At 46.4% G+C, this 55,012-nt stretch carries 48 protein-coding genes and 1 pseudogene; 22 read left to right on the top strand and 27 right to left on the bottom strand.

Going from position 1 to position 55,012, the window contains the following annotated elements; translation table 11 throughout:
* Nucleotides 1-286: 286 nt before the first annotated feature.
* Nucleotides 287-1,678 (bottom strand): glycoside hydrolase family 10 protein, encoded by a 1,392-nt coding sequence (locus QT994_RS18800; protein ID WP_333176977.1) that lies wholly within the window; start codon nucleotides 1,676-1,678, stop codon nucleotides 287-289.
* On the bottom strand, nucleotides 1,669-1,899 hold the full coding sequence (locus QT994_RS18795; RefSeq protein WP_333046591.1) for a hypothetical protein: 231 nt from the start codon (nucleotides 1,897-1,899) through the stop codon (nucleotides 1,669-1,671). The genes QT994_RS18800 and QT994_RS18795 overlap by 10 nt, the downstream gene beginning before the upstream one ends.
* An 8-nt stretch (nucleotides 1,900-1,907) precedes the next feature.
* On the opposite strand from QT994_RS18795, the gene QT994_RS18790 reads away from it, so the two are divergent.
* From QT994_RS18790 to QT994_RS18780, 3 genes are all read left to right on the top strand, one after another.
* Complete coding sequence (locus QT994_RS18790; protein WP_333176974.1) at nucleotides 1,908-3,155, top strand: FAD-dependent oxidoreductase; 1,248 nt, start codon at nucleotides 1,908-1,910, stop codon at nucleotides 3,153-3,155.
* Nucleotides 3,156-3,272: 117 nt separating this feature from the next.
* Nucleotides 3,273-3,935 (top strand): DUF2834 domain-containing protein, encoded by a 663-nt coding sequence (locus tag QT994_RS18785; protein ID WP_333176971.1) that lies wholly within the window; start codon nucleotides 3,273-3,275, stop codon nucleotides 3,933-3,935.
* Nucleotides 3,936-4,129: 194 nt separating this feature from the next.
* Entirely contained in the window at nucleotides 4,130-4,873 is a 744-nt protein-coding gene (locus tag QT994_RS18780) for a gamma-glutamyl-gamma-aminobutyrate hydrolase family protein (protein WP_333176969.1), read from the top strand.
* A gap of 103 nt (nucleotides 4,874-4,976) precedes the next feature.
* Here the strand turns inward: QT994_RS18780 and QT994_RS18775 are convergent, their stop codons facing one another.
* The 8 genes and pseudogenes from QT994_RS18775 to QT994_RS18740 all read right to left on the bottom strand — a co-directional run bounded on the left by QT994_RS18775 (nucleotide 4,977) and on the right by QT994_RS18740 (nucleotide 9,865).
* The gene (locus QT994_RS18775; RefSeq protein ID WP_006635525.1) at nucleotides 4,977-5,165 is read right to left on the bottom strand and encodes a CPXCG motif-containing cysteine-rich protein; all 189 of its coding nucleotides are present in this window, start codon (nucleotides 5,163-5,165) and stop codon (nucleotides 4,977-4,979) included.
* Nucleotides 5,149-5,610 carry an SRPBCC family protein gene (locus QT994_RS18770; protein WP_190745192.1) on the bottom strand — a complete coding sequence of 154 codons (462 nt, stop codon included), beginning with the start codon at nucleotides 5,608-5,610 and terminating at the stop codon, nucleotides 5,149-5,151. Before QT994_RS18770 ends, QT994_RS18775 begins: the two co-directional genes overlap by 17 nt.
* Nucleotides 5,611-5,622: 12 nt before the next feature.
* Entirely contained in the window at nucleotides 5,623-5,982 is a 360-nt protein-coding gene (locus QT994_RS18765; RefSeq protein ID WP_333176966.1) for a transcriptional regulator, read from the bottom strand.
* A 4-nt stretch (nucleotides 5,983-5,986) separates the two neighbouring features.
* A complete protein-coding gene (locus QT994_RS18760) occupies nucleotides 5,987-6,316 on the bottom strand; it encodes a type II toxin-antitoxin system RelE/ParE family toxin (RefSeq protein ID WP_333046584.1) in 330 nt (109 codons plus the stop codon).
* 34 nt (nucleotides 6,317-6,350) lie between these two features.
* Nucleotides 6,351-6,464 (bottom strand): annotated as a pseudogene (locus QT994_RS18755) (SRPBCC family protein); the annotation flags it as partial.
* A gap of 114 nt (nucleotides 6,465-6,578) precedes the next feature.
* Complete coding sequence (locus QT994_RS18750; RefSeq protein WP_333176964.1) at nucleotides 6,579-8,216, bottom strand: radical SAM protein; 1,638 nt, start codon at nucleotides 8,214-8,216, stop codon at nucleotides 6,579-6,581.
* A gap of 339 nt (nucleotides 8,217-8,555) precedes the next feature.
* The gene (gene lspA, locus QT994_RS18745) at nucleotides 8,556-9,065 is read right to left on the bottom strand and encodes a signal peptidase II (protein ID WP_333046580.1); all 510 of its coding nucleotides are present in this window, start codon (nucleotides 9,063-9,065) and stop codon (nucleotides 8,556-8,558) included.
* A 221-nt stretch (nucleotides 9,066-9,286) separates the two neighbouring features.
* Entirely contained in the window at nucleotides 9,287-9,865 is a 579-nt protein-coding gene (locus QT994_RS18740) for a biotin transporter BioY (protein ID WP_333046579.1), read from the bottom strand.
* Nucleotides 9,866-10,248: 383 nt separating this feature from the next.
* On the opposite strand from QT994_RS18740, the gene pstS reads away from it, so the two are divergent.
* From pstS to pstB, 4 genes are all read left to right on the top strand, one after another.
* The gene (gene pstS / locus QT994_RS18735) at nucleotides 10,249-11,430 is read left to right on the top strand and encodes a phosphate ABC transporter substrate-binding protein PstS (RefSeq protein WP_333046576.1); all 1,182 of its coding nucleotides are present in this window, start codon (nucleotides 10,249-10,251) and stop codon (nucleotides 11,428-11,430) included.
* A 350-nt stretch (nucleotides 11,431-11,780) separates the two neighbouring features.
* Nucleotides 11,781-12,737: a phosphate ABC transporter permease subunit PstC gene (gene pstC / locus QT994_RS18730; protein WP_333046575.1), complete on the top strand. Its 957-nt coding sequence runs from the start codon at nucleotides 11,781-11,783 to the stop codon at nucleotides 12,735-12,737.
* A gap of 34 nt (nucleotides 12,738-12,771) precedes the next feature.
* On the top strand, nucleotides 12,772-13,665 hold the full coding sequence (gene pstA, locus QT994_RS18725) for a phosphate ABC transporter permease PstA (RefSeq protein WP_333176962.1): 894 nt from the start codon (nucleotides 12,772-12,774) through the stop codon (nucleotides 13,663-13,665).
* A gap of 126 nt (nucleotides 13,666-13,791) precedes the next feature.
* Nucleotides 13,792-14,592, top strand: coding sequence for a phosphate ABC transporter ATP-binding protein PstB (gene pstB, locus QT994_RS18720; protein ID WP_333046572.1), 801 nt, complete (start codon nucleotides 13,792-13,794; stop codon nucleotides 14,590-14,592).
* A gap of 233 nt (nucleotides 14,593-14,825) precedes the next feature.
* Here pstB and QT994_RS27885 read toward each other — a convergent pair whose 3' ends face one another.
* Nucleotides 14,826-15,089, bottom strand: coding sequence for an NblA/ycf18 family protein (locus tag QT994_RS27885; protein WP_445242210.1), 264 nt, complete (start codon nucleotides 15,087-15,089; stop codon nucleotides 14,826-14,828).
* 135 nt (nucleotides 15,090-15,224) lie between these two features.
* On the opposite strand from QT994_RS27885, the gene QT994_RS18710 reads away from it, so the two are divergent.
* Both QT994_RS18710 and QT994_RS18705 read left to right on the top strand, forming a co-directional pair.
* Entirely contained in the window at nucleotides 15,225-15,821 is a 597-nt protein-coding gene (locus QT994_RS18710; RefSeq protein WP_333176960.1) for a phycobiliprotein lyase, read from the top strand.
* Nucleotides 15,822-16,051: 230 nt separating this feature from the next.
* Nucleotides 16,052-16,810 carry a phycobilisome rod-core linker polypeptide gene (locus tag QT994_RS18705; RefSeq protein ID WP_333176958.1) on the top strand — a complete coding sequence of 253 codons (759 nt, stop codon included), beginning with the start codon at nucleotides 16,052-16,054 and terminating at the stop codon, nucleotides 16,808-16,810.
* A 216-nt stretch (nucleotides 16,811-17,026) separates the two neighbouring features.
* Here the strand turns inward: QT994_RS18705 and QT994_RS18700 are convergent, their stop codons facing one another.
* Nucleotides 17,027-17,992 (bottom strand): RluA family pseudouridine synthase, encoded by a 966-nt coding sequence (locus tag QT994_RS18700; RefSeq protein ID WP_333176956.1) that lies wholly within the window; start codon nucleotides 17,990-17,992, stop codon nucleotides 17,027-17,029.
* Nucleotides 17,993-18,187: 195 nt separating this feature from the next.
* Nucleotides 18,188-19,636 (bottom strand): ATP-dependent DNA helicase RecQ, encoded by a 1,449-nt coding sequence (locus tag QT994_RS18695; protein ID WP_333176954.1) that lies wholly within the window; start codon nucleotides 19,634-19,636, stop codon nucleotides 18,188-18,190.
* A 169-nt stretch (nucleotides 19,637-19,805) separates the two neighbouring features.
* On the opposite strand from QT994_RS18695, the gene QT994_RS18690 reads away from it, so the two are divergent.
* Nucleotides 19,806-20,615, top strand: coding sequence for a phytanoyl-CoA dioxygenase family protein (locus tag QT994_RS18690; RefSeq protein WP_333176951.1), 810 nt, complete (start codon nucleotides 19,806-19,808; stop codon nucleotides 20,613-20,615).
* 244 nt (nucleotides 20,616-20,859) lie between these two features.
* Here QT994_RS18690 and QT994_RS18685 read toward each other — a convergent pair whose 3' ends face one another.
* On the bottom strand, nucleotides 20,860-21,240 hold the full coding sequence (locus QT994_RS18685; protein ID WP_333046563.1) for a hypothetical protein: 381 nt from the start codon (nucleotides 21,238-21,240) through the stop codon (nucleotides 20,860-20,862).
* A 33-nt stretch (nucleotides 21,241-21,273) separates the two neighbouring features.
* Here QT994_RS18685 and QT994_RS18680 point away from each other — a divergent pair, with 33 nt between their 5' ends.
* Nucleotides 21,274-21,459, top strand: a complete 186-nt coding sequence (locus QT994_RS18680; protein WP_333176949.1) for a hypothetical protein — start codon at nucleotides 21,274-21,276, stop codon at nucleotides 21,457-21,459.
* 197 nt (nucleotides 21,460-21,656) lie between these two features.
* On the top strand, nucleotides 21,657-22,277 hold the full coding sequence (locus QT994_RS18675; protein WP_445243923.1) for a M23 family metallopeptidase: 621 nt from the start codon (nucleotides 21,657-21,659) through the stop codon (nucleotides 22,275-22,277).
* A gap of 183 nt (nucleotides 22,278-22,460) precedes the next feature.
* Here QT994_RS18675 and ftsH read toward each other — a convergent pair whose 3' ends face one another.
* The gene (ftsH, locus tag QT994_RS18670; RefSeq protein ID WP_333046562.1) at nucleotides 22,461-24,395 is read right to left on the bottom strand and encodes an ATP-dependent zinc metalloprotease FtsH; all 1,935 of its coding nucleotides are present in this window, start codon (nucleotides 24,393-24,395) and stop codon (nucleotides 22,461-22,463) included.
* A gap of 340 nt (nucleotides 24,396-24,735) precedes the next feature.
* On the opposite strand from ftsH, the gene QT994_RS18665 reads away from it, so the two are divergent.
* Nucleotides 24,736-25,281 (top strand): NADPH-dependent FMN reductase, encoded by a 546-nt coding sequence (locus tag QT994_RS18665; RefSeq protein WP_333176980.1) that lies wholly within the window; start codon nucleotides 24,736-24,738, stop codon nucleotides 25,279-25,281.
* 165 nt (nucleotides 25,282-25,446) lie between these two features.
* On the opposite strand, the gene QT994_RS18660 is transcribed toward QT994_RS18665, so the two are convergent.
* A complete protein-coding gene (locus tag QT994_RS18660) occupies nucleotides 25,447-25,677 on the bottom strand; it encodes a hypothetical protein (protein WP_333046561.1) in 231 nt (76 codons plus the stop codon).
* Between the two features lie 132 nt (nucleotides 25,678-25,809).
* Between QT994_RS18660 and psb32 the strand changes: the two genes are divergently transcribed.
* Nucleotides 25,810-26,532: a photosystem II repair protein Psb32 gene (psb32, locus tag QT994_RS18655; protein ID WP_333176946.1), complete on the top strand. Its 723-nt coding sequence runs from the start codon at nucleotides 25,810-25,812 to the stop codon at nucleotides 26,530-26,532.
* Nucleotides 26,533-26,620: 88 nt separating this feature from the next.
* On the opposite strand, the gene QT994_RS18650 is transcribed toward psb32, so the two are convergent.
* Nucleotides 26,621-27,004, bottom strand: coding sequence for a DUF4346 domain-containing protein (locus tag QT994_RS18650; RefSeq protein ID WP_190734275.1), 384 nt, complete (start codon nucleotides 27,002-27,004; stop codon nucleotides 26,621-26,623).
* Nucleotides 27,005-27,333: 329 nt separating this feature from the next.
* Between QT994_RS18650 and dcm the strand changes: the two genes are divergently transcribed.
* Nucleotides 27,334-28,386 carry a DNA (cytosine-5-)-methyltransferase gene (gene dcm, locus QT994_RS18645; protein WP_333176943.1) on the top strand — a complete coding sequence of 351 codons (1,053 nt, stop codon included), beginning with the start codon at nucleotides 27,334-27,336 and terminating at the stop codon, nucleotides 28,384-28,386.
* An 88-nt stretch (nucleotides 28,387-28,474) separates the two neighbouring features.
* Nucleotides 28,475-28,915, top strand: coding sequence for a DUF29 family protein (locus QT994_RS18640; protein WP_333176940.1), 441 nt, complete (start codon nucleotides 28,475-28,477; stop codon nucleotides 28,913-28,915).
* Between the two features lie 118 nt (nucleotides 28,916-29,033).
* Here the strand turns inward: QT994_RS18640 and QT994_RS18635 are convergent, their stop codons facing one another.
* Complete coding sequence (locus QT994_RS18635; RefSeq protein WP_333176937.1) at nucleotides 29,034-30,842, bottom strand: aspartate kinase; 1,809 nt, start codon at nucleotides 30,840-30,842, stop codon at nucleotides 29,034-29,036.
* A gap of 278 nt (nucleotides 30,843-31,120) precedes the next feature.
* Complete coding sequence (locus QT994_RS18630) at nucleotides 31,121-31,948, bottom strand: Uma2 family endonuclease (protein ID WP_333176934.1); 828 nt, start codon at nucleotides 31,946-31,948, stop codon at nucleotides 31,121-31,123.
* 107 nt (nucleotides 31,949-32,055) lie between these two features.
* On the opposite strand from QT994_RS18630, the gene QT994_RS18625 reads away from it, so the two are divergent.
* Both QT994_RS18625 and QT994_RS18620 read left to right on the top strand, forming a co-directional pair.
* On the top strand, nucleotides 32,056-32,715 hold the full coding sequence (locus QT994_RS18625; RefSeq protein ID WP_333176931.1) for an HAD family hydrolase: 660 nt from the start codon (nucleotides 32,056-32,058) through the stop codon (nucleotides 32,713-32,715).
* 406 nt (nucleotides 32,716-33,121) lie between these two features.
* Nucleotides 33,122-36,466 (top strand): PAS domain S-box protein, encoded by a 3,345-nt coding sequence (locus QT994_RS18620; RefSeq protein ID WP_333176928.1) that lies wholly within the window; start codon nucleotides 33,122-33,124, stop codon nucleotides 36,464-36,466.
* 266 nt (nucleotides 36,467-36,732) lie between these two features.
* Here the strand turns inward: QT994_RS18620 and QT994_RS18615 are convergent, their stop codons facing one another.
* Nucleotides 36,733-38,874 carry an iron uptake porin gene (locus tag QT994_RS18615; RefSeq protein WP_333176925.1) on the bottom strand — a complete coding sequence of 714 codons (2,142 nt, stop codon included), beginning with the start codon at nucleotides 38,872-38,874 and terminating at the stop codon, nucleotides 36,733-36,735.
* A gap of 171 nt (nucleotides 38,875-39,045) precedes the next feature.
* On the opposite strand from QT994_RS18615, the gene QT994_RS18610 reads away from it, so the two are divergent.
* Both QT994_RS18610 and QT994_RS18605 read left to right on the top strand, forming a co-directional pair.
* Nucleotides 39,046-39,777 carry a sucrose-phosphate phosphatase gene (locus QT994_RS18610; protein WP_333176922.1) on the top strand — a complete coding sequence of 244 codons (732 nt, stop codon included), beginning with the start codon at nucleotides 39,046-39,048 and terminating at the stop codon, nucleotides 39,775-39,777.
* 411 nt (nucleotides 39,778-40,188) lie between these two features.
* On the top strand, nucleotides 40,189-40,542 hold the full coding sequence (locus QT994_RS18605) for a DUF6464 family protein (protein ID WP_333176919.1): 354 nt from the start codon (nucleotides 40,189-40,191) through the stop codon (nucleotides 40,540-40,542).
* A gap of 82 nt (nucleotides 40,543-40,624) precedes the next feature.
* Here QT994_RS18605 and QT994_RS18600 read toward each other — a convergent pair whose 3' ends face one another.
* The 6 genes from QT994_RS18600 to QT994_RS18575 form a co-directional block, all read right to left on the bottom strand.
* A complete protein-coding gene (locus QT994_RS18600; protein ID WP_333176917.1) occupies nucleotides 40,625-40,975 on the bottom strand; it encodes a late competence development ComFB family protein in 351 nt (116 codons plus the stop codon).
* A gap of 74 nt (nucleotides 40,976-41,049) precedes the next feature.
* A complete protein-coding gene (locus QT994_RS18595; RefSeq protein ID WP_333176915.1) occupies nucleotides 41,050-41,358 on the bottom strand; it encodes a DUF1830 domain-containing protein in 309 nt (102 codons plus the stop codon).
* A 1,066-nt stretch (nucleotides 41,359-42,424) separates the two neighbouring features.
* Complete coding sequence (locus tag QT994_RS18590; protein WP_333046542.1) at nucleotides 42,425-42,811, bottom strand: response regulator; 387 nt, start codon at nucleotides 42,809-42,811, stop codon at nucleotides 42,425-42,427.
* Between the two features lie 283 nt (nucleotides 42,812-43,094).
* Nucleotides 43,095-46,565, bottom strand: a complete 3,471-nt coding sequence (locus QT994_RS18585) for a PAS domain S-box protein (RefSeq protein WP_333176913.1) — start codon at nucleotides 46,563-46,565, stop codon at nucleotides 43,095-43,097.
* 262 nt (nucleotides 46,566-46,827) lie between these two features.
* Nucleotides 46,828-48,750, bottom strand: coding sequence for a response regulator (locus tag QT994_RS18580; protein WP_333176911.1), 1,923 nt, complete (start codon nucleotides 48,748-48,750; stop codon nucleotides 46,828-46,830).
* A gap of 203 nt (nucleotides 48,751-48,953) precedes the next feature.
* Nucleotides 48,954-50,240 (bottom strand): chemotaxis protein, encoded by a 1,287-nt coding sequence (locus tag QT994_RS18575; protein WP_333176909.1) that lies wholly within the window; start codon nucleotides 50,238-50,240, stop codon nucleotides 48,954-48,956.
* Between the two features lie 631 nt (nucleotides 50,241-50,871).
* On the opposite strand from QT994_RS18575, the gene QT994_RS18570 reads away from it, so the two are divergent.
* Both QT994_RS18570 and QT994_RS18565 read left to right on the top strand, forming a co-directional pair.
* Complete coding sequence (locus QT994_RS18570; RefSeq protein WP_333176907.1) at nucleotides 50,872-53,418, top strand: ATP-binding protein; 2,547 nt, start codon at nucleotides 50,872-50,874, stop codon at nucleotides 53,416-53,418.
* A gap of 145 nt (nucleotides 53,419-53,563) precedes the next feature.
* Nucleotides 53,564-54,241: an N-acetylmannosamine-6-phosphate 2-epimerase gene (locus tag QT994_RS18565; RefSeq protein WP_333176903.1), complete on the top strand. Its 678-nt coding sequence runs from the start codon at nucleotides 53,564-53,566 to the stop codon at nucleotides 54,239-54,241.
* 314 nt (nucleotides 54,242-54,555) lie between these two features.
* Here QT994_RS18565 and QT994_RS18560 read toward each other — a convergent pair whose 3' ends face one another.
* Nucleotides 54,556-54,918, bottom strand: coding sequence for a phage holin family protein (locus QT994_RS18560; protein WP_333176900.1), 363 nt, complete (start codon nucleotides 54,916-54,918; stop codon nucleotides 54,556-54,558).
* Between the last annotated feature and the right edge of the window lie 94 nt (nucleotides 54,919-55,012).

The following is a 55,012-nucleotide window of genomic DNA, read 5'->3' as shown; positions in this document are numbered from 1 at the left end:
AGCTCGTCAGCAGGGTTTTGACATCACTGTTAGTGGTTGGCAGTATGGCTAATTGAGAATGGTGCAAGATCTCAGTTTTAACCGACTCAAATAGTAATCTCAATTTGGAAAATTAGAGTTACACATATATTCTGCGCTAACTTTATACAAAAACAGCTTTGATAGAATTGCTAGAGTCGTCTTTAGACGACTTCAGCTATGAGACAGGGGTTTAAACCCCTGTTGGACTGTCGGACTAATGGCACACCCTACAAAATTACCAATGACTGATGACTCTTTAATTCTTTTACGTGGTGGGCGAGGGCGAAGGTGCGCTGTTTTTGGTAGGTTGATCTGGCTTAGCTTTCGGCTCTGGTTTGGGTGGCGCAGGCGGAGGGAAAGTCGCCGCGCGTCTGGGTATTTGTAGAGCTGTTCGGAATGCAGAAGACGGGAAGAAATCGCTAAATTGAGAAAGTCGATGGGCGATGGGTTCTGGCGCATCTTCCCACAAGCTTTCGTAGTAGAAGAAAGCGACGCCTAAGCCGTATCCTTGGACTGCTTGCACCTGAGATTTAATTTGATGAATCGGTACTGGATTATTTCTCAAACCTGTCATAATCCCCACTCCGGTGGGAATTTTTTGCTGTGCTTCTTGCATTTCTGGACGGTTAATCTTGTCCACAAATGATTCTAGATTGGGATGGTAGACTTGTACGATTAGCTCGTCGGCAATATCCAAACGCACCCAAGTCCGCCAATCTTGGAGGTGATGTTTGTAAGCAAACTCGTAGTAATTGGGAGAAATCGAGAAAATTGCATTGGGTTTGGCTGCTTTTACGGCTTGATTTAGCTGCGACATAAAAGCAGTGATTTTATTGGCTCGCCACTGCACCCATGCTGGGTTTTGAAAATCTTTGGGCGGAGCTTTTTTTGTTTCTTTGGTATACAAAGCAACTGTGTAGTCATCGTAGCCAAATTCCGACGGCAAACTCATGTGGTCGTCAAATTGAATGCCATCCGCGTTATATTGAGTGGTGATTTCTAGTACAAGTTCGGTAATGAATTGCTGCACTTCTGGATGAAAGGGATTGAGCCAAACTACTTCGCCGCCGGCGTCGTTTGATGTTTGGCTGCCGTCCTGTTTTTGTGTCAGCCACTCGGGATGAAGTGTGGCTAATTCTGATGTGGGAGGAGCCATGAAACCAAACTCAAACCAAGGAATTACTAGCAGGCCTTGGCGGTGAGCTTTATCGATTAAATCTGCGAGCATATCTTGTCCGTCTAACCCTCTGTAAACAAAGGGTTGAATGTCTCTTTGCTGCGCTACATAGCTGGGATACATGGCATAGCCCGAATTCCAGGCTACAGGATAAATAGTGTTGAAATTTAACCGCTTTAATTGGCTGACAGCATCTCCTAGTTTGCGACGATCTCTGAGGATGTCTTTGTCGTTTGTCGTCATCCAAACGCCGCGAATTTCCTGGCGGGGTTGCTGGGCGATCGCCGGAATGAAGTTGTTCGCCAGCAATACTATAATCAATGATAGGGCAAACAGAAGCGGGAAAAGAGTTTTAATCGATCGCTGCCAACTGCGCGGAATGATGCGTAATGTCATAGTTTTGAATGGTGAGTTAGCTATTGAAACACACCCCGGCATAATTTGGTGATAAAATTTGCTCGCTCTACAGTCTACAGCCATTCGCGTTGAATGTGAAATCGGTTAAGTGCAATGGGTGGATTGATGTTATGCGATCGCAAATGAGCTAAGTATAATCTCAGAGACAGAGGGTAAGTGAGAGCATTCTGTCTAACTGCTGGGAAATCATTAATTACGCACTGCAAGCTTTCCTTACCGGATAGTGCGGCCCAAGGAGTTCGAGTGCTGTACAATATCGGTGCTGGAACATTTCGATCGAACATCTGTAATTGTGAAACATTTAGTGTTAATTGGTGGCGGTCACAGTCATGCTATTCTATTAAAAATGTTCGGCCTCAAACCGCTGGCAGGAGTGCGTTTGACTCTGATTACCGACGTACTGCACGCGCCTTATTCGGGGATGCTGCCGGGGCACGTTGCCGGATTTTACGATTATGATGAATGTCACATCGATTTGCGATCGCTCGCTGAATTTGCCGGGTGTCAAATATTGGTCGATCGGGCGATCGCGATCGACCTTAACAAAAATTTAGTTATTTGTCAAACTCACCCTCCGATTAATTTTGATGTGCTTTCTGTGGATATCGGCACCACTCCTGAGACTTTATCTGTACTGGGTGCTGCTGAATATGCAATTGCAGCTAAACCCGTACCGGAGTTTTTAGCTAGCTGGAATCAGTTAATTTCCGAAAGAGCAAACCATCCCCAAAAACCGCTGCGTATCGCGATTGTAGGCGGCGGTGCAGGCGGCGTAGAATTAGCATTAAATATGCAATCTCGATTGGGGAAGGAAGAAGGAAGAGGGAAGAGGGAAGAAGGAAGAGGGAAGAAGGAAGAGGGAAGAGGGAAGAAGGAAGAAAATTTAGAATATTTATCCTCAGAAATTCATTTGTTTCACAGCGGGGCTGAATTGATGCAGGGACACAATCAGCGCGTGCGCCGCCGCCTTAAAGAAATTCTGATTAATCGTGGCGTTAAAGTGCATTTGCAGGAAAAAGTCTGTGCAGTAAAAAAGATTGAGAGAGAAAGCAATCCTCAATTCCCTACCAATTACCAAATTTCCTGTAAATCAGGTTTAGAATTAGAGTGCGATCGCATTTTTTGGGTAACACAAGCATCGGCAGCCAATTGGATAAGAGAATCCGGTTTAGGAGCCGACTCAAACGGCTTTATGCAAGTCAACGATTGCCTGCAATCAGTCTCTCACCCCAACGTATTTGGGGCTGGCGATATCGCTGCGATGGTTAATTATCCGCGTCCGAAAGCAGGCGTGTTTGCCGTGCGTCAGGGCAAACCGCTGTTTGAAAACTTGCAGCAGTTTTTATTGGAAAAACCGCTGAAACCCTTTGCACCGCAAGAACAATACTTAGGGTTAATTGGTACTGGGAATAAAAGGGCGATCGCATCTCGCGGATCTTTCATGTGGGAATCGGCGCTGCTGTGGTACTGGAAAGATTGGATCGATCGCCAATTTATGCAAAAATTTAGCAATCTGCCCAAAACCCGCAATACCAAATAGCAAGACATTCAGATATTCTCCTCTCTTCCTCTGCGTCAACAGCGGTAAATTAAAAAAGTCTTATTCAAAAACCCTTTAAGCTTGCTATAGTAATATCAGAAGTAAGAAAAACTAACTATGTTCAGAAAAATTGGATTTGGGCTGCTTTGGATTGCATTTATCACCTACGCCTTTGTATTTGCACCACCCGACAGCCCAGAAAAAACAATCACACTAATTACCAATATTTCCACAGGCAAAATAGCAGACATCAACCCTTTAATTGTAGCGTTATTCAACCTCATGGGAGTCTGGCCGCTCATCTACAGTTGCGTCTTATTTGCTGACGGCAGGGGGCAGAAAATACCTGCATGGCTATTTGCCACTTTATCCTTTGGCGTCGGCGCCGTTGCCTTGCTGCCTTATTTAGCCCTGCGCGAACCGAATCCAGAATTTCCCGGTCATAAAAATATCTTTTTAAAGATATTAGACTCCCGTTTTACTGGAAGTTTCTTAACATTAGCTGCTGTTGGTTTAGTTACCTTTGGCTTGACACAAGGCGATTGGTCTGATTTTATTGGACAGTGGCAAACCAGCCGTTTTATACACGTAATGAGTTTAGATTTTTGTATGCTTTGCCTACTATTTCCTGCCTTATTGGCAGACGATAGGGCGCGCCGAGGAATGCAGAACTCTACAGCATTTTGGGCTGTAACATTATTACCGCTGTTCGGGCCGTTGGCTTATCTGTGTACGCGCAAACCGCTGCCGGAAACTAATACGGAAACTGTTACAAATTAGACAGCAGTGCAGGCAATTCTCACTTTAATCTAGGAATCAATCACAAGTAATCAGACAAGAAACAGGCAAGATACCTGTTCCACAATAAGTAAGTTTTATTGTGGGTGGGCTCCTAGCCCGCCCATGAAACACTGATTACAAATAGTGCCAAATCTGAGTATTAATGTAAATAATTATCTCCCAGTCTCTAGCAAATGAAAAAATTTCCGATTGTTGGCATCACAACATCCAACCGCTGTCCAGCAGGCGAATATCGCTTAAATGGAACTTATATTGATGCAGTTCAGGCGGCTGGTGGCATTCCAATTTTACTGCCGCCCAATCAATTAAATCCGGCTAGTATTTTGGATGCAGTAGATGGTTTAATTTTTTCCGGGGGCGGAGATATTAACCCAGAACTTTATGGCGGTTATGTCGATCGCACAGTTTACTCGGTTAATGCAGAACGCGACAATTTTGAATTAAACTTAGCAAAGCTAGCTTTGAAGGCTGACATACCTGTGTTGGGGATTTGCCGGGGAATGCAAATCCTCAACGTAGCCAGCGGTGGCAGTTTGGTGATTCACGTACCGGATGCTTACGGAGACGAGGTTAATCACGGATCGGGAATTCCCCCGCGTGCGATCGAGCATACCATTGAAATTGAGCCAAACAGTCGGCTAGCAAAAATTATGGGAAAAACTTCAACAACAGTTGTTTCCTGGCATCATCAAGCAGTGCGGAAAGTAACATCCGATTGGCGAATTGTAGCCAACGCACCTGACACTTTGGTAGAAGCAATGGAACACTGCTATCACCCTTGGATGATAGCAATTCAATGGCATCCCGAAATGTCGCCAAACTGTTCGTTCAACTCTCGAATTTTTCAGGCTTTTGTGGAAGCAGCAGCTTCAAGATTTATGAATTCTACCCAATCAGCTTTAAAATTGTCGGCGTGAATTTTGCACATTTAGTATCTCATGCTAAATCCGGCTTAAATATCCCCTTACTCTCTTAGTCTGCGAAGGCAGACTTCGTTTGTATAGTAGCGGTTTCAACCGCCTACTCTTGATAGTCAGTATCTATTTCAATATCCAGGGTATCTTCATCTATTCTGACATACAGAACATTCGGGCGACAGCAAACCTGACAATCTTCGATATAAGATTGCTCCATACCACCGCTGATATCAACAAAAGTTGTACTCGGTTCGCCGCAGAAAGCACAGTAATATTCAGCCGTTGTTTGCATCTTTCTCGCACTCTCTTTTTGTGACTTCGTGGCGGTAGCGAAACATATCTGTTAACCGCATTTCCACCCACCAACCTAACAACAGATCGACAATCGGGCCGCCCGGTATCGAAAATGCGATCGCATCTGTCAATCTAGTCTTGCCATTTTCTGAGGTAAACTCGTGTCGGTGAGTCCAACGTGCCATCGGCCCCTCAGTTTGTTCATCAACAAACAAGCGATATTGTTCGCACTCAGTGTGAGTCGCCACCCATTTTACAGGAATCGGCCCCAATAACAGACGAAATTCTGATACAGCACCCACATCTAGTCCCCCTTCGCGGCGAATGATTTTCACCGGTTGCCAAGGCGGAGTCAAAAGTTGCAGAATATCCGGCCTTTCGTGAAAGTTCCAGACTGCTTCAACGGTGGCATTAATCAGCGACGAATATTTAAAATTGGGCATTGTATCGTTGGGCTAAACAGTTAAGTGCGATCGGGTTTCAGCATTTGCAGTATTATCCTCTGTATCAGTACAAACAGCAACTGTTAGTTTCAATCCCAAAGCATTCAGCCAATTTCCCAGATTATAAATCGCATCACTTCCTTGCTGCGACAGCAATTCCTCCAGTTTTTTTAAGTGCAATTCATATTCTTCAGGAGTCATTGTTGGTTGACCTAGAGCTTCAGCTACATTGCTGAGAGCAAGTCTGAGTAATGCTTCGTCAGGTTCTTCGCCTTCATCTAATTCAAAATGAGTTTCGAGATAGACTGCCGCATAACTGGGGCTTTTTAGCCGTGCCATCAAAAAGTCATGATATGGTAAACTTTTAGGCATTTTTTTAACTCCTATAATCTGTCCAGTATTCTATGGCTTGGCGAATGTCTCGGTCTTGAGTGCTTTTATCTCCTCCGCACAGAAGAAGTATAATTTTTGTTCCTACTTGCCCAAAATAGATTCGGAAACCAGGACCATAGTCTATCCTTAATTCAAAAACTCCATTTCCAACTGATTGACAATCTCCCAAATTCCCCAAAATAACTCGGTTAAGTCTTTTATCAATAATTGTTGAAATTTTGCTATCTCGGAGCGAATCATACCAGTTATCAAACGGCACTTGACCGTCTGAGGTAACATAACGCTGAATTTCCCTGGGTTGGACTTCTGCCATAATTGTATTATAGTATGTCGCTCCTCATCTTATCTTGAACCGGTTGCCAAGGCGGAGTCAAAAGTTGCAGAAGGTCCGGCCTTTCGTGGAAGTTCCAGACTGCTTCAACGGTAGCATTAATCAGCGACGAATATTTAAAATTGGGCATTGTATCGTTGGGCTAGACAGTTAAGTGTGATCGCGTTTCAGCATTTGCAGTATTATCCTCTGTATCAGTACAAACAGCAACCGTTAGTTTCAATCTTTTGCATCCCGCTATTTCCTAAGTCGTCAACTGCAAATCCTTCGTCCTAAAATGACTCATCGCTTCAGCCAAATGCTTCTTCAAAGTCGCCTCCGGTAGCGGCCCTTTTAAATGACTCCAAGGCAAAACCTGATCCAATTCCCACTCTTGAACAACATAAAAATCCATCTCCGGCAACTGTCCCCGCAAATCCTTAAAAGCCCGCCGATAACTGCCCAAAGTATCGCCATAATGCCGCACTAATTCCAACAGCCGAGACAACCGCCGATCGCCCTTTGACAACAAACCCTGAATTACCGACCAATTATAGCTTTCAGGTCTAAATTCTAAACCTAACTTCCGCAATTCTTTATCTAAAAACTTCAGCCTCTTCTCCGCATCTTTATTCACTCCAAACCACTGAAAAGGAGTGTGAGATTTCGGGACAAAAGTGCTGCATCCCAGAGTCAACCGCAAACCGGGAACAGCTTTTCTAATCGCCCGCATCATCGCCACCGTCTCCTCTAAATCCTCCATTTCTTCGCCGGGAATTCCTGCCATCCCGTAAAGTTTAATTCCCTTTAAGCCGCCAGCCTTAGCATTGATAGCAGCTTGAATAATTTCATCATTAGTGAGTTTTTTGTTAACGATTGTGCGGAGGCGATCGCTCCCGCTTTCCACCGCAATTGTCACCGATTTGCTGTCTCTGTTGGTCAATATTTCTGCTAGCTTAACTGTCACCGTATTCGTCCTTACCGAAGAAAGACTCAGCCGCACGCCGTCGTATTTCGGATGATTCAAATGATCCAGCAACGCTTCAAATTCCGGGTGCTGAGTAACTGAAGCACCCAACAAACCCAAACGATTAGTCACAGCTAAACCGCGATCAATCGCCGGAATTAGCGAATCCTCCAAACTCGCAGTTCTAAACGGCAAAGTCAGATAACTTGCCAAACAAAAACGGCACATTTCTGGACAACTCCGAACCACTTCCACCATGTAAATATTTTCCCAAGCAGCTTTTTCTGTCACCACAGTGGAAGCCGATAAAGTATTGCCGCGATAAGTCTGTTTTTCAACCATACTGGGAATTCCCGAATCGACAGGCTGAATCGATTTAATACCCTCAGTTGCATCCAGATAAGTTACTTCGTACAAACTGGGGACGTACACTCCTGGAACTTGGGCTAAATGCCGCAATTTAGTTGGTCTGTCGGCGGTACGGACTTCTTTACAAGCATCAATAAAATTGTCTATGAGATGTTCGCCATCTCCCAGCAAAATCACATCAAAAAAATCGGCAAAAGGTTCTGGATTAGCCGTAAAAACCGGGCCACCGCCGAAGACTATCGGATGATTATCAGTTCGTTTTGACGCCCAAATCGGAATTTCTAGAGATTCCAATAAATTGAGAATATTTACATAGTCTAGTTCCCAAGAAAGCGAAAATCCCAGTAATTCTGGATGTCGGGGAAGTTGTTCGCGGATATCAGTAAATAAACGGCCCACTTCAATATCCGATCGCACAGCCAAAGTTGCCCACACTATCTGATAGCCGAGACTGGTAATACCCACCGTGTACTCGTTGGGAAAAGCAAAAATAGTCGGGATAGCATCAGCATCGGGGGTTGCTGGGGCAAATAGCAAGCGTTCTTGAGCAAAGGGATTAGGAGTCATCCGATTTTAGATTTTAGATTTTAGATTTTAGATTAGGGAATTTATCCCACGGATAAATCCGGGGGTTTGTGACCACATTGCTTAGAATCGCGAGCAAGTTTAGCCTTAGCAATAAAAAATCTAATTATAGCTCATAAATGACTCTAGCCTGAAGTTGACACCTCTACCTTCTGATAACTGACTATTGACAAATCACCGAAAGCTATTGGTTGCGAGGCCTCCCGATTCATCAGTGGATAAGCAAAAAAGAGTTCCCCAGCCGATAAACCTGAGAACGGTACAGCCCGTGGGTGGGTTAATTTAAAATCGAAAATCGAAAATCCATTGACTTGTTGAAAGTTAGTCTGAAATAGAATTGCGATCGTCCTGACTTCTAGGTGGCGGCGCACTGTGAAAAGTTGCAATCAGCAAACAGATAATCCCAGCATTAATAAACACATCTGCCAGATTAAACACCGGGAACCGAATGATCCGAAAATCGATAAAATCTACAACATGGCCCGAAACAAATCGATCGATCCCGTTCCCCAGTGCTCCCCCCAAAATCAAACCGTAGCCAGCTTGTTCCCAGCGGTTAATTCGCGGCCCAAACCAAGCCAGCACTATCAATCCCACACTAACGCCCAAAGACAGCCAGCGCAACCAAATCGCCCCGCCATTGCTGAAGAGACTAAAAGCGGCACCAGTATTAACAACATAAGTGAAGTGGAACACTCCGGGTAACAGCGGCTGCGTCTGCGGAGGAATCGTCAAGTCAAAATTTTGCACCACCCAAAACTTAGTCAGGTGGTCTAAAACTAAACTGATAACAGCAGCAATCCAGAACAAGGGATTTCTTTTAAAACGCATGAATTAAGCAATTTAATAGGGGGCATCGGGCATGAGATAATTTACTCAAATTTCGCTGGTTATTGTCACTAGAATGAAGTGAAACTCAGCAATCCCAGCCTTAACGGGATGACTCTCTCGTTGGGCAAGGATAGTATAACCTTATTTTGCACAATTCCGAGTTATCTCTTCCTTTTTCCTTCTTCCTTCTTCCTCCTTCCTTCTTCCTTCTTCCTTCGCAATTAATAAAACATCAAACGGCGCAAAGTAAATGACAGCACTGCGATCGCACAAACAACCGCCAATTGTCCTGGCAGAGGATAAACCGAATATTTAAGAATCTCATCCAATAAAGGTGTTTTTTTTGCCGGAGGCAGCAAGTAAGTAAAAATTAGATAAATTAAGCCGATCGCATGAACAGTGAACAAACCACACAAACAGCTAAAAGCCATAGATTCCAGCCGCGAAGCTACCTTAAAAGCCACCCAGCCGCACACCCAAGCACCCGGCACAAAACCCAGCAAATACCCAAAACTCGCTTCTTTGAGATAGCCGATGCCGCCGCCTTGAGAAAAAACTGGCCACAAAGTTAATCCTAATGCTAAATAAGCAATTTGCGAGAGAGCCGCAGCATTTTTTCCCCCCATGCAGCCTACTAGCAAAACGGCTCCAATTTGATAGGTAACACCTAAAGAGTACGCCTGAAGTCCTCGATCGTCCCACAAACCAATAGGAATTGTGACAGATGCAGGCAAAAAAGTGCCTCCTATCGTCAGGAGCAAACCAATAACAGCCCAGATTAATTCAATAGGAGCAGGCATTATCATCAAACGGCATTCGTCAGAAGGTATAAGGCAGAAGGCATTTGTCAGAGGCAAGCTTCCATGCCCGCAGCTTTTAAATTCTTAATAGTAGCACTACTGTCAAAAAAACCACCATTCTAGGGTTTTCTGGTTCTCAACCCTGGATCTTGTGATAATTTAATGGGGAATATTTCGCGATCGGGCGATCGACTGCTTGTTTTCGTAGCTATTTCTCTGCCCTATATCTTATAAATGCACAATCGTCAAGCTCATAAATAACATTCATAATATTAATTAATATTAATTTGCGATTAAGTGTAAAGATTCTTAACCTAACCTTTACTTTTGCGCGCTATGCTGATGCGGGACACCCATATAACGATCGCAGATTTTTTATACCTATGCTTTTTCGTCTCAACTTGATTAATCCAAACCGTCTGACTACAGCAATTTCGGCTATGGCGATCGCCCTGAGTTTAGCAGCTTGCGGTGGCGGCAGCACAACCAGCAGCAGCCCCAGCCCCGGCGACACCGCAGCCTCCCCCGGCGCATCCCCCGTTGCAGCCACGGGCACAGCGACAAACACCAAACTTGCCCTCGCCTCAGACGTAGCCATCACCGCAGCCGGCGCGTCATTCCCCGCCCCCCTGTACCAGCGTTGGTTTCAAGACTTCAACAAAATCAACCCCAAAGTACAAATTAACTATCAATCAGTAGGCAGCGGCGCCGGAGTCGAACAATTTACCAAAGGCACAGTAGACTTTGGGGCCAGCGACACCGGCATGAAAGACGACGAAATCGCCAAAGTTCCAGCAGACAAAGGCGTCATCTTGCTGCCCATGACAGCGGGCAGCATCGTCATCGGCTACAATTTACCAGACTTAACCGAACCACTGAAACTGCCACGGGATGTTTACGCAGATATCTTCGCCGGCAAAATTACCAACTGGAACGATCCCAAAATTGCAGCCGCCAACCCCACCGCTAAATTGCCAGACCAAGCCATCACAATCGTCCACCGTTCCGACGGTAGCGGTACCACCGCCGTCTTCACCAAACACCTGAGTGCCATCAGCCCCGACTGGAAAAGTGCAGTAGGCGACGGCAAAACAGTACAGTGGCCCGTAGGCGTAGGCGCAAAAGGCAACGAAGGCGTCACAGCCCAAGTCCTCCAAACCGTCGGCAGCATCGGCTACGTAGAATACGGCTACGCCAAAAACAACAATCTCAAATTTGCATCTTTGCAAAACAAAGCAGGCACATTTGTAGTACCTACCGACGAATCAGCTTCTCAAGCTTTAGCAACTGTGCCGCTGCCGGAAAACCTGCGAGCATTTATCGAAGACCCCGAAGGCGCTCAATCCTATCCAATTGTCACTTACACTTGGATGCTCGTCCCCAAAAAAGTTACTGACCCCAACAAAGCCAAAGCCATCGAGGCAATGGTTGAATACGGCTTAACTGAAGGTCAAAAAGTTAGTTCCGAATTGGGCTACGTTCCTCTACCCCAAAGCGTTAAAGAAAAAGTAGCAGCGGCCGCGGACGGCATCAGCCCAGACTACAAGATTGAGGTTGGCAAATAGTAATTGTTGACTGTTGACTGTTGACTGTTGTCCGTTGTCAGAGGGAAAAAAGCCCTTGGGCATTGCGCGTGCGGGTAAACATCAGGAAGAACGAAGAGAGATATTTCTGTGGGGCGGGTTTTATCAGAAATATTTGTTGAAAAGTCAGGGGATTAATAAATCCGCCCCTCTTCTATGTAACAATCGGTGCATCTGTGTAGGGGTGGGTTTGACCAGAAATATTTGTTGAAAAGTCAGGGGATTAATAAACCCGCCCCTCTTTGATTTTATTTATGGTCTTTCTTTCTGCTTCCTTCTAGCTTTTTCGGAAACAGACTATTTTTCGCTACTATAGATTTGGTTTTTTTTCTATGATTTCAGATAATAACAGCGCTCAACCACAGACCCGATCGCGCTCTGGGGCAGAAAAATCCTTAGACCAAGGCTTTATCTGGCTCACGCGGATTTTGGCCATAGGAGTTGGTGTAATTTTGCTCGTAATCGCGCTCACCGTTGCTTATCGGGCTTTACCGGCGATTCAACAGTACGGTTTGGGATTTCTATTTGGCAGTAGCTGGAATCCGGTTAAAGAAGAGTACGGTGCGCTGCCAATGATTTACGGGACGATCGTCAGTTCGGCGATCGCGCTCTTAATTGCAGTACCATTAGGAGTAGGGACTGCCATTTTCTTGAGCGAGGACTTTCTGCCGCTGCCAGTGCGTACAGCTTTAGTTTTTTTAGTAGAACTTTTAGCCGCCATTCCCAGCGTAGTCTACGGTTTGTGGGGAATTGCTGTATTGATTCCCATGATTACCACTCTCGGCAAGTTTCTCAACGGCACTTTCGGATGGCTGCCGATTTTTAGCACCCCGCCAGTGGGCCCGGGAATGTTACCAGCCGGAGTAATCTTAGGAATCATGACTTTGCCCATTATTACTGCTATCTCCCGCGACTCTTTGGCAAGTCTCCCCCCCGAATTGCGGCAAGCATCTCTAGGTTTAGGAGCTACTCGCTGGACAACAATTTTTAGAGTGCTCGTACCGGCGGCTTTTTCCGGCATTGTCGGCGGAATTATGCTCGGGCTGGGTCGCGCCATGGGAGAAACAATGGCCGCAACTCTGTTAATTGGCAATTCCAATCAGTTAAGTTTTTCGGTGCTAGCTCCGGCAAATACTATTGCTTCTTTGATGGCCAATCAGTTTGCGGAAGCCTCCGGGTTGCAAGTAGCAGCTCTGATGTACACTGGGCTAATTCTGTTTATTATGACACTGATTGTTAATATTTTGGCAGAGTGGATTGTTTCTCAAGTAAGAGCGAAGTACAACTAGAAGTTTGCCGCCATTTCCTACATAGTCTTAGTTTATGTCAAATAGCGTCTCCGACGAGAATCCTTTGGTATCAAAAACAGGCAGTTTAAAGAAGGTTAAAAACAGCCCGCAAGCGCTGTTTAATCTGGCGATGACTGTACTGGCTGGAGCTAGTCTGGCCATCACTCTGCTACCTTTGTTTGCCGTGCTTTCCTACGTCACCGTACAAGGTTTCAATCGCCTAAATTTAGATTTGTTTACCAAGCTGCCACCGCCGCCCGGACTATCGGGAGGCGGTATCGCGAATGCAATTGTCGGTACGTTAATGACCGTAGGAATTGCTTCTCTAATTGCTGTTCCTTTTGGTGTATTGGCCGCCGTTTATTTGTCTGAATTTAGCAAAGGCTCAATAGCTCGCTGGGTGCGCTTTGCTACTAATGTCCTCAGCGGAGTTCCTTCGATTATTGCCGGGGTATTTGCCTACGGTTTGTTCGTGGTAAATATGGGAGGTTTTTCGGCAATTGCAGGGGGCGCGGCGCTGGCTGTGCTGATGTTGCCCACGATTGTGCGGACTACTGACGAAGCTCTACAAATCGTCCCGCAAGATATTAGATGGGCCTCGGTTGGTGTGGGTGCTTCTAATTATCAAACAGTTTTGCAGGTGGTTTTGCCTGCGGCAATTCCGGCTATTTTAACCGGTGTGACTCTGGCAATTGCTCGCGCCGCTGGAGAAACTGCTCCTTTGATTTTCACGGCGCTGAATTCGCCTTTTTGGCCGGCAGGATTTGATAAGCCAACTCCGAGTCTTTCGGTTTTGGTGTACAACTTTGCAACGGTTCCTTTTAAGGCACAGAAAGAATTGGCTTGGGCGGCATCTTTGATTTTGGTGTTGATGGTTTTGCTGACGAGTATTCTTTCTCGCTGGGCTACTCGCCAAAAAGTTTATTGAAGTCATTAGTCATTAGTTATTAGTTATTTGTTAGTCGCTGGGTAAGGCTAATAACCAATAATTAACAACCGATAACCAATAACATTTTCGGCTTAGTTTGTAAAATTCGATTGGATTGTTACTTGTATGATGATAGATTTAGACCAGCAAACGGAAACAGTTTTACGAACAGAAAATATCAATGTTTTTTACGGCGCTTTTCACGCGGTTAAAAATGTTTCAATGGAGATTCCCAAAAATCGCATTACTGCCTTGATTGGGCCGTCGGGCTGCGGTAAAAGTACAATTCTGCGGTGTTTTAACCGCCTCAACGATTTAGTTAACGGTTTTCGTTTAGAGGGTAGAATTGATTACCACGGTCAAAATCTTTACGATCCTGATATTGATGCTGTGGCGGTGCGCCGCAAGATTGGGATGGTGTTTCAAAAGCCGAATCCTTTTCCGAAGTCGATTTATGACAATATTGCTTACGGTGCGAGGGTAAACAATTATAAGGGAGATATGGATGAGCTGGTGGAAAAGTCGCTCAGCCAAGCTTATTTGTGGGATGAGGTGAAGGATAAGTTGAAGCAAAGCGGTTTTTCTCTTTCGGGTGGCCAGCAGCAGCGTTTGTGTATTGCTAGGGCGATCGCGATTAATCCTGATGTAGTGTTAATGGATGAACCTTGCGCTTCTCTTGACCCGATTTCTACGATTAAGATTGAGGAGTTGATGCGGGAACTCAAGGAGAAGTATACGATCGTGATCGTTACTCACAATATGCAGCAGGCTTCTCGCGTTTCTGACCTGACTGCTTTTTTCAATGCTAAACTTTCTGATGATGGGAAGCGGTTTGGCTATCTTGTGGAGTGTGACAAGACTGAGGTAATTTTCCAAAGTCCGAAGGAAGAGTCTACTTTGGATTATGTGAGTGGCCGTTTTGGTTGATTTCGCGACAGGTTGAAAGCTATCGCTACACAAACTCTCTTCCCTCTCGCTTGAGACTAAAAACATTTAATTTGCTGAGTCTGGTAGCGACAAAAAAAACCGCGTAAAGCTTTTCGGAATTTAGAATCCCGCTTTCTTGGAGAAAGCGGGATTCTGGATTTTATAATTAAAAGCTCGATCGCACTTTTTGCAGATACAAGCCACTGATTTTTGTGAAGAAATGCTCGAAGAGTTCACATATTCTTCATCCAATGCTTGAACAGGTTTTCTTTTACCATGTTTTGCCGCATAACTTCGAGCAAGTATTCCTGAGCTTGGTCTTGGCTTAACCTTTTGACTTCTTCGCGCAGCACTTGAAGTTTGAACTGCTGTTCCATGCTGAGGCTGGTTGTAGGCATATCCATAAATCGCTCCTCCAGTTTGCTGAGATTGATGCGAAATTGATCGGAATGACGTTTCGCAGGATTTGTTGTGTCTCCTACATTGTAAACTATCATAACATTCCCTTGACAATATGTCCAAAGTACACATTTTGAAACTAATTTGTGTCGCAAAAGTACATCAAAGTGGGGGGAGCCTTATCATAAAAAGGCGTAAAGACAGGGAAGCCTAAGCCAAAGGAGCTAGTTCGTATGGATGCAATGGAGTTTTTTCAAAGCAGTGCTGGGGAGTGGCGTTCTCAGCGCAGCACTCACCACCTCGCTTTCCGCCAAGCGGAAATTGGGGATTCAAATATTCAGGTAACGGCGCTGGGTGCGGATGACGCGCGAGTCGCCGAGATTTGCAAGATGCACGAAGTCGATCCGAGCCGGGCTGCTGGGGGGGCTTTTGTGACTTGGCACGGCTCGATGGCGTGGGATAAGGATGATGAGAATCATAAAGGGTCTACGGTGTTCGCGATCGTCCCCGATCCTGAAAATCCCCGGCAGGGTTTGATGTTGCGGGAACGCGGCTATGCGGAAATTGTGCCGGTGGCTGGCCGTTTTGAGATGGATGATGAGGATGGGCTGCTGCTGATTACGGAATACGAGACGATGAGTTCGATCGAGCGTTTCTGGTTTGCTAATCCGAACGTGCGGATGCGGACGAGTACCGTAAAGCGCTTTGGCGGTTTCAGCACATCGACTTTTTGTACCGAAATTCGGGTGCAACCAGACTCGGATGCAACATCAGAAGCAGCAGCCGATCAAGTACCCGCCAGCGAGTTTTATTCGGCTCTGGGCTGGTAATTTGGCTGTTGGCTGTTGACTGTTGACTGCTGACTGTTGATTGTTGAGTGTTGACTGCCCACTGCCCACTGACAACAGTCAACAAATGTTACAGATTGTTGCAAAAATTCAGGAAAATCAGATTTAGATTGCGGGAATCCCCTAATCTGTATGTTGGTTAGTTGTATCCGTTATGCTGGCAGCTCACGGTGTCAACTATTTCTGAAATTTGAGATAACGGAGATTTTAACGTGGCGCTACCTTTATTAAGCTACGCCCCCAAGAGCCAAAACCAGCGCGTTGCTGGTTTTGAAGTGGGGAGCGACGAGCAGCCGAGAATTTTCACAACTGAAAATGTGCTCTCGTCTGGAGACATGGAAAATTTGATTTGGGCTGGATATCGCCAGATTTACAGCGAACACCAAATCCTCAAGAGCAACCGCCAAAAGTCTTTGGAGTCGCAACTCAAGTTCGGCCAAATTACTGTGCGGGACTTTATTCGCGGTTTGGCGACTTCTTCTCCTTTCCTAGAGCGGAATTACCAAACTAACAGCAACTATCGGTTTGTGGAAATGTGCGTGCAGCGCATTTTGGGCCGGGATGTGTACAGCGAGCGCGAAAAGATTGCTTGGTCGATCGTGGTAGCCAATAAGGGGCCTCAAGGCTTTATTGACGAGTTGGTCAATAGCGAAGAGTACCTGGAAAAGTTCGGCTATGACACAATACCTTACCAGCAGCGCCGAATTTTGCCTCAGCGAGTTGGAGGGGACACTCCTTTCAACTTGAAGACGCCCCGCTACAGCGAATACCACCGTTCGCAGCTTGGCTTCCCGCAAATCATCTGGCAGACTGGCGTGCGCCGTTTTGTTCCTCAAGAGCAGCAACCGAAGGCTGGCGATCCGTCGAACTATTTGGGTATGGCGCGCAATATGCCCATGCCTGCTACTCCGCCGCAGCGCGTGCCTCTAGCTAATATCAATATCGACACGATGGTTCCCCGTCGCCGGTAATTGATGCTGCCCTGATGCGATTATTTGTGTCGGGCGATCGACTGAATCGATCGGCTTTTAGGCTGAGAGAGTTTTGAGTCTTGAGTTTTGAGGTTTGAGTTTTTTGATAAACTTGGAATCCAAAACTCGGGACTCATAATTTTTTGTCAGTTGACTGTTGTCTGTTGTCATTACCAATTACTAATGTTCTATGCCCTATGCCCTAGGCCCACAATATCAAGTGTGAGAGCGCAATCGCAATATTTTTAACAAAGTGTTGAATTGATCGGGTAAAGGTGCGATCGCCTCTATTAATTCTCCTGTTACGGGATGCTGCAATGTCAGCCGCCATGCGTGGAGAGCTTGTCCGGTTAAATTGACGCCGATAGAACGGTTGGAACTGTACATCGGGTCGCCGACAATGGGATGTTTTATCTCCGCTGTATGCACGCGAATTTGATGGGTGCGGCCGGTTTCTAATTGATAGTGCATTAAGCAATAGTTGCCGATTCTTTCTTTGATTGTCCAGTGAGTAACTGCGGGGCGACCGCCTTTTTCTACTGGTACTACCGCCATTTTTTTCCGGTCTGTGGGATGCCGCCCTATGGGTAGGTCTATTGTGCCTGTTTCGGTGTTGGGAGCGCCGTAAACTATGCCTAAATATTCGCGGCGGGCTGTTTTAGTTTTGAGTTGGGCTTGCAGGTGTTGGTGGGCTATGTCGGTTTTGGCGATCGCGATCGCACCTGTTGTATCTTTGTCTAATCTGTGCACGATTCCCGGCCGCTGAACTCCGCCTATTTCTGCTAGGGGACAGTGCGCTAACAGAGCGTTGACTAATGTACCGTCTTGGTGTCCGGCGGCTGGATGGACTACTAATCCGGCGGGTTTGTTGATAATAATTAGACTGTCGTCTTCGTAGAGAATGTCGAGGGGAATTGCTTCGGCCTGCAAGGAAGTGGGCTGGGCTTCAGGTAATGTGAGGTGGATGCGATCGCCCGTTTTTACTGAGATTTTTTTCGAGGTGCAGGTTTCGTCGTTGACTTTGACGTTGCCTTGTGATATGAGGCTTTGGATTCGCGATCGGGATAAGTCCGGTATCTGGTTTGACAGCCAAATATCTAATCGCTGATTGACATTACTGCGATCGAATTCCTCTGTATTTTCTACTGTGTAAATCTGCGCCGCAGTGTCTGTTTCTATCATTTACTTTTTACTATTTTTTGCCAAGTGTGTAAAGCAAATATCTTAATCATAACATCTGTGAGTTAGTTCGCGATCGCACGGGTAGCGAGAAACCGGGTTTTTTCACTGGAATACTTCGTTTCTGCCCGCAGACTGGGTAAAAAACCCGGTTTCTTTGGTTGGAGTGGTTAAGTCGCTTGAGTATAATCGTCTATTCTATCGACAATTATCGCAGTGGCCGCAGCGCATTGATGTAGCTTCCTTGGCAAACCCAAAAGCTTGCAGCAAAAATTGCCACCTGCACTCGCGATGTTTGAGATATTTTGCCATTTCCTCAGCAGCGGTAAAGTTTGATTTTTCCGCTTTTTGCTGTGCGGATTTGTTGATCGCATAATTAAAAGGATCTTGCCATGTTAATTGTCCGCTGCTGTGCAAGATTGAAAGGGCGAGATCGCTTTGGGGAAATTCATGGGAAACAGCTTCTATATCGCCTTTAACTGGCAGTTTTTTGGCTAATTGCTGAGCTTCTCGGTATTGCGATCGCAATTTATCTTGAAAAAATTGCCCTCTTTGTTTATCTTCGGGATAAAGCAAACCCGTGGGTTCGCTAATCAATGTCAGGGCGATCGCCGATTTGCCGTCACGTCCGCCTCTACCAATTTCCTGAATGTATTCCGATAATAGCAAAGGTGCTTGAAAGTGAACAACCCACCGGACATCTGGCTTGTTAATTCCCATACCGAATGCTGAGGTACAAGTCACAAATTTAAGCTCATTGTTCAGCCAAGCTTTTTCTATTTTTCTTCGTGATTCTGGACTTAAACCTGCATGATATGCTGCTGTTTCATAACCAGCATCTTCCAAAAAATCCGCCAAGTTCTCGCTATCTTTTCTAGTGCGGACATACACTAAACCTGCTTGTTTTGGTCGAGCTTTAATAAAAGTTAATAACTGCTGTTTGCGTCCTCTCGGCGTCCAGACTGTTTGCACTTGCAGGTGCAGGTTAGAACGGTAGGGACTTAGCAGAAAGGCTTCGGGTTTTTGCAGTTGCAAGACATTTTTTATTGTCTGCTGTGCTTCCGGGTTGGCGGTAGCGGTGAAAGCTGCGATCGCAATTTTACTGTTTGCTGGTTTAGCTTTCAACAAAGCCGATCGCACTGCGCCCAAACGGCGGTAAGCTGGTCTAAAAGTATCGCCCCACTGCACTAAACAGTGAGCTTCATCTAATATTAAACCGTTGATTTGGATGTGTGGCTGACTGATAATTTCCCAAACTGGTTTGCTGAGTAATGTTTCGGGAGACAGGTACAGCAATCTTAATTTGTTTTGTTGCAGCGATTGCATAGTTTGTCGGCGCTGCGGTGTTGGCAATTGACTGTGGAGGAGGGAAGCGGGGAGATTGCGATCTCGCAATTCTTGCACTTGATTTTCCATCAGTGCGACTAACGGCGAAACTACCAACGTTAAGCCTGTTTGTAACAAAGCTGGCAGTTGAAAGCAGATTGATTTGCCACCACCTGTCGGCATAATTATAATTGTATCTTTTCCTGCTAATAAACTACCGACGATTTCTCCTTGGGGTGGGCGAAAGTCGTCGTATCCCCAGATTTTTTGGAAGGCGGCGCGGGCTTGATTTAATGATGTTGGTTCTGGTTGGTATTTCATTTGATTTATCCCCAAATCAGACGTAATGTGAGCAGTGCGTGCCCTACATAATTAAATTTTGTGTAAGTCCTGATGTACAAATAAACCGGGTGGCTGGTTTCATAGTATGCAAGTATCGACCAGAATAAGTGTTAATTTAATAACAGTTAATAATTTTACTTTTGGAATTATGAACGCAAGCACGTTAAGCGAAGTTTTCAGCTATCGGCAAAAGACTTGTGATCTTTTCGATACCGCAGGTCTAGCAGAAGCAGTGCATGAAGATGGTTTTGCGCTGATTCCTGGTGTACTCAGTCCGTCGGAAGTGGCGCAAACCAAGGAAGCACTCGATCGCCTGCAACCCTTCGGACTCGATGGTAGCAGTTGGAGTGAATTGAACCAGCATTTTAAATGCGTTTTTAATCGCGATCGCCTGTGGCTCTCCTATGCCGATCGACCCGGTATCATTGAATTAGCCGAAGCATTAATGGGCAGCGATTGCCACATTATCGGCATGACTGCGTGGAAAAGCGGGCCCGGTTATGATGGTTGGCGCGTCCACGTTGATCAGGTGTTTGTACCCGTGCCCGAAAGCGTGTTTGCCGATCGCACTTTTCAACTGCCAGTATGGATTTGTACAGCCCATTTCTATCTCAGCGACATCGCAGAAGACCTCTGTCCTACCTACATTATTCCAGGCAGTCACAAATCTGGTCGAAAACCAGATCGCGGGGAAGAAACTTGGCACGGACACTCCCCAGAACCAGTTTTATGCAAAGCCGGAGATGTGTTATTTTTTCGCAGTGAAATTTGGCACTCCGGCGGCCGAAATACGACCACAGATGGAACTCGCTACTTACTGCAAGTGCATTATTCCCACCGCAACATAGCGCAGAAATTTTCGCCTTGGCCGTGGCAGTTTAACCCCGAAATTATCGCTACCGCTACTGAACGGCAACTGCGGCTTTTAGGCAAGCATCCCGAGTCAAATTACGGGTGAAATATATGATAAATTTGAGACTTAAATTGCATTAATTGCCTCCCCATAACAGGCAATTATCTGCGTTTATCTGTGTTTGTCTGCCTTAGATCTGCGGTTGACGGGCCCTCTCAAAAATTTATGTAATTGCTCGTCTATTTTAGATTTTGAGTTTTGGATTTGAGAAGATCGTCCATTCTAGAACCCTGCGAATTCCCGAATATCTTCAGCAATCCAAAATCCAAAATCCAAAATCTAAAATCGCCTAAGATTGACCGTCACGGCGGCCGAGTTCGTAAACGCCGCCACCAATACAGGCGATCGTACCCATAGATACCGCCCAACCAGTGCCCAGAGACAATTCGACCCCCCAATTGCACAATCCGCCCACAATCAAAAAGGGCAAAATGCTCAACAGCGAAGCGTAAAAGGCATTTTGAGCTTCTCTCGCTTGGCGGGTTCTTTCAAACTCGGCTTCCGACGTGTAGAGGGATCTTTCGGCAAAATTCATCCAGCGGTTGAGTTGCAGGATTACCCATTCTGTCAGGGGCGACAAACCCCAGTACAAAGCCAAAGACCACAAGGACGCACCGGCGATCGCAGTTGCATCTATCGCAAAACTAAAGGGAAAAATTTCAGTAAGCATTGCTTGATGTGTGTTATGAATTTGAGATTTTGGATGACATCCAAAATCCCCGAACTTAACTATAGTGTCAAGCAAAAGCTCGATCGAATTCAACCGCAGCACGAATTCCTCGACCAATTTTTTTTTATCACCCCTGTGCATTTACCCGGAAGCCTTGACACGGGTTTTGGATGGAGTAAGATACACGTTGTTGATAAACTGATTCGCGATCGCGGGTAGAGCTCAAAGCCAATCTTGCAGCGAATTGGCATAATTTACATCTTGCACCCTTCTCAGAAACGGGGAAGATACCCGTTCCACAAAGAATGATTTTTTTGGTGGGCCGGAAAGCCCGCCCCTGAAAGCTTTATTGACAAGGGTGCAAGATGTGAGCCTAACAGACAACGCACACTCACACACACATTTAACTTTGAGCCGTGAAAAAAATCCTGCAAGACTCTAGAGGCCCGCTGACGGTAAAACGCTTTTTTCGTCTCAGACAGATGCTGCTGCTGGCACTTTCGATCGGCATTGTGTTAATCAGCCCTTATTTGCAGCAGCAGGTGGTCAAAGCTCAGTCAGGCTTACCAAGCAGAGTAGCGACGGGTAATTTGTGGCAAGAAGCTTCTTTTCCAGTCGAAAACTTTGAAACATACACTTCCGCCTTCGGCCCCCGCGGGGGAGATTTTCATTACGGTTTGGACATGGCGGCCCCGGAAGGCAGCTATATCCGCAATTGGTGGGCCGGGCAAATAGTGGAAGTTTGGGAAGATGGCCGGTGCGGCACTGGTATGGTGGTGCGATCTGGAAATTGGGAACACATCTACTGTCACCTCAGAGGCCGAGTGCTAACGGCTAACGGCGGGCGTTATTATACCGATAGCGAAGGTACCTTGCAAATTTGGCAGGGTCAAACTGTGCCTGCGGGTGCGAGAATTGCCAGAGTTGGGATGACCGGCCGCACGAGTGGGCCTCACTTGCACTGGGGATTGAAGTACGGCGGCCGCTGGGTAGACCCGGCTTTGGTACTGCGGGAAATGTACGCGCAACAATCTTAAACAGTTGACAGTTGACAGTTATTACCAATAATATATTGTCCGGTTAAACACTTGTCATTGCGACCGTAGAGAAGCAATCGCAGAAACATTGCGATTGCTTGGTTTCACTCCCTGCGGACATATCGTAAGTGATTAGGCGGACATGATATAACGAATGACCACTGACCACTGCCAACTGACTCTTTACCTCGGTGTCAACTCTTTTTTGGTCAACTCGCTGTACCGAGAGACAATTTGACGGAATTCGTCGCCGTCGATCGTTTCTTCATCCAACAGCGCTTCGACAAGTTTGTCTACCAAATGGCGGTTTTCACGGATAATCCGGCGAGCTTCTTCGTAGCAGTTAAAGGCAATTTCCCGGACTTGCCGATCGATCTTGATTGCCATTTCTTCGGAATACTCTGATCGCGAATTCCAGCTCTGACCCAAAAACACCTCATTGTTCGGACTTTCCAAAGCCACAGGCCCCAAATCCGACATTCCATAAAGCGTTACCATCTCCCTCGCGAGACTGCTAACTGCTTTGATATCGCCGCTGGCACCCATGGTTACTTCAGCATCGCCGTAAACTTCAGCCTCTGTCGCCCGTCCCCCCAAGGCTACTGTAATCTGGCTTAACAGCCAAGCCCGACTCCTCAAACCTTCACTATCGAGCATTTCGTCGTCGAGGGCAAACTTAGCAAAGCCTGCGATACCGCCGGAACGGGGAATAATCGTTACTTTTTCAAGTGGATCGGCATTTTTGAGCATGGTCGCGACTAGGGCGTGTCCGACTTCGTGGTATGCTACTATCCACTTTTTCTTGCTATCTAGCAGCGGGTTGAGGCTAAGCCCGATCGTGATCCGGTCGAGCGCGTCGTAAACTTCTAAGTTGCTAATAGTGTCTTTACGACGCCGCGCGGTGAGAATTGCTGCTTCGTTGAGCAAGTTTGCCAAGTCGGCGCCGGAAAAGCCGGGAGTGCGACGGGCGATCGTGTCTAGGGCAACTTCTGGGTCGAGTTTTTTGTTGCGCGCGTGAACTTGCAAAATCCCTAAACGCCCTTTGTAACTGGGCAAATCTACCGTTACTTGGCGATCGAACCTGCCTGGCCGCAGCAGGGCGGTATCGAGTACGTCGGGGCGGTTAGTAGCTGCAATCACAATCACGCCACTGTTACCCTCAAAGCCGTCCATTTCTGTCAGCAACTGGTTGAGAGTTTGTTCGCGTTCGTCGTTGCCGCCGCCTATACCAGCGCCGCGCTGCCTTCCTACGGCGTCTATTTCGTCGATGAAGACGATGCAGGGCGAATTTTCTTTAGCTTTGCGGAACAAGTCGCGGACGCGGGAGGCGCCAACTCCGACAAACATTTCGACAAATTCGGAACCGGAGATGCTGAAGAAGGGGACGGCTGCTTCCCCTGCGATGGCTTTTGCCAGCATTGTTTTGCCGGTTCCTGGAGGCCCGATTAACAGAACTCCTCTGGGAATTTTGGCGCCGATGGCGTTGAACCGTTCGGGTTTTTTGAGGAAGGTTACGACTTCTTGCAGTTCTTCTTTAGCTTCTTCGATGCCTGCTACGTCGTCGAACATCACGCCGGTTTTGGCTTCCATTTGGAAACGAGCTTTGGATTTGCCGAAGTTCATGGCATTTCCTTGAGATTGGGTCGATCGGCGCAGGATTGCCATCAACACTGCCAACACTGCAAAAATCACTAGCAAGTTTACTACTAAACTGACTGCGGCGGCGTTGTCGGCTGTTTGTTTGACTTCAAAGTCAATCTTTTTGGCGCGGATTTGCGAGTACAGTTCTCGGTTGTTGTAGTCAAACAGACTAACTGATTGGGTTAAATCGCTTTTTTGATTTTTTAGCTTAACCTTGGCAGTTTTTTGAGTTTCGTCTACTTCGATTTTACTGACTTGCCCTTTTTCTATGTTGTCGATCAGTTGGCTGTAACTCATGGTGTTTGGCGCGCTGTCGGCAAACACCGGGGTCGAGAGCAATATTCCTTGAGAAATCACCAAACTGCCCAGGATGCGCCAAAGATTCCGTCCTGGAATTGATTTTTTAGGATTCTGGCTCGATTTGTCTTTGTTTACAGCTAGATGCCCCAGCCATGCGTGTTTCCAAGAATTTTTCATATTGCTTTGCCCAAGGTTGAAGACTGCCAAGATTGACCGCTTTTGGTTTGCTACGTTCATTTATTTTAACAAGATGGCGAGTGTTGAATGGGTTTATCTCTCGCTGGATCTCAAGAGACCCCTCAAGAGGGGGGTTTTGAATCCACTGTTCCTCTAGAAACCGGGTTTTTTACCTAATCTGGGGGCTGCAAGGAAGTATTTTGCTCAAAAAACCCGGTTTCTGGGCCCCATCCGTAAATCTAAAATCTAAAATCGATTGACAGTTGTCTATCGAACTTGCTATGTTAATCATACTCGTAATGAGTACGTTTTAGGAAGACAGTTATTGTTTTTAAGCTTTATGGTAAAAGTAGTCGGCATTGGTGGAAGTTTGCGGGCTGGCTCCTACAGCCAGTTAGCATTGGAGGTGGCAGCAGAACGGGCGCAGGCCCTGGGCGCAGAAGTTGAAATCTTCGATTTGCGATCGCTCAATCTGCCATTCTGCAATGGTGAGAATGATTATATCGATTACCCGGATGTGGAAAAGCTGCAGAATGCGGTTAAGCAAGCCGACGGCTTGATTTTGGCAACCCCGGAGTATCACGGTAGCGTCAGCGGTGCTCTCAAGAATGCCCTGGATTTGATGAGTTTTGAGCATTTGGACGGGAAAGTTGCGGGTGCGATTAGCGTTTTGGGAGGGCAAGTTAACAGCAACGCACTCAACGATTTGCGAACCATTTTGAGATGGGTACACGCTTGGGTAATTCCCGAACAAATTGCGATCGGACAAGCTTGGAAAGCTTTTAGTCCTGATGGTAAATTGTTGGATGAAAAACTGTCTGACAGGTTCGACGAATTTGCTCGGAGTTTGGTAGAAAATACGCGGAAATTGCAAGGAATTTCGTAATTGTATTTCAGGAAAAACGCACTCCTGGACGCAACTGGCCTATTATTCGGATGCGTCAGTTGCCATAATTTCTTGATTTGAAGAGCTTTTTTCTCTAGTAGAGCACCCTACAAGCTGTAATGTAACAGTCAACAGTCAACAGTCAACAGTCAACAGTCAACAGAGTTAAAATGGCATATCGATCATGTCTCCGAAAGGATGGGGTACGTCGATCGGCATTCTTCCGGGTTTTGACTCATATTTGTCAATCCAGTTTTTGGCCAATTCCAAAGCTTCCTCCTCAGTCTTGGCATTTTGGACGGCGACGTGGCGGTTGCCACGACTATCCCAAACCTCGACGTAGAAGACTTTCTGAGATTGAATAATCCAACCTTTATAAGTGTCTGCAGGTTCCATAGTGAGAATCCTAAAATAATCGGGCGGGGAGTTCCACTGGCGAGCTAATTGTAAATATTGCCCTGCATAAAATGAATTTTACGGAGGTTTCTATAGTATTTTTGGAAAAAAGTCAGTTTTACGGTTAACCTCATGACTCGACTCCTGAAGCAATTATTTAACTGGAGAAAATATCTCCAATTTTTGGCGACGACGATCGCGATCGTCCTAATCGCATCCCAGATGGCGGTATTGCCAGCATTGGCGACGGGTGTATACGAAATCCCACTGTTGTCGGCGGGCGATCGAACTTGGGTGTTCGACAAAGGCGACGTGCTCAGCCGCAGCAGCGAAAGCAATATCAGCAGCGTGCTCGACAATCTGGAAAACAAAACAGGGAAACAAGTCAGATTTGTCACCATCCACCGCTTAGACTACGGCGAAACGGCGGCCACTTTCACCGACCAACTGTTTGAACAGTGGTTTCCCGCAAAAGAAGACCAGACTAATCAAATTTTACTCGTTCTCGACACTGTTACCAACAGCGCGGCAATTCGCACCGGCGAAGGGGTTAAGTCCCTGCTAACCGATGAAATTGCCCAGAGTGTAGCTGGGGAAACCGTGCAAGTACCGCTGCGGGAAGCCAATAAATACAACGAGGCTTTTACGGCTGCAAGTACGCGCATTGCAACTGTTTTGTCGGGCGAACCCGATCCGGGTCCTCCTGAAGTTGTTGACAACATTCAAGTTGAAGGCACGTTTAAAAAAGCTGAAGAAACAGACCAAGGCAATGCCACAGTTGTTGTGGTTGTGCTGTTGGTATTGGCGACAGTGATTCCGATGGTGACTTATTTCTGGTATCAAGGTTTTTCTTGAACAGTTGACTGTTGACTGTTGACTGTTGACTGTTGACTGTTGACTGTTGACTGTTGACAGCGAGGTTTTTAAACAGTTGATGCTTCGACTAATCTTGAACGTATTCTCGATCGCTCAACAATGCAATTTCTGCCCGTACAAATTCCCGTCCCAGATAAGCCGCGTGATCTAACATTGTCACCGGGCTGGGGCGGGTTTCTTCTAGGATTTTGACGCAAAGCTCTTTGGCGGTTCTGCCGGTAAAAAGTGTGACTTCTGTGCGTTCTACTTTGCCACGGGCGGGGATTGGTTTACCAGTTTCGGGATCGACGGCCAGGCCTCGATCGTCGATGATGTTGGTGAAATGTTTGGCACAGATTAAGCTGGTTTCGCGATCGAGATAGATGATGAAGTAGCCGCCTGGATCGAGGTCGATGTGGCGTTTGGATAGCTTGTCATCAATTGCGGTGAGGTTTTCCAAGGTTTGACTCATGGTTGGTGAAAGAAAGTAAACAATAGCTGTAATTTTTGCTGCTATTTCTAGTTTAGTCGGCTGCGGGACAAGTTTGGGACATTGGTTGGATGCGGGGGAAAGTTTGGGCGATCGACATTCTCTGGGATATCTCTGGGGACAGGGCTGAGCCTAAGTCCGGTGCGGGGTTGTGCGATTTTTAATGAGTGGTATAAGATTGAGGGCTGTAGGAAGAGTTGTTGAAATTGATAGAATGAACCGCAGAGAGCGCAGAGAACGCAGAGTGAAATAAGAGAGAAAAATAAAATATGTTATCATTGGGATGAATAACATTTTGTATTAAATTAGAGATGAAATTTATAGATTTGTTTTCAGGAATAGGAGGTTTCAGACAAGGTTTTGAAAGAGTTGGCTTTGAATGCGCTTTTTCCTGCGAAATTAACAGCAAATGCCGAGAAGTTTACCAGGATAATTTCAGTGACGTTCCTTTTGCCGACATCAGTAACATCAATCCCGCCGATTTAGCAGACTTTGATGTTTTAGTCGCCGGCTTTCCTTGCCAACCTTTTAGCATCTGTGGCAAAAAGTTGGGTTTTGAAGATACGAGAGGCACACTGTTTTTCGAGATTTGTAAAATTATTAAAGTAAAACAACCTCAAGTAATTGTCCTAGAAAATGTCAAGCACTTAATCCATCACGACAAGGGAAATACATTAAAAGTAATTATTGCCAGCCTGAGAGAGTTGGGATACAGCGTGAAGTACAAAATGCTGAATGCTAAAGACTTTGGAATTCCTCAACATCGTGAAAGAATATTCATTATTGCAACTAAAGGTAAAGACTTCAATTTTTCTCGACTTAAAAGCAAGTTTCCTCCGCAACTCAGGGAATTTCTAGACGAGACAGGGGATTTTGAAATATTGGACAAATCAGAGTATACTTTAATTGATTATCCGAGAAAGCAAGATTCGGGACTTTTGTTTGTAGGTTACAGAAATAAAGGTACTTGGAAAACTGGCGTGAGGCCCAATACAGAACATTTATCGAGAGTTCACAGACAGCCTAATCGCATTTATTCGGTAGATGGAGTGCATCCGACTATTCCTTCGCAAGAAACCTCTGGTCGGTTTTTTATCTACATTCCTGAGCAAGATATGGTGAGAAAATTGACACTGAAGGAATGTTATCGACTTATGGGTTTTCCTGAAGATTTTAAAAGTTATCCGAGTGCGGGGGAAAGTTACAAGCAAATTGGGAATTCGGTTTGTGTACCGGTTGTGGAGGCGATCGCCAAAGAAATATTAAGTCAAAATTTATTATATGATGAAAAGAAGGAACTACAAAGATGTCCAGAGTTTCAACTGCTTGCAGAAGCCGGGACTCTAGTTAACACTATTACTTGAAATAAATTTTGTTATTAAACAATTTTAGCCTTAACCAAGCGCTAACTTTGAGCTATAATATAAGTCACCCAAGATAGATATAGTTGTCATGGAAGAATTACTCACCTTAAAAAGCTTACTGCTAAAAGGGGATATACCTGGGTCATTAGCTATAGTTGAAGAACTAGAAGAAATGGGCAAAAAAGACATCATTAAAACTATTCGCAGCTATGCAGTGATTTTACTATTGCATCTGATTAAACAGCAAGCTGAAAATCGTACAACTCGCTCTTGGGATATCTCGATTCGGAACTCGGTTTTAGAAATTCAGGAGGAAAATAAGCGACCGAGAGGCGCGGGATTTTACTTACCTCTAGAAGAGTTACTCATTGTTTTAGAAATGGCGTATCAACAAGCTATTAATAAAGCTTCCCTAGAAGTGGAAGAAGGGCGTTATGAACCAAAAGAATTGTCGCAGTTAGTGAATCAAGAGGCACTTATAAATCAAGCAATGAATTTAATTTCACAAGAAGCTGAAGATAAGGACTAAAGTTACCCAAAGTCAGGAGACGGCAATGCCGTTTCCCTACCTCAATTAATTGTAGGGAAACGGCATTGCTGTCTCCTCGATTTTTGTAAGGACACGCCAGTGCCGTTTCCCTACTTGATTAGGCGGGAACTTGGATTTTTTCGGTGCCGGCCAGTTCAAAGGCTGCGTGAATTGCTTTCAAAGCAGTTACACCTTGTTCCTCATCCACAACGCAGCTAATTTTAATCTCAGAAGTTGCAATCATTTGAATGTTGATTTGCTGGCGGGAAAGCGCTTCAAACATCTTTGCCGCTACTCCAGGATGCGCTACCATCCCGGAACCGACAACGCTAACTTTGGCAATTTGTGTATCGACTGCTACTTCGCTCCATCCGAATTCAAGCGCCGATTTTTCAAGGGCGTTTTTAGCAGCTTCGGCGTCAATTTGCGCTACGGTAAATGCAATGTCGCGAGTTAATATGCCGTCTATATTGTGGCAGCGCTGCGACTGAATGATCGTGTCTACGCTGATATTTTCTTCGGCTAAAAGTCCGAACAGTTTTGCTGCTACTCCGGGGCGATCGGGCAATTGGCGAATTGCTAGACGCGCTTGATTGATATCCAACGCAACGGCGCGGACTGCGGGCGGTTTTTGGGATGATGAACGCAGCCCAATAGGGGAGTTGGCAACATCAAATGTTTTGCAGAGTTCGGCAACGGCCCGATCGCAATCTTCGGCATCGATCGCACAACTAACTTTCACCTCGGAAGTGGAAATCATTTGAATGTTAATTCCCGCATCCGCTAAAGTCTTAAACATCTGCGCCGCTACCCTCGGACGACCGATCATTCCCGCACCCGCAATGCTAACTTTAGCTATTGGTCGCTCTTCTGCTTTCACTTCCGGTTCTCCCAATTCTGGGCGAGAATTCTTGCCGAGGGTGGGAATAATTGCATCTGCAACGGCGGTGGCTTGTTGCAGAGATTTTCGCGTCACGGTGAAGGCAATATCGTTAGTATTTCCTTCATGAATTGACTGGATAATTAAGTCTACATCGAGGTTTTGTTGGGCGATCGCACCAAACAACCGCGCTGCTACGCCGGGGCGATCGGGCAAACGCAGCAGCGACACCCCTGCCTGATCTAAGTCAAATTCCACCGCATCCACCGCGGTTGCGAGCTCCAAACCCTCCAAAGGCCGAAGTTTCGGGGGTGGGGACACTACCCGCGTACCGGGGGCATCACTCCAGCTAGAAAGCACTACCAGCGGCACGCCGTAATTTTTGGCAATTTCTACCGCGCGCGGGTGGAGGACTTTTGCGCCCAAACTCGCCAATTCCAGCATTTCGTCGCAAGTGATTTCGTCCATCAATTGCGCGTCGGCAACCAAGCGCGGATCTGTAGTCAGAATTCCGGGCACGTCGGTATAAATTTCGCACCTGTCGGCGCGCAGCGCAGCAGCGAGGGCAACTGCTGTTGTGTCGGAACCGCCACGGCCCAAGGTGGTAATTTCCAATTCTCCGGCATCGGCGATACCTTGGAACCCCGCAACCACAACGACTTTACCGCTTTTTAACTGGCTTTCAAGCCGATTTGGGTCGATTCGCAAAATCCGGGCGCGGGTGTGGGCTGCTTCGGTGACAATGCCGACTTGGGCGCCGGTGAGGGAAATGGCGGGCTGTCCCATTTCCTGCAATGCCATGCTCAAAAGTGCGATCGAGACTTGTTCCCCAGTGGAAAGCAACATATCCATTTCCCGCTTGTTGGGATTTGGGGAAATTTCCTTGGCGAGTTTAACTAAACCGTCTGTGGTTTTGCCCATCGCCGAAAGTACGACAACGAGAGAGTTGCCGAGCTGTGCTGTGTTTACAACTCGTCGGGCTACTTCCAGAATGCGATCGACTGTACCAACCGAGGTTCCGCCATATTTCTGAACAATTAGTGCCATAAGACTTACACAAAAAGTGATCCAATACTTAAGTTAATATACGCAAATTTTTGATAATAACCGATGAATGTTTATATCGTTTCTGAGGAGGCTGCTAGGCGATCGGGTTTTTACAGCACATGATATTACTAGGGACACTGAATTGCGGTGTCCCTACCGGAATCTGCGACTTATGTGAATTTAGATTTTTGATTGAAGAATTGAAGAATGGCGAATGACTTATGAAAAACCCAACCCGATAATCATCAGTCATCCCCAATCTAAAATCTAAAATCGAATTACTCGCCTTCTAACTCTCGCAAACGCGCTTCTAAAGCTTGAATTCGCAACTCAGCTTCTATGCGCTGTTGTCGTTCTCGTTCTGCGGCAAATTCCGCTTGTTCTGCCGCAAATGTGGCTCGTTGGGCGGCAAATTCCGCTCGTTGGGCGGCAAATTCCGCTTGTTCAACCCGTTCATCAGCAGCCAGCAGCAAATTCCCGGAAGCATCCCACCAGCGCAGCCAAGGCAGTTCTACACCCTGATAAACCCCTTGCCAAATGCCTAATTCCAATCCCATTGGCTCGATTTTGTAATGTCCGCGCTCATTTGGTGGGACTAACTCGAACCGATCTTCTACCAAATGATACACTTCAACTTGTGCTTTTTTGACTTCATAAATGCCGTAAAAAGCAGGTCGAATTATCCGCTCGTAAATCCAGAATTTGCCCTGGCGAGGAGTCCTATCTCTTTCTTCACTGCCATCACCAGAAACAAATTCAAGTACAATCCGAGGTGGCATTAATTCCTGCCACATTACATAGGAGCGGCGAAGATTTCCGTCAAGAGTTGGCGGCACGTCGGGCACGTAAAACCAATCAGGTGCTTCGGCTCCTCTTTCTGGCGGTTCGGGGGGCCTGGCCACTCGCCAGTAAATACCGGAATCTTGACCGATGCAGTATTGTCCGTCGGGATGAATTTGGTCTAAAATGGGTCGAATTGATGTTGTTAAGAGGATGCTTTGAGGGTGTTCTTGAAAATTTTTCACAAAAGTACCGTCGGAGTCTGGTAATTGAGTGTGGTCTGGGAAATCAGTTGCTACAATTTCTGGTTTTTCGGTGACACTCATGTTGACCTCTTGAAGGTTTAAAGATTATACTTATAATTGGTGACTTAGAGATTAATAATGCTATTATGTCATGGAAAACCTCTGGTTGCTAAAAGATCTTCAGAAATATGAGTAAGTACAAGTTAATTATTTTTGACTTCGACGGCACTTTGGCAATTACTCACAAAGCTATTATATTTTGCTTTACCAAAACCTTTGAAAATTTTAATATTACTCCGCCTGGGGCTGATACTATTATAGGTACGATCGGCCTTAATTTACCAAATACTTTCAAACTCCTCCATCCGGCGATCGAGGAAAGCGCAATTCCCGAATGGGTTGAAACTTACCGCTCTTATTATCGGACTGAAGGTGAAAAACAGGTAGATTTATTTCCCGGCACAAAGCAACTCTTGCAGTTGGCGCGCCAGTCTGGATTGAGCCTGGGAATTTTCAGCAACAAACAGGTTACTTTTGTAAATTTCTTACTGGAAAAGTTGAGAATTCACGGTTTTTTTGATTTAATTTTAGGTGACAACGGACAAATAATCCCGAAACCAAATCCGGCTGTTTTTCACTCGATTATTAAACCTCTGTTCCCGGAATTGGATAACAGTCAAGTTTTAATGGTGGGCGATACAGCGGTTGATTTGCTGTTTGCTAAAAATGCTGGGATAGATGCTTGTTGGGCGGCTTACGGATATGGCGATCGCGCTGAGTGTCTCGCCCTAGAACCGACTTTCGCGATCAAGGATATTTCGGAATTGGCCGCGCTCGTTCAAACTTAATCTTGACTCTGTTTTTTTTAGAATAGTGTGAATCCTTTAAATAAAAAAATAATTAAAAAAATATTTTACTAGAGCCCGACGCTCAATTTGTTTTGATTCAATCGAAAAAATAAAGGCGCGAACCTGTAAGCCGCCCAAACTCTGCCAAGTAAACCATACCAGAGATAGAGTGATCGGCGGAACAGCTATTATAAATTAACAAGTAGGATTCCTTTGAAGGTAGAAGGCACAAGGCAGAAGGCAGAAGCAAAAAAAGATGGATGCCAGATTTTTTGTAAGTTGAATTTATCGCTCAAATTTTGCATAATAACCTTCTAACTTCTGCCTTCGCTAAACAGGCAATTCTGTTAAACATTAGGGTGTGCTGTCAGTCGGGATCGACAATAAACTCAATATATAGAAACTCATGCAGATCGATATAAGCATTCCTTCTGAAACGCTATCGCCGACTCGCACTGGCGGCAATGCACCGAATTTAATAGAAGAAGTATTTCGACTGTACGATCGCGCCCTGGCAGCTACCAGCAACGGCATCGCGATCGCGGACGCTACCCGGCCGGACAAGCCAATAGTCTACTGCAACCCGGCTTTCGAGAAGATTACAGGCTACGATCGCAGCGAAATAATTGGGAAGAACTGCCGCTTCCTGCAAGGCCCGGATACCGATCGCGCTGCCGTCGATCAAATCCGCGTAGCGCTGAAAGAACAACACGACTGCAAAGTAGTTCTGAAAAACTACCGCAAAGACGGCACCCCCTTCTGGAACGAACTCACCATCTCGCCCGTGCGCGACAGCAGCGGACTCGTCACCCACTTCATCGGCGTCCAATCGGATATCACCGATCGCAAACAAGCAGAAGAAGCCCTCAAACAAACCGAGGCAAAATACCGCAGCATCTTTGAAAACGCCACCGAAGGCATATTTCAAACCACCCCAGACGGGCGCTATCTCAGCGCCAACCCGGCACTCGCCCGAATGTACGGCTACGATTCGCCGTCAGAACTGATCGCAAAATGTTCGGCAAAAAACCTTTACGCCGATCGCACCCGCCGCGCTTCCTTTATTGCAGAAATCAGCAAAAACGGCTCCCTGAAAGAGTTTGAGTCCTGCGTCTGCCGCAAAGACGGCAGCACTACCTGGATCTCGGAAAACGTGCGCGAAGTCCGCGACGAAGGCGGCGAACTCCTTTACTACGAAGGAACCGTCGCCGAAATCGCCGCCCGCAAACAAGCCGAAGCAGCCCTGCGAAATCAAGAATACTGGCTGAAAACCGCGATCGACGCCGTGCCCGACGCGATCAACCTCACAGACAGCGAGGGACGCTGGCTGATTGCCAACGACTGCGCCCTGCAACTTTTGGGCTGGGAAACCGCAGACTACCAGGGCAAAACGACTGCCGAACTCGCTGCCGCCGCCACTCCGAGAGTCAGAGAAATCCTCCTAACTTGGCAGGAAACCGACGAAACCACCTGGCAAGCAGGCACTCTTACCTCCAGCCGCCAAATTGTCCCCTTGCCCACAAGCGGCAGCAATTTGTTTGAAGTGCGGAAAGTGCCGCTGTTCAACCCCGACGGTTCGCGCAAAGGTTTGGCCGTCGCGGGGCGGGACATCACCCAGGAAGTGGCCGCGGATGCAGCTTTGCGAGACAGCGAACAGCGGTTTCGGGCAATTTTTGAACGCGCGGCGATCGGCATGGTAGTCGCTACCCTCGAAGGTGTTGCGATCGCCACTAATCCGGCATTTCAAGCTATGCTGGGGCTCTCGGAAGCTCAACTGCGCGGTATGGGACTCGACGACTGCGCGCACCCGGAAGACGCGCCTGTTTCGCGGGAGTTGCACCGACAGTTGGCCGCGGGTTCGCGCGAAGCTTACCAAATCGAGAAGCGCTACCTCCGCCCAGACGGCAGCATCAGGTGGGGACGCCTTAGCGCCTCTGTCATCGATAGCAGTCAGGGAACGCCACAGTTTATTTTGCAAATGGTAGAAGATATTACCGATCGCAAACAAGCTGAGTCAGCTTTGTTGCAAAATGAGGCTAAGTGGCGATCGCTGATTCTCAACAGTTCCGACATCATTACTATTCTCGACAAAAGCGGTCGCATTGTTTACGAAAGCCCTTCTGTAGAAAAAGTGTTGGGCTACGAACCAGAGGAACTCGCCCGTCAAATTGCCGTCGATTTCATCCACCCTGACGACCTTCCCTCCCTGATGTCCGACAGCGAAAAAATGATCGCAAATCCAGGCGATCCCATCGCCGTAGAAGGTCGCTTCCGGCGCGCTGACGGTTCTTGGTGTTTTCTCGAAGGCGTGGGCATTAACTTGCTAGCAGACCCCACTGTGAGGGGAATTGTGATCAACTCCCGCGACATGACGGCGCGCAGGCAAGCAGAGTACCGCCTCAGCAAAATCAACGAGTGCTTTTTGGGATTCACCACCGACGCCGCTGACAACATCCAGCGCCTGACATCCTTAGCGGGCGAGCTTTTGGGCGGAAGCTGCGCCATCTACAGCCATGTCGGTGACGGTCTGCTGCGCGCGATCGCAACTTGGCAAGCGCCGCCGGACTACCCGCTGGTCGATCGCGCCGAAGGCCACATCTGCACCGACGTATGCAGCAAAGGAAGCGATCGGGCTGTTGCCATTCCTGACTTGCAGAACACGATCTACGCCCAAACCGATCCCGCTGTCATCCGCTACAAACTGCAAAGCTATCTGGGACAAGCAGTGCGGCTGGGCGACAATTACGTGGGTGCGCTGTGCGTTGTTTACACTGAGTCGATCGCGCCCACAGAAGCCGACTGCAAGCTGATCGGAATTATTGCCGGGGCGATCGGAGTTGAGGAAGAACGGGCCGCCGCCGCCGATCGCGATCGCCAAAAATCCGAAGAACTGCAAACAGCTTTGCACGAATTGCAGCAAACTCAAATGCAGTTAGTACAAACCGAAAAAATGTCTTCCCTCGGACAGGTGCTAGCAGGAATTGCCCACGAAATAAACAACCCAGTTGGCTTTGTCGCCGGCAACCTCTGCCACGTCCGAGGCGACGTTCTCGACTTGTTAGAAATCGTGCAGGTGTATCGAGAAGAGTATCCAAATCCCCCAGCCAAAATTCAGCAACAAGCCGAGGATATAGACTTAGAATTTCTAGCAGAAGACCTGCCCAAATTGCTTAATTCGATGCAGACAGGATGCGAACGCATTGTAGAAATTATTCAAACTCTGCGTAATTTCTCGCGGGCGGACGAAGCGAAAATCAAAACTGCCGACATTCACGAAGGTTTAGAAAGTACCTTGTTAATGTTGAACAGCCGACTGAAGGCTAAGGCAAACTGGCAGGGCATTAAAGTGATTAAAGAATACGGAGAATTGCCCCAAATCAACTGTCATCCCGGACAGTTAAATCAAGTATTTATGAATGTATTGGCAAATGCTATCGACGCCTTAGAAGAAAGCAGCAGCCAAGCAAAAGATACCGCAAATTCTATCTGTCTTACTATTACAATTAAAACTGAAACCATTGATGACAAGAGCATTTTAATTCGGATCAAAGACAACGGTTTGGGCATTCCCGAAGATCAGATTGTGCGTTTGTTTGACCCGTTTTTTACCACAAAACCCGTAGGTAAAGGCACAGGTTTGGGTTTATCAATTTCGCACCAAATTGTCGTTGAAAAACACAACGGCAAATTGCAGTGCCTCTCAGAACCCGGTAAAGGTACTGAATTTATCATCGAAATTCCAATTAAGTAGAAGGAATCAGGAAGGCACTACACGGATGAACATGAAGGCACAGATTAATTATCGAGTCTGTGTCAATTCATGTCATGTCCATTTGATTCGGACTTGTATGATGTTAAATTGTGTAGGGTCGGGTTCGCCTATATTTTTGACAATTATCGACAAATTATATAAACCGGCCCCGCCTATACTTAGAAACCGGGTTTTTTACCTTGGGTGGGGGCTAGAACGCAGTATTTTCGTCAAAAAACCCGGTTTCTGGGTTCCCATGCGTGGAATTAAAAACTAAACTGCGTCCGCAAATTGCCCACAAAAATTGTCGGGTTGTTATCGAAATTATTGGCATTGCTGATGGCGTAAAATGCCGGCACGATCGAAATATGGTCGGTGAGAGGCAAATAATAAGTTGCCTCTATTTCGTACTGCGTGCCACCATTTCCTCCGCCAGAAACCAGAAACCTCCGACCGCCAGTAAAGTCAAAAGGTACTAAATATGACACCGTAAGCAAAGCTCCTTCTTTGAATAAATCGGGAAATGCAAGTCCTAACTGATAAGATTGATTTTTGATCGTGCCGTCGGGTCGGTTAGTTTTGGGAAATATATTGGTTTCGGCGTAGCCGTAGCGGCCGAAAAGACCAAAGCCGCGAGTGACTAACCAATCGAAATTGAAACTATAAGTATTCGCAGTCGCATTCCCCAGGCGGCCGCCGAAACCGTCATCTGCCACACCGTTCAACGGCTTGCTGTTAGGAGATCCAATTAAGCCACCGATTTGCTGGATGTTGGAACGGCTGTACAGAAATCGCAAATTAGCCCGTTCCGTCGGACTGAATGTTAATTCTGCCGTAGTCGTATTTGTCCCACCAAACAAGCCTTGAGATGGATTGGAAGCGGAATTAAACACGGAAGTGGGCAAAAATTCCGTACTCTCGCCCAAGTAGCCAAAACGCAGTTTCAATGCGCGGCCGATATCCCACAAAACCAAAGCACCGGCACCGCGTCTGGTAGCGCTTAACAAAGGGCTGTTGTTAGAATTAAAGCTGCTCGCACCCTCTACGAAAAAGTTAAAGTTATTGTTGTCAAAGTAGCGGTAAAAATTAATCCGCGGCCCGACTACTACTTGCAAGCTGTTGCTAAGCGGGAACCGATAGGAAAGTTCCCGCAGGATAACTTCATTGGGATTTCCTCCCGCAGTTTGATCGAGAAAAGGAGTACCAAAGGTATTGAAAAGACCAGTTGAAGTATACTGATTGGCTGGGGAATTGCCATTACCTACAGCTAGCTGTGTAATCAATTCGTCTTTCCCTGTAAAAGAAGTAGTGAGGGTCAACCAAACTAACTGGCTGAAAGTGATTTCTGGGTCGTCCACTCTCTGCACAATTGGTCTGTTGGTGACAGGATCGCGTCCGGCAAATCGATCGAGCGGAGCAGCTTTTCCATTTGTTGCTTCAACTCGGACTCGATCGCCCGCAAAAGCTCCAGTCAGGTTAAACCAAGCAAATCCGTTTAGTTTAGTGGTAGTTGAAAATTGGTTGGCTTCCAATTCGGCAGCGCGGGCTTCTAAAGCATCTACTCTACCGCGCAATGTAGCTAACTCTGCCGCAAATTCTTCTTGCAATCTTTGCAAAGCAAGTAAATCTTCTCGCTGGACTAAATTACCAGTAGAACCGCCAAGTTGTTTGGTAATTTGGTCTAAGCAAGCGTTTAATCCGGCGGCAAATTCGTAGCGAGTCATTGCCCGATTCCCTCGGAATGTGCCGTCTGGATATCCCGCAATGCAGCCGTATCTTTCTACTAGGGATTGCAAGGCTTGAAAAGCCCAATCTGTCGGCCGCACGTCGGAGAGTTGGGAAACAGAGGTGACTTGTGCCGCGTCTTCTTGTATGCTGAGGTCATCAGCGGTGCCAGTCTCGCTGTAGATCTCGGCAACGTTGCTGGCTTCAGCAACGTTTTGAGACTGAGGAGAGTTTGCAATTTCTAACTCCTGGGGGGGCAATTCGCGAATTGCCCCCGTTATTTCTGGGGCTGTTGTTGCGAGATCCTGTGTTGCTTTATCTTTTTTGGGTAAAGGGCGATCGACTGTTGCTATATCTGTTTCGGGTAAAGCGTGATTCACCCATGCTGCATCTATGTCAGGTAAAGCGCGATTCACCCATGCTGCATCTGTGTCAGGTAAAGCGCGATCGACTGTTGATTTAGTCTCTGCTGTGATCGCCGCTAACTGCGGTATCTCAATCTTAACTGCTGCCAGCGCTGCGTCTGGGTTAGCCTCCGGGACGGCACTCGCTTCTAGCGCAACTTCTGGAGTTGAGGTATCCTGAATTTGAGCTGTTGCTGCGATCGGCCCCAAAGGCACCGCGGCACCAGAAATCAAGAAAGACAGCCAAAAAGCTTTAAGGGAGGTTGAATTATTCACCATACCACTCACACCACTTGTTGAAAATAAAATTTGGGCAATCTTAAACGATAAGCTTGCTTATAAATGTGTTTGGTTTAACAAATTCTTATAAATATTTAAAATTATTTTAGGAAGCAAGCGATTCCCAATCACTAATCACTAATCACGGATGACTACTGACTAATTCCCAAAATGAAGTTTTTATTAGTTACAGATTTAGACAACACGCTAGTCGGAGATGACGAAGCAACTCAAGTTTTAAACCAGCGCTTGCAATCAAAGCGATCGCAAATTTGTTTGGTTTACGCTACCGGGCGTTCTTATGCTTCCACTTGCGAATTAATTGCCCAAAAGCAACTGCTAGCACCCGACTATTTGATCGCAGGTGTAGGCAGCGAAATTTACCAAGACGGAATCCTCGATTTAGATTGGGCGGAGTATCTTTCTCAAGACTGGGATAAAATGGCAATCGCCTCTTTAGCTCAGCAGTTTTCCCAGCTTAAACTCCAATCCCTAAAAGAACAAAATCCTTGGAAAATCAGTTATTGTCTGGAACCAGCAGCAGAAAATAGTTCGACTCTCCAGACTTTGCAGCAAAAGTTAACTGAATCGCGACTACCAGCTCAAATCATTTTTAGCAGCAATCGCGATGTAGATATTTTACCGCAAACTAGCAATAAAGGCAATGCCCTTACTTATTTACAAAAACGCCTACAAATTCCATCTGAGGCAACATTAGTTTGCGGTGATTCTGGCAATGATATCAATATGTTTGAACAGGATGTCCGGGGAGTAATCGTCGCTAATGCTCTGTCAGAACTCTTAGAATGGCATCGCGAATCTGGCACTGAAAATCATTATTTAGCAGGTTCTGCTTGCGCTTGGGGAATCATGGAAGGAATGGCATATTTTTGGGAATTTTGATTGCCGAAAATCCGGTTTGGTTTGTAGTCAGCAGTGAAGTCCTCCTACAAATCAGACGACTGAAGTCCTCAGTACAAACGCACCCGAAGCACCCCAAGTCCTGCAAACCGTTAAAATCTGTTCAGGAATCTCAACCGCGTATCGATCGAACCTGCTAGTTGCGATACCATCAGCGTGTACTGCTTTATCAAAGCTAATCGAACTTAACTTTAGTTACCTCAAGCGAGTTGAAGTTTATTTCCTAGCCCTGTTGGTTAGTCGGCTATCCGCCGATCGCCAAAGGTTCTATAGTTAAGTTTAGCGCCTCAACCGAAATTACTCTCTCTAGAAGAAGTTATCTTCCTAGATGAAGAAAATGTCGGTTTAGGCAACTATTTGCCCCTTTAGTTCAGTTCGCGAACGCACCGCCACATGGAACAAAATACTTTACCCGTAGAGGTGATTCTCTCTCACCCCCGCCAATATTTAGGTAGCATTCGGCTGGATTGGACGCCACAACCGGGGAACTATCTAGATTTAGAGGGAGAAACCTATGCTGTTTTGGAACGCCACCACCGCTATCAACTCCAATCCGGCCGCTACCGACTGCAAAAAATTGCCCTGTACGTGCAGTCGGCCACACCGCCGACGGAAAGAACTTTTGTAAGTGGCATCTGGGTTATCGGAGATGCTAGCTGTCGCTTTAATGCTCGATCGGAAATTCTGCGCTGTGCTGTCAAACCTACTGGCCCGTGCGACGGCTGCGGCGATTACCAAAAGTCTTGAATCATCGAGCCCGTGGACAATTCCACCTCGCCCAACCGAGAGTGCCGAGAATCTCGGCGTCTCCCTCATTTACGACAAACTATCAAAACCCACTAGGAACTCTGGAATCGAATTTAACTTCTTCAGGAAGGCGATAATCTATCTTTTGATAGCTGTGCAGCACGTCGCGAATGCCAGTATGAATCAAATTTTCTATGTGCAGCAACTGCTCAGAAGAACAGCGAACCTGAACTGTTTGGTTTGACACAGACTCGCCGGAGTCGATCGCAGTATATCTATTAGGAACTCGGGTGAGCACGTAAGCAATTAAATCCTGTCGCAAGCCCGAAGGCGAAAAAGCTTGTTGGTAGGGATGCGTGGGATAAGACTCCAAGATAATTTCTACTTCCTCTGTGACTACTGCCAAGGTAATATTGACAAGATTTTTCTGCATTTTTCCCGTCCCAAAATACTGGTTAACTACTATTTTTTTTGCCGCTCTCGCTCTCGTGTGATTTCTGCTGAATCTTAGCCTGCTAATACCGCACATCGTCCTTCGGGAATCACAAGTTCGATCTCGGAACTTACCTCTTCTATAACCCGCAGCACGTAGCAGGGAATCTTGTCGGATAAAATAGCAGTTGCCACCGCACCCGTGTGAATTTCTAAGACTGCTTCTGCAGCAGCTTCAAACATCAGTCGCTGTCCCGGAAACATCACTCTTTCAAAGTAGAAATTAGGAATGTTCTCAATCCGAACCACCTGAACTAGGTTGCTAACATTTGCGTAATAGCACAAAATCTGGTTCTTACCTTTAGAAGATAGCTGATCTGACATTTGAAAAATCTCCACACTCTTTCAAAAACTTACTGAGACTTTGCTTTGCCTGTTAGTGGCTATTGCGAGTTTGGCTCTTGACAAAACGACCGACGTATTTGTGGGGTGTTATTCGAGAGCGCGCATCACATCTTCAGTTATTAATTTTTTTACCATTGAGTTCTCCGGCTAACACTTAGAGGACTGGCGCGCCAACCCCGTTTTTCCCAGTTAAAAACCCGGTTTTTGTGGTAGGCACTGCCTAACCCCTGACTTATGCAGGCTGGTTGTGCTGTGGCACCAGTTAATCAAAAGTACCGTCACTGACCCGAAAGCTCCTGACAACAGGTTCGTTCTTTGGCAGCGAAATGGTGCTGAGATGGCATAGACTTTCAACTCAAGAGCTTGGACTAAATATTATCTAAAAAATATGAGGAAATTATGAAGGTCATAATTTTTTTTGATAAATATACTTTTGCCGAAGCAGGGATTACAACACTTAGGCAACAACCGGGTTTTTTACCAAAAAAATAGGCTGCACCTGTGATGGTAGGTTAAAAAACCCGGTTTCTGAGGGAACTCTCCGTAACTCTTGGATTAGCAGCCTGAAACCGGGTTTCTTACCAAAAAACTTCGCTGCCTCTGTGATCCCGGCTTAAAAAAAACCGTTCTTGAGGCAAGTGTGCGTAACTTCTGGGGCAGTTATTCTGCCTGTAAATACGGTGTTAGCCTTTAGGCTTTGCGGGTAACAAAAAACCCCGACTCCCTGAGAGCATCTCTGGAACTTCTAGGGAATCAGAGTTTAAATTAACCAATCACCGATCGATCTCAAAGCTAAATCAAAAAAATGAGGAAATTCTGAAAACACCAGGAAAAACTAGGACTTTCCTGGACACACAAACCCCGTCTAATAACATAATTGCGTGATTTTTGCAAGAATCAAGGGAACGAGAAAGCGAATTTTCGATCGTCATCCGGCTTTAATGCCCCCTTGATTCTTCAGTCGGGCGGGGCCAACTTTGTTTGTCTAGTAAGGGTTTCAACTGCCGAGTTTGATATGCTATGTGCGATCGCATTTTACCCCAGTTTAAAGCAACGGTTCCCAACCCAGAATTTCCGCAACTTGCTGTGCCAAACTCAAAGGATCGAAAGGCTTTGCAATCACCCCCGCTACCCCCAAATCAGCAAATTCGCTCAAATCCAGTGCCTGCACCTTAGCAGTCAGGAAAATAACCGGAATCCCGCGAGTAGCCGCATTGTTTTGCAGCAAACCAAACAGAGTAAGTCCGTCCATATCGGGCATCATCACATCTAGCAGAATAGCGTCAGGGAGTTGAGTTTCAGCTAAAAGCAATCCTTGGCTGCCGGAGGGCGCGCTTAGTACAGTCCAGCCGCCTAAATGTTCCAGACAAGCCTGAATCACGCTGGAGAGGTTTTTTTCATCATCGATTACCAGAATGCGCTTTGCTGACATAATTGAAACTCAACTTTTAAATTAATCATGGCCAACCGAAAGAGGACTTACGCACGCTGCCTCATCAACCCGGTTTCTTCACAGATATAGCAGAAGGAAGAAGCAATAAAATTAAGAGTTTCAGCACTTAAGAACATCCTAATCGTCGAGCGCGGTTGCTATATTTTGCCGCTCACCGACTTAAACCAAAAACAGAAAAATCGACATATAAGCCTCCCAAACTCATCCTCCCCGCGTGCGTTGCGAGGAACGTTAGCTGTCGCGATCTGTTATCAAAGCAATCTCAAAACTCCAAACTTTTTCCCCCTTCGCCTTCCAACGGTGCAGGCACTGTGAAATAGAAACTGCTGCCTTCTGAGACAACACTTTCGGCCCAAATTCTGCCGCCGTGCTGCTGTACGATGCTGCGACAGATAGCCAAACCCAAACCCGTACCTCCTTTTTGGCGGGAGTCAGAAGCATCGACTTGTTGAAACCGTCCAAAGATAGTTTCTAGTTTATCTGCAGGAATCCCCCGCCCTCGATCTTTGACTTCAAATAAAACCCGTGAAGCGTAGCTATCCCGTAGGGAATCGCCCAAATCTTCAACCCTGACAGTTACTGTACTCCCTGGAGCGGAGAATTTAATCGCATTGCTCAACAAATTTACCAGCAGTTGAACGATTCTGTCCGGGTCAGCCCAAATTTGGGCTGTTTCAGGCAAAATCGACAAATCAATGCTATTTTCAGCAGCAAAAGAAAGTACAGCTTCTGCAGACTTCCGCATCAAAACCTGGGCATCGCACCACTGCTTGACGAGGATAACTTGGCTCGAATCGAGCCGTTCTAAGTCAAGAATATCGTTTACCAAACGCACTAACCGTTCGGTATCGTTAGAGGCGATTTCTAACATCTGTTTGGCAGTTTCCGGTTTATTTTTGAGCACCCCAGCCGCCAGCAAACCTAAAGAACCACGAATGGAGGCAAGGGGAGTTCGCAGTTCGTGGCTGACAATCGAAATAAACTCATTTTTCATTTTTTCAATTGCCCGACTTTCTGTGATATCTGTGACTGTGCCGACGTGACCAATTAGTTGAGATCTGTCGGAAAAAATCGGAGCTGTTTTAAGCCGACAAAAGCGGATAGTTCCGTCTCGCTGGATGTGGCGGAATTCGCAGGAAAATTCCCCATCTAGCGATTGCGATTGGGACCACTTAGACAGAATTAGTTTGAGGTCTTCGCGGTGAACAAACCGCCTCCAGCCGTTTCCTAAAGCTGCGGCAGGTGTGAAGCCACCAATTGCTTGACAGCGAGGATTTGTATAAGTACATTTCCCCTCAGTATCGATTTTGAAAATACCCACGGGGGAACTCTCGCTCAGAGAGCGAAATAAAGCTTCGCTTTCCCGGAGTTCTGCTTGAGAGTTTTCTAGTTCTCTGGTTCGCTGCAAAACTCGCATTTCTAACCGTTCGTTGAGCTGTTGGAGGGCGGCTTCAGCAAGTTTGCGATCGCTAATATCGCGCTGCACAGATACCCAATGGGTAAACTCACCATTTTTGTCAGCTATGGGCACAATACTCATTTCTACCCAAAATTCCGTCCCGTCTTTGCGGTAATTGATCAAGTCAACCCGCACCGGCTGCCAGGTTTCCAAAGCTGTCCGAATTTGATCGAGACTGGCGCGGTCTGTTTTTTCTCCTTGCAAGATGCGCGGTGTTTTACCCAAAACTTCTTCTAGCGTATAGCCGGTCATCCGCGTGAAAGCTGGGTTGACATAAAGAATTCGCGGGCCCGGTTCGTCAATCGGTTCGGCTTCGGTAATTAACACGGCGTCGTCAGTGGTGGTGACTGCTGATTCCAACAGGCGCAACTGTAATTCTATAGCTTTGCGATCGGTAATTTCTGTAACTGTCCCCACCATCCGCACTGCATCGCCTGCTTCGTTGTAAAAAAACTTACCTTTTCCCTCAATCCAGTGAATGCTGCCGTCGGGCCAAACCACGCGGTATTCCAGAAAGTAATCTGCTCGCTGGGCCAGGGTCTGATTTATAGTATTATCCGTATTTTTTAAATCTTCTGGGTGAATGCAAGCTGCAAAACTTTGATAAGTTCCCGCAAAAGTTCCCGGGGCCAACCCAAACAACTCTTCGTGTTCCCTCGACCAAACAATGCGATTTTTCTGCAAGTCCCAGTCCCAAAATCCGATTTTGGTAGCCGACAAAGCTAAGCTAAGCTGCTGATTAATTTTCCGCAACTCCAAGCTAGTAATAGCAACTCGAAGTTCTCGGGCTATTTCGATTTCGCACCGCTGCCAAGGCAAAGATTTTAACCTCACAGTTTCTTGCCACAAATCAAAGGAAGTGCGAGGAGACCTCGGTCGGCTGCCATCCGGTTTAAATTCAATTTGCCCGTCTGGTTGACCGGCCCAGTTGACAGTTTGAATTGCTTCGGGACGGAACCACAAAATGTAATAATTTTGCATCTCGGACATGGCAAGCACCAGCAAACCGCTAGCAACTTCTTGAAACTTCTCGGATGGCGGATACAGTTTTGAGAGAGAATCTGTATAAAAAACATCATTATTTATTTGACCTTTTATCCAAGTAATTAAGTTTTTTATTTCTCCCAATTCCGGGGTTTTGCCGATGGTTGTTAAATTTTCATTGGCACACACAACTCCACCCGTAGCGCCCACTAAGGCCAGCAATTCATCTGGTAATGTAAGCAAACCTTCTACAAAGCAGTTTTTTCGAGAGATTTCTGTGATAAATTTATGGCAATTTTTTTTTAAATAAATTCCATATTCCCAGTCTTCGCTATCTTGTTTGTAGCTGAGTTCTAGATTCACAAACTTTGCTAGCATTTCGCAAGCAGATCTTGTTTCGTAGTTTACATACTTTCGTGTTGGATGGTGACAGGCGAGCAATCCCCAGACTTTTTTATCTTTGATTAATGTCAGGGTCATGCTAGCGGCCACGTTCATATTTTTGAGATATTGAACGTGGCAAGGCGAAACTGTTCTCAACAAAGAATAGGCCATATCCAGGGGGCGACCCGTCAACGGATTGCAGTGAGGAATTAGTTCGACAGGCTGACAGTTAATATCGGGAATAAACCGAATTAAATTCATGTTAAACAAATTTCTTGCCAGGGGGGGAATATCGGTAGCTGGATAGTGCAGCCCCAATAAAGGAGCCAAACTTTCTACTTTGTCTTCGGCGATAACTTCCCCCGCCCCGGTGGCATCAAATTGATAGACGATCGCCCGATCGAAACCGATCATCCGCCGCACTTCTGCAACTGCTGTCTGACACAGCACTTGCAGGTTTGGTGTTTTGTGGATTTTGTCGATCGGCTCTTGGACTAAATTATAATAATTGAAACAAGCGCTCGTTTTTGGGGAAACAACCGACTCTAGTTCAACAATTAATGCTGAATTTGATTGATGTAGCGTCCCCTCAAAAAAACACTTGCGGTCTTGACTTGTGAATGATAATCTGATACTGTTACGTTGGTGGTCTTTTTCAAATAAAGCTTTTTCAATAGCCTCAATTTCCTCAGTCTCGACAAATTCCTCTAAACATTTATCCAAAAGTTGTTCGGGGTAAAGGCCCATCGCCTCAAAAGTATTGTTGCTAACTTGCAAAATTTTCAACGCCGGAGATTCCAGCACCAAAAGGATGCCGTGAGGTTGAATCGAACCCGGGGCGTAAATTAGTTCGCAGTCGCTGTTATTGAGAGTGCCTGTGTCTGAGGGCAATAACATTGCTTTCATCTGATTAATACTTCTCTAAATTAGCCTGTGTTCTTGATCAGCGGCCAAGCATCAATCAATAGCACCGCGTCGGAATCACACAATCTAACAATCCCAAGTCTTGGCTAAGGCTTCCTGATTTGTTTCGGACACGCACTGCATATTTGCTCCTAGGTATCCCATTTAAAAAAAAGAATACAACTGTAGGTACGTGATCGAAACCCATATCTCATCAGTCATTCCCACTTTTTCAATTCTTTAATTCTTTAAATCTAAAATGGGATTAGCGCTGTGCCTGAGCCAGTCTGTTTCTGAGTTGAGTCCGCTCCAAACGATTGAGGAGGCGAGCAATTAATTCCGGTTTCACGATCGGCTTGTTCACGTAGTCGTCAGCACCTGCGACAAACATTTGGCGCACTGTTTCCGACTCGGAATGAGCAGTCAAAAATAGCACGGGGAGCTTGCTCCAGCGCAAATCGTTACGCACTGCCAAACACAGCTCGATACCGCTGTAACCGGGCATCTCCACATCTAAAATTAGCAAATCCGGACAAGTGGTTTCGAGTACCTCCCAGAACTTTTCAGGATCGTCCAATGTTGTTACTTGAAATCCCCAAGGTTGTAGAATCACTTTCAGTGCAGCCAATAGATGCACGTCATCGTCTACCACCATAACTTTCGCTTCAGCAGGGCCAGTCTGGTCGAGGACTTGGGCGACTGCTTTGAGTATATCGGCTGGGGGGATAGATTTGTGTAAAAAGCCGGAAGCTCCCAAACGAGCAACTTCTATTCGATCGCTCAATTGATTGTGCCCGCTAAAAACCATCACCGGAATTTCGGGTTTTTCACTGCGGAGTTCGGCTAGGAGAGCAAGTCCGTTTTCCTGAGATCTGGAAAATGTCAAATCCAGCAAAATCGCGTCGGGAGGCTGTTGAGAAATCGCATTTCTTGCCGCTTGCGGAGAGTTGGCGACTTCTACCTGGAAGCCAAAACCGGATGCTGCTATTTTCAGTTTCTCGCTCCCAAAAGTATCATCATCAACAATTAGCATTCGGCGCTTTGGGGAAACCTGAGCAGCCAAATCGCCTTCTGGTTCGGGCGACGGGCGATCGAATATCTGTTTGAGCTTATGCAGAAATCCCTCAATTTGCTGATCCGTCCCCGGTTTCAAGATGTTTTCCGCCTTGAACAAATGTTCTATCTGGCGCGCCACTTCTGAACCTTTGGGCAGCCCTAAAGTTCCCAAAGAACCGACTAATTTGTGAGCCTGAGCCTGGGCTTCCTGGCGCAGTTCGCCCTCCAAGCTTCCGTTTTTGAGTTGAGCGATCGCGCGATCGAAGATCGCCACCTTTTCTATAAAATTTGCTTTTAAATTTACCCGCATTTGGGCAACCACATTCAGGACTTTGAGGCGGCGGTCGTCATTGTTTAATTCCTGGCTCGACCCGCTCGATTCAGCAGATAAAGTCTCTGGACTTTTAGCAGTTTCTGCCGTTTCCCCCGCAATTTTTGGGTTCTCCATATCCTCCGGCCGGCTTTTGAGCCGATAGCCCAATCCGTACACGGTTTCCACTAAATCTACAATCATCCCGGCTGCTTTCAGCTTCTGCCGCAGCCCCTTGATGTGAGCGGTAACGGCTTCTTCCTGAGGAAATTCGCCGGCAGACCAAATGCGATCGAGGATGGCGCTGCGACTGAAAATACGCCTGGGATTTCTCAGGAAAAGTTCTAGCAAATTGTACTCTTTGGGAGTCAAGTGCAGCACTTTTTCAGCATAAGCTACTTCGGTAGTGTCGGGGTTGACTTGCAGTTTTTCCCAGGTCAAATTTTTACTCGACAAAGTTGCCTTGCCCCGGCGCAGCAAAGCGCGAATTCGAGCGATTAATTCTTCGAGATTAAAGGGTTTGACCACATAATCGTCTGCACCCGCTTCTAAACCTTGGACTCGATCGTTGCTGCTATCTAGCGCTGTCAGCAGTAAAATCGGCATTTGGCAGCCGGACGCTCGCAATTTCCGACACAAACTAATGCCGTCGAGTTTAGGAATCAGCACATCCAAAACAATCAGGTCGTAATCGTATGCCTGCACCAAATGCAACGCTGTTTCACCGTCGGCTGCCGCATTCACATTGTAATTGTGAGACTCCAGCGCTTGAGTCAGCAAACTGACTGTAACTGTGTCATCTTCTACCAGCAGGATTTTCATAAACGTCACCTGTCCTTCCAACTCTTCTTGGAACTTTATTATCGGTTTTTGGGGCTAATTAAATATCCTTTTTACAACTGAATTTAAAAATTACCCACCTTCATTATAACAAATATTATTCTTGAAATAGTATAAGTGTCAATTATTATGATGATTTTATTTGTTTTCCTCTCGTAATATTTCATTAGATTCGCGCTGGGACTTTAGGGCTTTTTGGACTTCAGCGCCTGCTGAATCTTTTGAATCAGATATTGCGACGAATCTTGATGTTTAACTAAGTTTTCCAACTCGGAAACCGCGACTTCGGCGTGTTCTAGTTCTTGAACTAAAGAATCAGCGGTAACACTTTTTATGACTCCCAAAGGTTCTTGGATAGCGGTCAATGAAGTAAATTTTTTTTCCGCTATTAATTCTTCCAACTCTAACAGGGCCATTTCTGCGCGATCAATCTTGATCGTCACGGATTTAGCCACATTAGCACCCGCTCTTGCTGCCTCCGTGAGTTCGTGAACTCGAAGTTTAAACCGACTGGCAATTTGCTCCATTTGAGTCCCCAATTCAAACGTTTTACTTGCCAGCCTGCCAATTTCTAGACTCACTTTGCTCAGACCGCTGGGCTGACTTCCCATTTGATTGGTAACTACAGCCACCTGTACTGCTAAATGCCTGACTTGTTCGATCGCCTCCCGGATGGTTCGGGAAGTGCGGTTAACCGTTTCTAAATCATTAGCTATTGCTTTGCCCACTCCCAAAATTTTATCTGTATTGTTGCAAATAGAATTAGCACCTTGAAAAGTAGCTTGAAATGCTTGGCGACCTTCCGAAGAAATCAGTTTCGCAATCCTCACAAATCGCTGATTCATTTGAGCAATTTCTTCAGCTTGTTTGACCAGTGCCAATTGCTGGGAGCTGGGATTAATATGCGACTTTTCTGCTTGACGTTGTTGGATTTTTAAAAGCTCATTACATTGATTAAATTTAGCCTGTTCTTGTTGAAATAGCGCCAAATACTTGTGTCTTTCTACTCGGTATTTTTGAATAACTTTGTTAGCTTGCGCTAACAATTTTGACTGGGCAATCACCAGAGTATGAACGTCCAAAAGGCGGTAGCTCTGGTCTTCCATTACCACAATAATCGGTTCATAAATCAAGTCTTTGTGCCTGTTGAAGGACGCTTGGACGGCATCATCAACTTTCCAGTTTTCCGAAAGCAGCAAAGGCGGAATTCTAATAAAATCTAACAAGGCTCGAATCGGGTGTGACCCGTAAAGTTCTACGCGATCGGGAAAACTCATTTGCTCTCGAAATTTGACGCGAGAAATCATGCCCAATACCTGTGATTCATGAGTAATAATGACTCCCGGCAGGTCGGGTTCTTGCTCAAATCTTTCAGCCACTACCTGTCCTGGAGTTGCAGCGCTCACTTGGAAGTCGTGACACGGCAGATGTCCGATCCTGAAATCGGGGGTGAGTTGAGTTGGATTGCTCATTTACCCGGATAGTGTTAAGTACAAGTTAACAAATTATATATTAATATTATACTGGAATAAGATTGTTGAAAGTAGTCAACGAGCCAGCACGGAAGTGACTGGGCTTCGGGCCTAAAACTTCATTTTCCGTTGACCAGCCTGAGACCTTTGATGTCTAGGTTTTTTGAGTAATGACACCAAGCGGATACGTAGCTAGTCCCCTGTTGTGTCGTTAAGGGTTAAACATTTTTATTTGGGTTAAAGACGTGCCATTAGGCGAATCAGCTCAGAAAATAAAGGCGCGTGCTAACTTCACCCCAGCAATGGGAGTGGAATTCCTTAGTTTCCATCAACAACCCGGTTCACAAACACAACCAGAAGCGATCGATTATATAGCCGTATCCCTTCCCGCCGTTTCCTCCTACCGCTTTCGCGCTCGTAAAGCGCTGGAGCGCGGGTCACTCGCCCAGAAGAAACATGACAACTATCGGGAGAAATTAGCTCTCTGGCTCCGGGGCCTTCTATTACCTACTTTCTGACTACTGTCATCTCAAGTTTGTTGGATCGGCCGCGCCTGCTGTGCCCCAGGTTCCGTCCTCACAACAGGGACACTCATATTTTGTTCTTTAAAACAACCGGGAAAATATCTAGATTGAAATCAAAAACCTTAAATCGGACTTTGCCACTAGCAACCTTTGAGGCTGCTTACCAGTTGTTACAGCAAATGGCTGAACTCCCCGGGGCGATTTGGCTGAGCGACGATGCTTACGCGGATTCTCAAAATCTGGAAAATTCGTCGGAAAGGTTTGCAGCAGTGGTATCAGAGCATTTTAGCGCGCTGCTGCGGGGCAATCTATTAGATGAGTTCGCAACAAACGGACACAAGCACAGCGAAAAAAATCTCCCTTCGCAATTGAATGTGCAGTTGACTTTCGAGCCCGGGGCAATCGCCAATTTCCTGTCTCCTCTCGCAGACAAACTCGCAGAAATAACCCCCGCACCCTCGTGGCAAATTGACATTCGCGCCCTCAAACAAGGAATTAAAAATATACAGCCCAACTCAGCCGTTATTCAAAGCGAATTCACCCTAAATTTGCTGGATATTCTGGCTGCCAATGCCAGCCCAAATAATCCTCGACCCCTACACAGCCAAACAGAAATAGAGGGAAAATCAGCGCCCAAAGTTATAGATCCAGAAACGCTACAGAGCCAGATTGCCGAAACCGTCAATCAATTACAAATTGCTAGTCCCTGCATTTCATTTTGTCAGCCAGTAGAAGATGCTTTGCAGCAGCAGCTTGAACAAGAGCGACTTTTGAATCAGGTGACAACTCAAATCCGCCAGAGTTTGGAATTGCCTGTAATTTTGTCAAAAGCAGTCGAGCGAGTGCGAGAGTTTTTGGAGGTCGATCGCCTGTTAATTTATCAATTTGAAAAAGTGCCAGCGCCGCACAATCGTGAGTTAGCTAAAGAAATATTTGCGCCGGTTTCTGAGTCTGGCGAAATCCCCAAAAATTCCGGGTCTTACTTGTATTTAGGTCGTGTCACCTACGAAGCTTTAGCTAACGATACTATCTCGTCTGTACTGAATTTTAGTGAAGGCGCGCAGTGTTTTACCAATGGAGTAATTGACCGAGAGAAATATCGCAAAGGTTTGGCTTTGTGCGTGGCAGATGTGGAAACAACTTACTCTTCGCAGCCTTGTTTTTTAGAGTTGATGCGGCGGGCGAAGGTGCGGGCGAAGTTGCTAGTGCCGATCGTAGTTCAAGACGAGTTGTGGGGGCTGCTAATTGCCCATCAGTGTACTGTTCGGCATTGGGAAGAAAGCAAAAAAACATTTTTGCGGCACATAGCAGAACATTTGGCGATCGCCATTTACCAAGCCGAACTTTATGCACAAGTCCAGCAGGAAAAGCGCACCTCAGAACAGCGCGTAATAGAGCGCACGCGAGAACTGCGCGATGCACTGGTCGCCGCCCAGTCTGCCAGCCTCGCCAAGAGCGAATTTTTGGCAGCTATGAGCCACGAATTGCGGACTCCTCTCACCTGCGTCATCGGCATTTCTGACACGCTGCTGCGGTGGTCTTACGGTAAAGTTGGCAGTAAAGAAGTGCCAGTGCAAAAGCAACGGCAGTACCTGCAAACTATCCGAGACAGCGGCGACCACTTATTAGAATTAATTAACGATATTTTAGATTTATCGCAAGTAGAAGCGGGCAAAGCAGTATTAAAAGTTAGTGAATTTTCACTTTCCAAATTAGCTTCTCAGAGCCTGCACGCCCTCAAAGAAAAAGCTGCGGCTAAAGGCGTGGATCTGGTGCAAGAGCAGCGCATAAAACAAGAGTGCGATCGCTTCATCGCTGACCCGCGCCGCTTGAGACAAATTCTCTTCAATCTTTTAGGAAATGCGATTAAATTTACTCCCGAAGGCGGGCGAGTAATCCTGCGAGTTTGGGTGACAGAAGATAAAAATCGAAGGCCAGAAGTACGACATCCCGGTATTGCACCTGCTGGCAGCACCGCTGTTTTTCAAATCAAAGATACCGGCATTGGAATTCCCGAAGATCAGCGATCGCTTTTGTTTCAAAAATTCCAGCAGTTGGATTCCCCCTACCGCCGCGAATACGGTGGCACCGGTCTGGGATTGGCTTTAACTAAACAGTTAGTAGAGCTTCACGGCGGCGCGATCGAAGTCAACTCAACAGTTGATGTCGGCTCTACTTTTACCGTTTTTATACCCATCCAAACTCAAAGCAAAGATGAGTCCACAAAATTCACCTATGAAAAATCGAATTCATCTCTACCCCTGCATTCTTCCTCGCGGGGCAGCCTCGTCCTCATCGAAGAAGATGAAGAAATTGCCATGCTGATTTGCGATATCCTGACAGCAGCAGGACTGCAAGTAGTGTGGATGATTGAAGGTTCGGCGGCGGTCGAACAAATTGAACTTTTGCAGCCGACTGCTGTGATTGTTGATATGCGTTTACCCGGTATGAATGGCTGTGAAATAATTCACCAACTGCGCCAAAAGCCCGCTACTGAAAATATCAAAATTCTGGCTTTAAGCGCTAAAGAGATTCCCGCAGATGAGATATCTTCCGTGACGGCTGGAGCTAACGATTGTTTGGTTAAACCAATTGACCCTGAGCAATTGCTTGACAAAATTATTTCTTTAATGGCCGGGATTGGTAATGGGTAATACAATTTTAGATTTTAGATTTTAGATTTTAGATTGGGGAATGACTCATTGGATATGGGTTGGGATATGGTCTACAGTTACATTCTTTTTTTGAACTGGTATAATTTGTAATTCCCAATTACCAATTCCCCATCCGCAATTCACCATGATTAATTGTCAAATTCCTACAGGATTAATTGTTTCTTGTCAAGCACCTGCTGATTCGCCACTGCACGATCCGATCGTAATTGCAGCAATGGCTCGAACCGCCATCAATCGAGGTGCATCGGGCGTGCGGATTGACACTCCGGCTCACATTGCAGCGGTGCGAAAACAGATATCTGCTCCCATAATTGGGATTTGGAAGCAGCAATTGCCGGGATGCGAGATTTACATTACTCCTCGGTTTGAAGACGCGCGGGCGATCGCCGCTTCTGGAGCCGATATTATCGCCGTTGACGCTACTCTGAGAAACCGTCCTGCTGGTGGCGAAGACTTAAAGACATTAATCGCGCAAATTCACAGCGAATTGGGCAAATTAGTGATGGCGGATGTAGATACGATAGAAGCTGCGATCGCGGCAAGCGAAGCTGGTGCAGATACTGTAGCAACAACTCTTTTTGGCTATACTGCCCAGACGGAAAACTTATCGCCGCCGGGATTTGATTTGCTTGCGGAAATGGTAGAAAAGCTTAAGGTTCCTGTTATCTGCGAAGGCGGGATATCGGGGCCGGAAATGGCTAAAAAAGCGTTGGATTTAGGAGCCGCGGCTGTTGTTGTCGGGACAGATATTACTGGGATTGATCTTAAGGTGACAGCCTATAAGTCGCTGATGGGGAAGTAATAAGGAAGTTCGGCAACGGATTGTTTAACGGATGTAACGGATATAAGGAAGTTCGGCAACGGATTGTTTAACGGATGTAACGGATGTAACGGATATAAGGAAGTTCGGCAACGGATGTAACGGATGTAACGGATGTAACGGATAGAAGGAAGTTCGGCAACGGATTGTTTAACGGATGTAACGGATGTAACGGATAGAAGGAAGAAGGGAGAATAAATATTCGGCGATAGAAATCGCTTTTAGGCAAACGAAACGCGGAAGGTAAGGTGTGGAAATATGGGGCGATTTCGATCGCCCTTTTTCTGCGGAAGTTGCTAAATCAGTGCGCCGTTGATAAAGCTGCTAACTACAGTCAAGGCGATCGCCCCGAGTACCGCCGCGCTCCAAATGCCCATCCGCAAGCTAAATCCTTCTACTAACTTCGCAGCGGAGGCAAAAACAATCACGTTCATTACAAAAGCAAAGGCGCCGGAAAGCAATCCCAGCGTCAGTAGGTTCGGTACGAAAAAAACTGCTTTCAGAATTGGCAAAATTAAAACATTCACCATTCCCAAAACCGCAGCGGAAATTACTGCTTTCGGTGTGCTGTCAATTTCTACGCCGATCGGCAGTTGAGAAATTAGCAGCAAGCTGCTGCCCGTCACCAGCCAAGCAATCAAAAAATCGATCGGTTCCACAGCGCCCCTACCTCCTTATACCAATTCACTATGAAGGTACACTAAATGTAGGCTAAAAGTAGAGGAGATGCAATATGGCCAACAAATTTAAGGT

The sequence above is a fragment of the Microcoleus sp. S13_B4 genome (genome assembly GCF_036700885.1).
In the GTDB taxonomy this organism is placed as follows: Bacteria; Cyanobacteriota; Cyanobacteriia; order Cyanobacteriales; family Microcoleaceae; genus Microcoleus.
The sequence above is the reverse complement of the archived record's forward strand: the minus strand, read 5'-3'. Positions and strand labels throughout refer to the sequence as shown.

Coding starts and splice junctions, on each gene's coding strand:
- QT994_RS18625 (WP_333176931.1), top strand. CDS start 32,056: ATGAGTAAGTACAAGTTAATTATTTTTGACTTCGACGGCACTTTGGCA.
- QT994_RS18775 (WP_006635525.1), bottom strand. CDS start 5,165: ATGCAAACAACGGCTGAATATTACTGTGCTTTCTGCGGCGAACCGAGT.
- QT994_RS18580 (WP_333176911.1), bottom strand. CDS start 48,750: ATGAAAATCCTGCTGGTAGAAGATGACACAGTTACAGTCAGTTTGCTG.
- QT994_RS18575 (WP_333176909.1), bottom strand. CDS start 50,240: ATGAGCAATCCAACTCAACTCACCCCCGATTTCAGGATCGGACATCTG.
- QT994_RS18600 (WP_333176917.1), bottom strand. CDS start 40,975: ATGCAGAAAAATCTTGTCAATATTACCTTGGCAGTAGTCACAGAGGAA.
- pstA (WP_333176962.1), top strand. CDS start 12,772: ATGTCAAATAGCGTCTCCGACGAGAATCCTTTGGTATCAAAAACAGGC.
- QT994_RS18750 (WP_333176964.1), bottom strand. CDS start 8,216: ATGACTCCTAATCCCTTTGCTCAAGAACGCTTGCTATTTGCCCCAGCA.
- QT994_RS18650 (WP_190734275.1), bottom strand. CDS start 27,004: ATGAGTCAAACCTTGGAAAACCTCACCGCAATTGATGACAAGCTATCC.
- QT994_RS18765 (WP_333176966.1), bottom strand. CDS start 5,982: ATGCCTAAAAGTTTACCATATCATGACTTTTTGATGGCACGGCTAAAA.
- QT994_RS18605 (WP_333176919.1), top strand. CDS start 40,189: ATGGAACAAAATACTTTACCCGTAGAGGTGATTCTCTCTCACCCCCGC.
- QT994_RS18760 (WP_333046584.1), bottom strand. CDS start 6,316: ATGGCAGAAGTCCAACCCAGGGAAATTCAGCGTTATGTTACCTCAGAC.
- QT994_RS18565 (WP_333176903.1), top strand. CDS start 53,564: ATGATTAATTGTCAAATTCCTACAGGATTAATTGTTTCTTGTCAAGCA.
- QT994_RS27885 (WP_445242210.1), bottom strand. CDS start 15,089: ATGATAGTTTACAATGTAGGAGACACAACAAATCCTGCGAAACGTCAT.
- pstS (WP_333046576.1), top strand. CDS start 10,249: ATGCTTTTTCGTCTCAACTTGATTAATCCAAACCGTCTGACTACAGCA.
- QT994_RS18660 (WP_333046561.1), bottom strand. CDS start 25,677: ATGGAACCTGCAGACACTTATAAAGGTTGGATTATTCAATCTCAGAAA.
- dcm (WP_333176943.1), top strand. CDS start 27,334: ATGAAATTTATAGATTTGTTTTCAGGAATAGGAGGTTTCAGACAAGGT.
- QT994_RS18710 (WP_333176960.1), top strand. CDS start 15,225: ATGGATGCAATGGAGTTTTTTCAAAGCAGTGCTGGGGAGTGGCGTTCT.
- QT994_RS18680 (WP_333176949.1), top strand. CDS start 21,274: ATGACATCCAAAATCCCCGAACTTAACTATAGTGTCAAGCAAAAGCTC.
- QT994_RS18595 (WP_333176915.1), bottom strand. CDS start 41,358: ATGTCAGATCAGCTATCTTCTAAAGGTAAGAACCAGATTTTGTGCTAT.
- QT994_RS18800 (WP_333176977.1), bottom strand. CDS start 1,678: ATGGCTGTAGACTGTAGAGCGAGCAAATTTTATCACCAAATTATGCCG.
- QT994_RS18610 (WP_333176922.1), top strand. CDS start 39,046: ATGAAGTTTTTATTAGTTACAGATTTAGACAACACGCTAGTCGGAGAT.
- QT994_RS18770 (WP_190745192.1), bottom strand. CDS start 5,610: ATGCCCAATTTTAAATATTCGTCGCTGATTAATGCCACCGTTGAAGCA.
- QT994_RS18685 (WP_333046563.1), bottom strand. CDS start 21,240: ATGCTTACTGAAATTTTTCCCTTTAGTTTTGCGATAGATGCAACTGCG.
- QT994_RS18695 (WP_333176954.1), bottom strand. CDS start 19,636: ATGAAATACCAACCAGAACCAACATCATTAAATCAAGCCCGCGCCGCC.
- pstC (WP_333046575.1), top strand. CDS start 11,781: ATGATTTCAGATAATAACAGCGCTCAACCACAGACCCGATCGCGCTCT.
- QT994_RS18665 (WP_333176980.1), top strand. CDS start 24,736: ATGGTAAAAGTAGTCGGCATTGGTGGAAGTTTGCGGGCTGGCTCCTAC.
- lspA (WP_333046580.1), bottom strand. CDS start 9,065: ATGCGTTTTAAAAGAAATCCCTTGTTCTGGATTGCTGCTGTTATCAGT.
- QT994_RS18620 (WP_333176928.1), top strand. CDS start 33,122: ATGCAGATCGATATAAGCATTCCTTCTGAAACGCTATCGCCGACTCGC.
- QT994_RS18635 (WP_333176937.1), bottom strand. CDS start 30,842: ATGGCACTAATTGTTCAGAAATATGGCGGAACCTCGGTTGGTACAGTC.
- QT994_RS18590 (WP_333046542.1), bottom strand. CDS start 42,811: ATGTCAGCAAAGCGCATTCTGGTAATCGATGATGAAAAAAACCTCTCC.
- QT994_RS18640 (WP_333176940.1), top strand. CDS start 28,475: ATGGAAGAATTACTCACCTTAAAAAGCTTACTGCTAAAAGGGGATATA.
- QT994_RS18690 (WP_333176951.1), top strand. CDS start 19,806: ATGAACGCAAGCACGTTAAGCGAAGTTTTCAGCTATCGGCAAAAGACT.
- QT994_RS18785 (WP_333176971.1), top strand. CDS start 3,273: ATGTTCAGAAAAATTGGATTTGGGCTGCTTTGGATTGCATTTATCACC.
- pstB (WP_333046572.1), top strand. CDS start 13,792: ATGATGATAGATTTAGACCAGCAAACGGAAACAGTTTTACGAACAGAA.
- QT994_RS18630 (WP_333176934.1), bottom strand. CDS start 31,948: ATGAGTGTCACCGAAAAACCAGAAATTGTAGCAACTGATTTCCCAGAC.
- QT994_RS18700 (WP_333176956.1), bottom strand. CDS start 17,992: ATGATAGAAACAGACACTGCGGCGCAGATTTACACAGTAGAAAATACA.
- QT994_RS18780 (WP_333176969.1), top strand. CDS start 4,130: ATGAAAAAATTTCCGATTGTTGGCATCACAACATCCAACCGCTGTCCA.
- psb32 (WP_333176946.1), top strand. CDS start 25,810: ATGACTCGACTCCTGAAGCAATTATTTAACTGGAGAAAATATCTCCAA.
- QT994_RS18740 (WP_333046579.1), bottom strand. CDS start 9,865: ATGCCTGCTCCTATTGAATTAATCTGGGCTGTTATTGGTTTGCTCCTG.
- ftsH (WP_333046562.1), bottom strand. CDS start 24,395: ATGAAAAATTCTTGGAAACACGCATGGCTGGGGCATCTAGCTGTAAAC.
- QT994_RS18795 (WP_333046591.1), bottom strand. CDS start 1,899: ATGTTCGATCGAAATGTTCCAGCACCGATATTGTACAGCACTCGAACT.
- QT994_RS18615 (WP_333176925.1), bottom strand. CDS start 38,874: ATGGTGAATAATTCAACCTCCCTTAAAGCTTTTTGGCTGTCTTTCTTG.
- QT994_RS18585 (WP_333176913.1), bottom strand. CDS start 46,565: ATGAAAGCAATGTTATTGCCCTCAGACACAGGCACTCTCAATAACAGC.